The sequence below is a fragment of the Cellulophaga sp. BC115SP genome (assembly GCF_009905545.1).
Lineage (GTDB): Bacteria > Bacteroidota > Bacteroidia > Cytophagales > Spirosomataceae > Flectobacillus > Flectobacillus rivi.
In genome coordinates this window covers 173,015-230,685 of record NZ_JAAALB010000002.1, presented here as the reverse complement: position 1 = coordinate 230,685, position 57,671 = coordinate 173,015, and the positions used below count along the sequence as shown (strand labels likewise).

47 protein-coding genes (2 of these 47 running past the window's edge) are annotated in these 57,671 nt (G+C 37.6%); 27 read left to right on the top strand and 20 right to left on the bottom strand.

Annotated features, from left to right (window positions below):
• The 5 genes from GVN22_RS02445 to GVN22_RS02425 all read left to right on the top strand — a co-directional run.
• On the top strand, positions 1-593 hold the 3' portion of the coding sequence (locus tag GVN22_RS02445; protein WP_166549484.1) for a viroplasmin family protein. 37 nt of this gene lie to the left of the window's left edge; the window shows 593 of its 630 coding nt (coding positions 38-630); its start codon lies off the left edge, out of view; the stop codon is at positions 591-593.
• 247 nt (positions 594-840) lie between these two features.
• On the top strand, positions 841-1,533 hold the full coding sequence (locus GVN22_RS02440; RefSeq protein WP_166549483.1) for a tRNA1(Val) (adenine(37)-N6)-methyltransferase: 693 nt from the start codon (positions 841-843) through the stop codon (positions 1,531-1,533).
• 61 nt (positions 1,534-1,594) lie between these two features.
• Positions 1,595-2,545 (top strand): glycosyltransferase family 2 protein, encoded by a 951-nt coding sequence (locus tag GVN22_RS02435; protein ID WP_166549482.1) that lies wholly within the window; start codon positions 1,595-1,597, stop codon positions 2,543-2,545.
• A 32-nt stretch (positions 2,546-2,577) separates the two neighbouring features.
• Positions 2,578-3,366, top strand: a complete 789-nt coding sequence (locus GVN22_RS02430; protein ID WP_166549481.1) for a ThiF family adenylyltransferase — start codon at positions 2,578-2,580, stop codon at positions 3,364-3,366.
• A gap of 55 nt (positions 3,367-3,421) precedes the next feature.
• Positions 3,422-4,432, top strand: coding sequence for a hypothetical protein (locus GVN22_RS02425; protein WP_166549480.1), 1,011 nt, complete (start codon positions 3,422-3,424; stop codon positions 4,430-4,432).
• 61 nt (positions 4,433-4,493) lie between these two features.
• Here GVN22_RS02425 and GVN22_RS02420 read toward each other — a convergent pair whose 3' ends face one another.
• Both GVN22_RS02420 and lepA read right to left on the bottom strand, forming a co-directional pair.
• The gene (locus GVN22_RS02420; RefSeq protein ID WP_166549479.1) at positions 4,494-4,955 is read right to left on the bottom strand and encodes a GreA/GreB family elongation factor; all 462 of its coding nucleotides are present in this window, start codon (positions 4,953-4,955) and stop codon (positions 4,494-4,496) included.
• A gap of 220 nt (positions 4,956-5,175) precedes the next feature.
• Complete coding sequence (lepA, locus tag GVN22_RS02415) at positions 5,176-6,963, bottom strand: translation elongation factor 4 (protein WP_166549478.1); 1,788 nt, start codon at positions 6,961-6,963, stop codon at positions 5,176-5,178.
• A 279-nt stretch (positions 6,964-7,242) separates the two neighbouring features.
• Here lepA and GVN22_RS02410 point away from each other — a divergent pair, with 279 nt between their 5' ends.
• A complete protein-coding gene (locus tag GVN22_RS02410; protein WP_166549477.1) occupies positions 7,243-8,655 on the top strand; it encodes a S41 family peptidase in 1,413 nt (470 codons plus the stop codon).
• A gap of 34 nt (positions 8,656-8,689) precedes the next feature.
• Here the strand turns inward: GVN22_RS02410 and GVN22_RS02405 are convergent, their stop codons facing one another.
• Genes GVN22_RS02405 through GVN22_RS02390 form a run of 4 tightly spaced genes read right to left on the bottom strand, consistent with a single transcriptional unit; the run spans position 8,690 to position 11,588 of the window.
• The gene (locus GVN22_RS02405; RefSeq protein ID WP_166549476.1) at positions 8,690-9,367 is read right to left on the bottom strand and encodes a LytTR family DNA-binding domain-containing protein; all 678 of its coding nucleotides are present in this window, start codon (positions 9,365-9,367) and stop codon (positions 8,690-8,692) included.
• A 47-nt stretch (positions 9,368-9,414) separates the two neighbouring features.
• Positions 9,415-10,434 (bottom strand): sensor histidine kinase, encoded by a 1,020-nt coding sequence (locus tag GVN22_RS02400; protein ID WP_166549475.1) that lies wholly within the window; start codon positions 10,432-10,434, stop codon positions 9,415-9,417.
• Between the two features lie 5 nt (positions 10,435-10,439).
• Positions 10,440-10,847, bottom strand: coding sequence for a hypothetical protein (locus tag GVN22_RS02395; RefSeq protein WP_166549474.1), 408 nt, complete (start codon positions 10,845-10,847; stop codon positions 10,440-10,442).
• Between the two features lie 9 nt (positions 10,848-10,856).
• Complete coding sequence (locus GVN22_RS02390; RefSeq protein ID WP_166549473.1) at positions 10,857-11,588, bottom strand: hypothetical protein; 732 nt, start codon at positions 11,586-11,588, stop codon at positions 10,857-10,859.
• Between the two features lie 455 nt (positions 11,589-12,043).
• Here GVN22_RS02390 and GVN22_RS02385 point away from each other — a divergent pair, with 455 nt between their 5' ends.
• Together GVN22_RS02385 and GVN22_RS02380 are read left to right on the top strand one after the other, a co-directional pair.
• A complete protein-coding gene (locus GVN22_RS02385; RefSeq protein ID WP_166549472.1) occupies positions 12,044-12,976 on the top strand; it encodes a hypothetical protein in 933 nt (310 codons plus the stop codon).
• Between the two features lie 200 nt (positions 12,977-13,176).
• Positions 13,177-15,606: an outer membrane beta-barrel protein gene (locus GVN22_RS02380; protein ID WP_166549471.1), complete on the top strand. Its 2,430-nt coding sequence runs from the start codon at positions 13,177-13,179 to the stop codon at positions 15,604-15,606.
• A gap of 74 nt (positions 15,607-15,680) precedes the next feature.
• On the opposite strand, the gene GVN22_RS02375 is transcribed toward GVN22_RS02380, so the two are convergent.
• The 3 genes from GVN22_RS02375 to GVN22_RS02365 form a co-directional block, all read right to left on the bottom strand.
• On the bottom strand, positions 15,681-16,133 hold the full coding sequence (locus GVN22_RS02375; protein ID WP_166549470.1) for a hypothetical protein: 453 nt from the start codon (positions 16,131-16,133) through the stop codon (positions 15,681-15,683).
• 110 nt (positions 16,134-16,243) lie between these two features.
• Positions 16,244-16,738 carry a hypothetical protein gene (locus GVN22_RS02370; RefSeq protein WP_166549469.1) on the bottom strand — a complete coding sequence of 165 codons (495 nt, stop codon included), beginning with the start codon at positions 16,736-16,738 and terminating at the stop codon, positions 16,244-16,246.
• A 177-nt stretch (positions 16,739-16,915) separates the two neighbouring features.
• Positions 16,916-17,095 carry a hypothetical protein gene (locus GVN22_RS02365; protein WP_166549468.1) on the bottom strand — a complete coding sequence of 60 codons (180 nt, stop codon included), beginning with the start codon at positions 17,093-17,095 and terminating at the stop codon, positions 16,916-16,918.
• 274 nt (positions 17,096-17,369) lie between these two features.
• Here GVN22_RS02365 and GVN22_RS02360 point away from each other — a divergent pair, with 274 nt between their 5' ends.
• On the top strand, positions 17,370-19,487 hold the full coding sequence (locus tag GVN22_RS02360) for a Tex family protein (RefSeq protein WP_166549467.1): 2,118 nt from the start codon (positions 17,370-17,372) through the stop codon (positions 19,485-19,487).
• A 136-nt stretch (positions 19,488-19,623) separates the two neighbouring features.
• Positions 19,624-20,259, top strand: a complete 636-nt coding sequence (locus GVN22_RS02355) for a LysE family translocator (RefSeq protein ID WP_166549466.1) — start codon at positions 19,624-19,626, stop codon at positions 20,257-20,259.
• Positions 20,260-20,328: 69 nt separating this feature from the next.
• Here GVN22_RS02355 and GVN22_RS02350 read toward each other — a convergent pair whose 3' ends face one another.
• The 3 genes from GVN22_RS02350 to GVN22_RS02340 are packed head-to-tail and all read right to left on the bottom strand — an operon-like array spanning position 20,329 to position 24,023.
• A complete protein-coding gene (locus GVN22_RS02350) occupies positions 20,329-21,195 on the bottom strand; it encodes a DUF4249 family protein (protein WP_166549465.1) in 867 nt (288 codons plus the stop codon).
• Positions 21,196-21,225: 30 nt separating this feature from the next.
• Entirely contained in the window at positions 21,226-23,568 is a 2,343-nt protein-coding gene (locus GVN22_RS02345) for a TonB-dependent receptor (RefSeq protein ID WP_166549464.1), read from the bottom strand.
• A gap of 5 nt (positions 23,569-23,573) precedes the next feature.
• A complete protein-coding gene (locus GVN22_RS02340; protein ID WP_166549463.1) occupies positions 23,574-24,023 on the bottom strand; it encodes a hypothetical protein in 450 nt (149 codons plus the stop codon).
• A gap of 202 nt (positions 24,024-24,225) precedes the next feature.
• On the opposite strand from GVN22_RS02340, the gene GVN22_RS02335 reads away from it, so the two are divergent.
• From GVN22_RS02335 to GVN22_RS02310, 6 genes are all read left to right on the top strand, one after another.
• Positions 24,226-24,417: a helix-turn-helix domain-containing protein gene (locus GVN22_RS02335; protein ID WP_166549462.1), complete on the top strand. Its 192-nt coding sequence runs from the start codon at positions 24,226-24,228 to the stop codon at positions 24,415-24,417.
• Positions 24,418-24,463: 46 nt separating this feature from the next.
• Complete coding sequence (locus tag GVN22_RS02330) at positions 24,464-24,712, top strand: hypothetical protein (RefSeq protein ID WP_240915546.1); 249 nt, start codon at positions 24,464-24,466, stop codon at positions 24,710-24,712.
• A 279-nt stretch (positions 24,713-24,991) separates the two neighbouring features.
• Positions 24,992-25,546 carry a C40 family peptidase gene (locus GVN22_RS02325; RefSeq protein WP_205690759.1) on the top strand — a complete coding sequence of 185 codons (555 nt, stop codon included), beginning with the start codon at positions 24,992-24,994 and terminating at the stop codon, positions 25,544-25,546.
• A gap of 146 nt (positions 25,547-25,692) precedes the next feature.
• Positions 25,693-26,196, top strand: a complete 504-nt coding sequence (locus GVN22_RS02320) for a DinB family protein (protein ID WP_166549461.1) — start codon at positions 25,693-25,695, stop codon at positions 26,194-26,196.
• 303 nt (positions 26,197-26,499) lie between these two features.
• Positions 26,500-26,871: a BlaI/MecI/CopY family transcriptional regulator gene (locus tag GVN22_RS02315; protein WP_205690758.1), complete on the top strand. Its 372-nt coding sequence runs from the start codon at positions 26,500-26,502 to the stop codon at positions 26,869-26,871.
• A gap of 2 nt (positions 26,872-26,873) precedes the next feature.
• Positions 26,874-28,799, top strand: coding sequence for a M56 family metallopeptidase (locus GVN22_RS02310; protein ID WP_166549460.1), 1,926 nt, complete (start codon positions 26,874-26,876; stop codon positions 28,797-28,799).
• Between the two features lie 93 nt (positions 28,800-28,892).
• Here GVN22_RS02310 and GVN22_RS02305 read toward each other — a convergent pair whose 3' ends face one another.
• Positions 28,893-29,789, bottom strand: coding sequence for a DMT family transporter (locus GVN22_RS02305; RefSeq protein ID WP_166549459.1), 897 nt, complete (start codon positions 29,787-29,789; stop codon positions 28,893-28,895).
• A 329-nt stretch (positions 29,790-30,118) separates the two neighbouring features.
• Positions 30,119-31,054 carry an AEC family transporter gene (locus tag GVN22_RS02300; protein ID WP_166549458.1) on the bottom strand — a complete coding sequence of 312 codons (936 nt, stop codon included), beginning with the start codon at positions 31,052-31,054 and terminating at the stop codon, positions 30,119-30,121.
• A 259-nt stretch (positions 31,055-31,313) separates the two neighbouring features.
• Between GVN22_RS02300 and GVN22_RS02295 the strand changes: the two genes are divergently transcribed.
• Positions 31,314-32,528: a saccharopine dehydrogenase family protein gene (locus tag GVN22_RS02295; RefSeq protein WP_166549457.1), complete on the top strand. Its 1,215-nt coding sequence runs from the start codon at positions 31,314-31,316 to the stop codon at positions 32,526-32,528.
• A gap of 244 nt (positions 32,529-32,772) precedes the next feature.
• Here GVN22_RS02295 and GVN22_RS02290 read toward each other — a convergent pair whose 3' ends face one another.
• The 4 genes from GVN22_RS02290 to GVN22_RS02275 form a co-directional block, all read right to left on the bottom strand.
• Positions 32,773-33,900 carry a hypothetical protein gene (locus GVN22_RS02290; protein WP_166549456.1) on the bottom strand — a complete coding sequence of 376 codons (1,128 nt, stop codon included), beginning with the start codon at positions 33,898-33,900 and terminating at the stop codon, positions 32,773-32,775.
• A gap of 179 nt (positions 33,901-34,079) precedes the next feature.
• The gene (locus GVN22_RS02285; protein ID WP_166549455.1) at positions 34,080-36,698 is read right to left on the bottom strand and encodes a right-handed parallel beta-helix repeat-containing protein; all 2,619 of its coding nucleotides are present in this window, start codon (positions 36,696-36,698) and stop codon (positions 34,080-34,082) included.
• 125 nt (positions 36,699-36,823) lie between these two features.
• Positions 36,824-37,258 (bottom strand): nuclear transport factor 2 family protein, encoded by a 435-nt coding sequence (locus GVN22_RS02280; protein WP_166549454.1) that lies wholly within the window; start codon positions 37,256-37,258, stop codon positions 36,824-36,826.
• A gap of 200 nt (positions 37,259-37,458) precedes the next feature.
• Positions 37,459-38,481 (bottom strand): LacI family DNA-binding transcriptional regulator, encoded by a 1,023-nt coding sequence (locus tag GVN22_RS02275; RefSeq protein ID WP_166549453.1) that lies wholly within the window; start codon positions 38,479-38,481, stop codon positions 37,459-37,461.
• Between the two features lie 541 nt (positions 38,482-39,022).
• On the opposite strand from GVN22_RS02275, the gene GVN22_RS02270 reads away from it, so the two are divergent.
• The 10 genes from GVN22_RS02270 to nspC all read left to right on the top strand — a co-directional run bounded on the left by GVN22_RS02270 (position 39,023) and on the right by nspC (position 54,450).
• Complete coding sequence (locus tag GVN22_RS02270; RefSeq protein ID WP_166549452.1) at positions 39,023-41,365, top strand: glycosyl hydrolase family 28 protein; 2,343 nt, start codon at positions 39,023-39,025, stop codon at positions 41,363-41,365.
• 130 nt (positions 41,366-41,495) lie between these two features.
• Entirely contained in the window at positions 41,496-43,424 is a 1,929-nt protein-coding gene (locus GVN22_RS02265) for a glycoside hydrolase family 105 protein (RefSeq protein ID WP_205690757.1), read from the top strand.
• A 569-nt stretch (positions 43,425-43,993) separates the two neighbouring features.
• Positions 43,994-45,526: a tagaturonate reductase gene (locus tag GVN22_RS02260; protein WP_166549451.1), complete on the top strand. Its 1,533-nt coding sequence runs from the start codon at positions 43,994-43,996 to the stop codon at positions 45,524-45,526.
• Positions 45,527-45,876: 350 nt separating this feature from the next.
• Positions 45,877-47,511: a UxaA family hydrolase gene (locus tag GVN22_RS02255; RefSeq protein ID WP_166549450.1), complete on the top strand. Its 1,635-nt coding sequence runs from the start codon at positions 45,877-45,879 to the stop codon at positions 47,509-47,511.
• A 312-nt stretch (positions 47,512-47,823) separates the two neighbouring features.
• A complete protein-coding gene (gene uxaC / locus GVN22_RS02250; protein ID WP_166549449.1) occupies positions 47,824-49,224 on the top strand; it encodes a glucuronate isomerase in 1,401 nt (466 codons plus the stop codon).
• A 52-nt stretch (positions 49,225-49,276) separates the two neighbouring features.
• A complete protein-coding gene (locus GVN22_RS02245) occupies positions 49,277-50,299 on the top strand; it encodes a sugar kinase (RefSeq protein WP_166549448.1) in 1,023 nt (340 codons plus the stop codon).
• Between the two features lie 82 nt (positions 50,300-50,381).
• Positions 50,382-51,050 carry a bifunctional 4-hydroxy-2-oxoglutarate aldolase/2-dehydro-3-deoxy-phosphogluconate aldolase gene (locus GVN22_RS02240; RefSeq protein ID WP_166549447.1) on the top strand — a complete coding sequence of 223 codons (669 nt, stop codon included), beginning with the start codon at positions 50,382-50,384 and terminating at the stop codon, positions 51,048-51,050.
• 5 nt (positions 51,051-51,055) lie between these two features.
• The gene (locus GVN22_RS02235; protein WP_166549446.1) at positions 51,056-52,339 is read left to right on the top strand and encodes an MFS transporter; all 1,284 of its coding nucleotides are present in this window, start codon (positions 51,056-51,058) and stop codon (positions 52,337-52,339) included.
• A gap of 426 nt (positions 52,340-52,765) precedes the next feature.
• Entirely contained in the window at positions 52,766-53,104 is a 339-nt protein-coding gene (locus tag GVN22_RS02230; protein WP_166549445.1) for a cupin domain-containing protein, read from the top strand.
• A 212-nt stretch (positions 53,105-53,316) separates the two neighbouring features.
• A complete protein-coding gene (gene nspC, locus GVN22_RS02225) occupies positions 53,317-54,450 on the top strand; it encodes a carboxynorspermidine decarboxylase (protein WP_166549444.1) in 1,134 nt (377 codons plus the stop codon).
• 215 nt (positions 54,451-54,665) lie between these two features.
• Here the strand turns inward: nspC and GVN22_RS02220 are convergent, their stop codons facing one another.
• Entirely contained in the window at positions 54,666-56,555 is a 1,890-nt protein-coding gene (locus tag GVN22_RS02220; protein WP_166549443.1) for a hypothetical protein, read from the bottom strand.
• A gap of 59 nt (positions 56,556-56,614) precedes the next feature.
• Positions 56,615-57,671, bottom strand: partial view of a PQQ-binding-like beta-propeller repeat protein gene (locus GVN22_RS02215; protein ID WP_166549442.1) — the 3' portion only. It continues 845 nt past the right edge of the window; only the last 1,057 of its 1,902 coding nucleotides appear in the window; its start codon lies beyond the right edge, outside the window; its stop codon occupies positions 56,615-56,617.

Sequence of the window (57,671 nt, the reverse complement as noted above, 5' to 3'; positions counted from 1 at the left end):
GAAGAAAAACGGGTGTTTTTTCTTCGTGGGCAGAAACTGAAGAAGCTGTAAAAGGCTTTGAAGGGGCACAATACAAATCCTTTGATACAGAGGCGGAGGCCGAGAAAGCTGCTAAGGGAAACTACTGGCAGTCTGTGCAACAAGGAGCTACTGGAGCAAAAGCGGTAACCAAGAAAAATGTAGGAAAACCCTTGGCCAATAGTATTTCTGTAGATGCCGCTTGCTCTGGTAACCCTGGCGTGTTGGAATATCAAGGAGTTGAAACTTCTACGAAAAGAGTCTTATTTTCGATGGGTCCATTTCCTGAAGGAACTGTAAATATCGGAGAATTCTTGGCAATAGTTCATGGTTTGTCTTTCTTGCAAAAACACAATTCTGATTTGCCTATTTACTCAGACTCAAAAACGGCTTTGAGCTGGGTCAGAAATAAAGCAATAAAAACGAATTTAGAACGTAATGCTAAAACCGAAGAGCTTTTTCGATTAGTTGACCGAGCATTAATCTGGTTGAAAAATAATACGTATTCAAACCAAGTGCTCAAGTGGGAAACCGAATTCTGGGGCGAAAACCCCGCAGATTATGGAAGAAAATAAATCTTGAATTGTGAGTTAGTGAATGGTGAATTATTTTTTCGTTAGTAGAAGATCCATGGAAAATCATTAATACATTTTGCATAATGTCTACAGCTCATAGTCTACAGTGTACTATGAGATTAATCTTGTTATCAGCTTTTTAGGAGCTTTCACAAAGAGAAATAAGGTGATTCTATTTATTGAAATTTTATTTTGATAACTTCCAGTCATTCACAATTCACTCATTCAACATTCACAATTAAATACTATGTTTCAGTTCAAGCAATTTACCATACATCAAGACCAGTGCGCCATGAAAGTGTCTACCGACGCTTGTATATTGGGTGCTTGGGTAGATGTTGCTCAGGCTGAAAATATTTTAGATATAGGCTCAGGAACAGGGTTGTTATCGTTGATGATGGCACAGCGAACCAACGCAGCTATTGATGCCATAGAATTAGACCTACCAGCTTTTGAACAAGCTAAAAGTAATATTGCTGAAAGTAAATGGAGTGATAGGATAGGAGTATTTCACGGAAAAGTACAAGATTTTTCTCCTGATACAAAATATGATTATATTGTGTCAAATCCTCCCTTTTATCAGAATCATTTGAAGTCCGAAAAGGTACAAAAAAATCAGGCTCACCATACCGAAACTTTAAGTTTTGAAGAACTTTTGGATTCAGTGCTTAGGTTACGGACAACTTCTGGTAAATTTGCAGTATTATTACCAGCTTATGAGGCAAAAGTACTAGAGAGTTTGGCAATCAATAAAGGATTACTTCCACAAAAAAAATTGACTGTTCGCCATCGTGAAGGCGCAAAGATTCTTAGAGTTATTGTTGAATATGGAAGTGAGCCAGAGATTCTGGAAAACACTGAATTACTGATAAAAGACGCTCAAGATCAATACACAGGTCAATTTAGCGCATTATTAAAAGAGTATTATTTGATTTTTTGATAAAGACACCGTCTATCATTCGTTATCGAGTTGTGCGGTAACATTTCTAATAAACAAAATTATGTTAGCAATTTCGATTGTAGTACCACTATATAATGAGGAGGAATCTTTGCCTGAACTTTGTGCATGGATTGAGCGAGTGATGGATGAAAATCAATTTACCTACGAAGTGATTTTTGTGAACGATGGGAGTAAAGACCGCTCTTGGCAAGTGTTGAAATCCCTTGCCGCACAGAATCCTCGTATTAAAGCTGTTTCATTTAGTCGCAACTATGGTAAATCTGCTGCTTTGCACGTGGGTTTTCAGAAAGCTCAAGGAAGTGTGGTGATCACAATGGATGCTGATTTGCAGGATAGCCCAGATGAAATTCCTGAGTTATATCGCATGATTACGGTTGAGGATTATGATTTGGTTTCGGGTTGGAAACAAAAACGTTTTGATCCACTTTCGAAAACCATACCTACGAAACTTTACAATGCGGCAATCAAATGGATGTCGGGTATTAATCTGCATGACAATAACTGTGGTTTGAAAGCCTACAAATTGGAGGTAATCAAAACAATCCGTCTGTATGGCGAAATGCACCGCTATATCCCTGTTCAGGCTAATTGGAACGGTTTTTCAAGAATTGGAGAAAAAGTAGTGCAGCATCAGGCTCGTAAATATGGTACAACCAAGTTTGGTATCGAACGTTTTCTTTATGGATTACTAGATTTACTTTCGATCACTTTCGTTCAGAAGTTTGGTAAACGCCCAATGCACCTATTTGGTAGTTTGGGTATCTTGTCATTTTTGGTAGGCTTATTTATTACACTTTACTTGATAGGTGATAAAATTTACAGCATTTCTAATCATATTCCTTTCCGAAATATTACTGATAATACGTGGTTTTATTTGGCGTTGGTAGCGATTATTATAGGTTCACAACTGTTTTTAGCTGGTTTTATTGGCGAATTACTAACCATGAACTCTGATAGAACTACTGATTATCAAATTAGAGAAGAACTTTAAAGATTTTAAGTAAAAGATATTTTCAATAAAAAATGAGTGATTTAGCTTGGCTTGGTAGAACCAAATTGTTGGTAGGTGACGAGGGAATTCAAAAATTACAAAATGCTCACGTATTAGTGGTGGGCTTAGGTGGCGTTGGTTCATTTGCTGCCGAATTTGTCGCGCGCTCAGGCGTCGGTACTATGACAATTGTAGATGGCGACGTGGTCGATCCATCCAATCGTAACCGTCAGTTGCCTGCCTTGGCAACCAACCATGGCGAGCCCAAAGCGGATATTATGACTGAGCGCTTGTTGGCGATTAATCCAGAATTGAAGCTAACAACTATCAAGGAGTTTTTATCTCCAGAAGCCGCAGAAAAACTTTTGAGCGAAAATCAGTTTGATTATGTAATGGACTGTATCGACTCCATTACACCTAAACTGACACTATTGAGTACTGCTTACAACAAAGGACTCAAAATCGTAAGTTCGATGGGAGCAGGTGGAAAAGTGGACCCAACATTGCTCAGAACTGCAGATTTATTTGATACTAGACAATGTTATTTGGCATCTTTAGTTCGCAAGCGTTTGCGTAAATTAGGGATTCGTTCGGGTATCAAAGCAGTCTTTTCTTTAGAAAAACACGATGATGATTCATTGATGCTAACAGATGGCAGCAACTTTAAGAAGTCTGCTTATGGGACAATTTCTTATATTCCTGCGGCATTTGGAGGTGTTTGTGCATCAGTGGTAATTCGTGATTTATTGGGCTATCCAATCAAAATGGAGAAAAAACCAAAAGAGATGGTAGCTCGTGAAAAGAAACAGAAAAAGAAATAATATACTTCATTACCAGTGCTTTATGGTTTTTTGAAGCACTGGTATTTCCTTTCTCATGCGTAGATTTATTTGGACTATTCTCAAGTTTTCGATTGTTCCGATTGTTGTAGGCTGTTTGTTTTTGTTGGGATACTGGTATTTTGATCCCTTCAAAGTGCTGCATAGCTACTCGGACTTTTCAAAACCTGTGATTGTTCCCAATAGAGATTATGTTTCTACCGAGACATTTATTCGCAATAATCCTCAGTTTCATTATAATTCTTTCATTTTTGGGAGTTCCCGAACGATGGCATTTAAGCCAGCACGTTGGAAAAAATATTTGCCTCAAAATGCAGAACCTTTTCTTTTCGATGCTTCAAATGAGTCTATTTATGGGATTTACACTAAAATCAAATGGCTAGATGGACAGGGAGTGGAGTTGAAAAATGTACTACTCATTATATGTCATGATCGTACGTTTACGCATACTTCAAACGTCGATAATCACTTGTATATCAAACATCCGAAGGTCTCAGGGGAGTCAACATTAGATTTTCAAACGCTATTTCTCAAAGCGTATATACAACCTGACTTTTGGATTCGCTATTATGGGTATCAATTATTGGGCTATCAAAGTTGGATGAAAGGCTTTATTCAAGAAAAGCCCATCTATTATGATACCAGAAATAATACCATCTATATGCCTTTTCAGGAGCGTTTGGTAAGTCAATATCCAGAAGAGTACTATCAGGAAAAAAAGGGAGTGTTTTATCAAAGAAAAGGTCAGCAGACGGATAAGTCAATTTTAATTGAATATCGTCAGGAAAAAATGCTTCAAGAGATAGCTGATATTTTCAAAAAGCATCATACGGACTACAAAATAATTTTGAGTCCATTGTATGAACAAGTCAAGTTTCATCCCACAGACTTGGCACTATTACAAAAATTGTTTCCTAAAAGAGTGTATGATTTTACAGGAAAGAATGGGTTGACCGAATATTATCAAAACTTCTACGAACAGAGTCATTTTCGTACAGGCGTGGGTGATGCAGTGATGAAGAAAGTGTATCGTAAGAAAAGAGAATGAAGGTTAGGAAACTAGACTAGTTCAAGACTTAGTCTCGAACTAGGTTATGATGCGTAATAGATCAAAAAATCTCCTTTATCGTATAATGATGACGATTAATTTGTGCTTCTTCACCAACAGTTTTTCCTTCTAATGCTTTAAATATTGGCGCTTGATCTGATACTAGCATATATCGTTCGCCATTTGCTTCAATTTGTGGCATGTTGATGGCAAAAATAAAATTGAAAAGCTCTGTTTTTACAATACTTCCCACACCAACTTTAGCGTCGATTTGTACATCTCGAAATAATGCTTCGAGTTTATTTAGCTCTGCTTTAGCATTAGCTAAGTGGATTTTTTCTTGCTGAATATCTTCAACATCTTCTTCTCGACGAGCGTCGTCACTTCCTCCGAAACTTCCAACTTCTAAAGAGGTAATACTTTCTTTTAAGTCAGAAAGACGTTTTTGAATATCTCTTACTAAGGTTTGTTGCTGTTGAATTGCTTTTTCAAAAAGCTGCTTTTTTATTGTTAACTTTTCCATGTTGCTTACGGTTTTGATTGATAGCAAGATAGAAGGAATTATTACCTAGAAGAATGAGAAAGATTGGATAAGTATATGAGTGAAGTTAGGTGAATACGGGTTAAGTTGGTAGTATATAAACGACAAAAGCCCAAACTTACGCTTGAGCTTTTATCATTTATCAAGAAAAGGAATTTTTGAAAAATAGTCATCATTCAAAAACACAATTTCTCATTTAATGCTAGTCTAGTTTCAATACAGCCATAAATGCTTCTTGAGGAATTTCTACGTTACCTACTTGACGCATTCTCTTCTTACCTTTTTTCTGTTTTTCCAACAATTTACGTTTACGAGAAATGTCACCACCGTAACATTTTGCTAATACGTCTTTACGAAGCGCTTTAACCGTTTCACGAGCAATAATTTTTTGACCGATTGCTGCTTGAATAGCGATTTCGAACTGTTGGCGAGGTAATAATTCTCTTAACTTTTCGCATAAACGTTTACCCCATTCGTAAGCTTTTTCACGGTGTACAATTGCAGAAAGCGCATCCACTGGTTCTGCATTGAGCATAATGTCAAGCTTCACCATGTCACTTTCTTCATAGCCTTTGAATTCATAATCCAATGAAGCGTATCCACGAGAAATAGTCTTCAATTTGTCAAAGAAGTCAAATACAACTTCAGAAAGAGGCATATCAAACTGTAACTCAACACGGTCAGAAGTCAAGTAAATTTGATTTTTGAGAATACCACGTTTGTCCATACAAAGCTTCATAATCGAACCTACATACTCAGATTTCGAGATGATTTGCGCTTTGATAAACGGTTCTTCTACGCTATCAATTTTGTTAGGGTCTGGTAACTCAGACGGAGCAGATACCCAAATTTCACCTTCGTTTGTGGTATTTACTTTGAATTTTACTGAAGGTACTGTCGTGATTACCGTCATATCAAATTCACGTTCCAAACGCTCCTGAACGATTTCCATGTGTAACATACCCAAGAAACCACAACGAAAACCAAATCCTAAGGCAGCAGAAGTTTCGGGCTCCCACACCAACGAGGCATCGTTCAATTGCAATTTCTCCATCGCATCACGAAGGTCCTCAAACTCGGTGGTGTCTACAGGATAAATACCCGCAAATACCATTGGTTTTACCTCTTCAAAACCTTGAATCATATCCAAGCAAGGTTTGTCGCGGTGTGTGATCGTATCACCAACTTTTACTTCTTTGGCATCTTTAATACCTGAAATCAAATAACCTACGTCACCTGCTCTTACTTCTGATTTAGGTTCTTTATCAAAACGGAGCGTACCAATTTCATCGGCGGTATATTCTTTCCCAGTAGCTACGAATTTTACTTTATCACCTTTTTTGATAGTACCATTATATACACGGAAAATAACTTCGATACCACGGAATGAGTTAAATACCGAGTCGAAGATAAGTGCTTGTAATTCAGAATCTGGATTGCCTTTTGGTGCAGGTACACGATCAACGATAGCATCCAAAATATCTTTGATACCAATACCTTCTTTTCCTGAAGCATGAATAATTTCGTCACGGTCACAACCCAAAAGATCTACTACTTGGTCTTTTACTTCTTCAGGCATCGCTCCTGGAAGGTCAATTTTGTTCAAAACTGGAATAATTACCAAGTCATGATTCAAGGCCAAGAAAAGGTTTGAGATAGTTTGAGCTTCGATACCTTGTGAAGCATCAACAATCAATAACGCTCCTTCGCAGGCAGCAATTGAGCGAGAAACTTCATAAGAAAAGTCAACGTGTCCTGGTGTGTCGATGAGGTTAAAAGTATAACTCTCGTCGCCGTATTGATAGTTCATTTGGATAGCGTGTGACTTGATAGTAATACCACGTTCACGTTCCAAGTCCATATCATCCAAAAGCTGAGCTTGCATATCACGCTTTTGAACAGTATTAGTAAATTCAATCAAACGGTCGGCTAGAGTACTTTTGCCGTGGTCAATATGTGCAATAATGCAAAAATTACGAATGTTTTTCACGTTTCGTTTAATTTATCTGTTGTTTCTTTTGCGATGCTTTTTGATACCTTAGGCATCGTAAACCCACAATTCTTCAAATTGTATTTACAAAATTACGTCCATTCCTCCGAAAAAGATAATAACCAGCCGAAAAGTTTAATCTTGTTTGGCATTCATAGAATACTTTTATGATTGTTTTGAGTCTGCACCCTAAACTTTACAATTGTTTTTTGAGCCAAAATGTTATTTTTTTGTTCTATAAAAATCTAAATCCTGTTGTTTTCTCTAAAAAAACTACCTATGAAAAAGTTATACTATTTGGCTATCCTATTAATTGGGGTGGAATTTGGTTTGTTTGCTCAAATCAGTTGTAATTGCCAAGAGAATTTGCAAAAGATGATTCAAAAAACAGAGTTAAATTATGCGGGCTTTCCCTCTAAAGTAAGTGCCAAGAAGGGTGTTGTCTATGAAAAACTCAAAACCTCACTATTGGAAAAAACCAAGCAAGAGATAAATCCCAAAGCCTGTTTTGGGATTCTGAAGCAATATGTAAGGTTCTTTGAAGACAAGCATTTTAGCTTTAGTTATCGTGAAAAATCAGCCAATGACAGTGTCGTTTTATCCATCCCCAAATCCTTTGCTAATAAATTCAACTTATGGGAAGGCGTATGGATTAATGAAGACAGTACTACCAAAATTGCGATAGTCAATACCGCCCCAAATGTTTACAAAGCACTCAAATTAGAGGGAAAAGATTCTTATCCGAAGGGATTTGTTTACTTTACTTTAGTGAAAAAGAACCAACATTGGTACGCCGAATTGTTTGATACCTTTATGTCCAATGATATCCCTGTTAGTACCAAAGGAAATCTATTGTTTATCTGGAATTTTAATATTTGGGCACGAATAGCCCCTCAAAAGGCTAGTATTGAAGAGATTAAGGAACTTTCTACTTGGCGCAATCACCAACAGGGCGTTCATTTTGAGTCATTGAACAAAGACTTTTTTTATATCAGAATTCCTAGTTTTGGTAATAATGATGGGTACATTCAATCACAAGTTGCTCAGTATCATCAAGATATTGTTGGGCATCCCTATTTGATTATAGATTTGAGAGCAAATGGAGGAGGAGAGTCTGGCTGGGTACATCTCTTACCCTACCTAATGACTAATCCTATCCGTCAAGAAAGGAGCATATTACGCGTTAGCCCCGAAAATGTGGTTCATAAACGGAATGATTTGTCGGGCTATGTAACCCAAGAGTTACCCAAAGAGTATCACAAATATTTCCCTGATACGATTATGCAGGCTTATCGACAAGCTTATGAGAAACTTCCCAAAACTACTGAAAAATTCTATCCAATTCCGAGTGTACAGTTTCCTTTAGATTCAATCAGTAAGAAGCCCCAAAAAGTAGCCGTGCTCTTCGATGAGCTTTGTGGTAGTTCGACAGAATACTTTTTCTACTTATTGAAACAATCTTCAAAAGTTGTTACTTATGGTCAGCATACAGTAGGAATGATGGATTATGAAGGTATGTCAAATCGTACAGACTTACCATATCAAAACTATTATTTGTATATCCCAATCAGTCAATCTTCATGGACTGCCAAGCATCCAATTGATGAGACAGGTTTTACCCCACAAGTGATACTGCGGAGTCCTAAACAACAGTGGATAAAGGAGGTAATGAAAGATTTACCGAGAAGATAGAACAGTTGTTTACTAACTATATGCCTTGGAGAAGTTATTTCAAACCGAAATGCTTTTCCAAGGTTTCTCTATACGAACTAGCAATCGGAATGATTGCATTTTGAACATGTAATTGATGGCGCTCTATTCGTTTGATAGCAGTAAAAGAAACTATATAAGATTTATGTACTCTAGTGAATTGACCAACTGGAAGTTGATGAATAATGTCTTTCAAAGGCATTCTAGTAATTACTTTTCGATCTTTTTCGTGGATGTAAAGTAAATTTCCATCTGACTGAATGAAAAGGATATCATTCCAGATAGTTTTTATCCAATCGTGTCCATCCTTTACAAAAAAGTATTCGTTTGTAGAATTACGCTGCGTCCTATTCTCTAGTGCACGATTACATGCTTCCAGAAACCTCGGAAAACTAATTGGCTTTAGGAGATAATCAACAGCCCTCAAAGAAAATCCTTCTACAGCATAATCAGAAAAAGCAGTAGTAAAAATCACTTGTGTTTCTTTGGGTAAAAGTTTGGCTAGGTCAGTTCCCAATAAATCGGGCATTTGAATGTCTAAAAATACTAATTCAACCGCCTGTTGTTTGATAAAACCCAACGCTTCCGTCGGACTGTGGAAGGACTGAAGGTGCTGAAAATCGGGTACTTTTTGAATATATCTTTCAAGAATAGCAACGGCAGCTGGTTCGTCATCGAGGATAATGCAATTCATAGGAATATTAGAATGTTATAGGTTTTAGTGTGCCAAATATCTTTAGCCTAATTACCAAGATTAAGTTTCAACTGAACACTAAAGATTTTGTCGCTTTTCTGAATATGAAACTCATTTTGATTATTGTATTCTAGTTTAAGTCTCTCTTGAACTTGTTTGAGACCAGTGCCAAGTCCCTCTCGACCAACAGCAAAATTGCTATTTTCGATTGAAAACTTCAAAGTTTGTTGTTCTAAAATAGCAGAAAGGCGAATGTAGCAAGGGTGTGATAGACTGAGACCATAGCGAAAAGCATTTTCTGCCAAGGGCATTAATAGCATAGGAGAAACGACGAATTTATTAGGAGAAATTTCCCATTGAAAGTCTAGCTCAATCATTGGACTTTGTGGAAGCCTAGCTTTTTGTAAATCAATATAATTTTGTAGAAAAGAGATTTCTTTATCCAGAGGAATCTTACTTTTGGGCGCTTCTTCAATAGCAAATCTTAATAAATCAGAAATCTTCAGAATCATATCAGCAGTGTTAGGACTTTCTTCTAGGCTTGCCTGGTTATAAACGGTATTTAGGACATTGAACAGGAAGTGGGGGTTAATTTGTGCTTTGAGCGCATGAAGGTCAGCTTCTGACTTACTTTGAAGCAATTGTGTCTGAAGTTGTTTGGTTCGTATATAGTCACATAAATAGGCTACCATCAAAATCAACACCAATCCTAGAAGGCTGATGAGAATGTTTTCATCAATGTATCCTTCAAAATGCCCTGTTCGAAATTGTAAAACCTCAAAAATTAGCCATAGCAACATTGAAACCCAAGGAAACCAAAGGGCTTGAACAGCAGGATTATGATGATAAACAATTTTAAGAAAAACCCATTTATAATGAATATATGCCAACCCTACTACCAGCAAGGAAATACCAATCCAACCTAGTAAATATTTGATATAGCCACTTTGCAAAATGAAACCTTCTTTGGATTCGGGCATAGCGGAAGCTTTCAGGAGAATAAGCCAATAAAGAGCTAAACCAATTGGTGCGAGAAAGCTAAGCTTTTTGATATTTTTTTGATTCATTGATTTTAAGGTATGGCAGAAAAATCATATTTCTTCATGTGTTTGAGCTCCTGTTGGGCTGATTGAGCACCTAATCTCCCAAGCATGATTTGGTCTTTGAAATAATCCAATTCTCGATATATTTTTAAATAATAGGTTTTGTTTGCTTCAAGGTTAATAACCGCTTTTACCTCAATTTTTTCCTGAATATTTCTTGAAATTTCGATTACTGTAGATTCTGCAGGAAGCTCAATTTCGATATATCTATTTTGAGATAATTCTGTGATTTTTTTCCCCTGAATGATGATTGAAACGCTACTGCCCCAAAATTCTCTTTCTCGCAAAATAAATAGTTTAGCTTTGGGGGCATCTGCGCTAGTGAATCTCAAACTAGCCCATACCAACGCGTAAAATACATTTATATAGAAGCTCATAGCCATTTGTCAAAGTTTTTTATGCCCAAAATGTAACATCACCTGTATATAAAAATTGGAGATTTTATCACTGGGTAATCCATCTTGAGATGGGCTATATTTTAGTTCCCATGGGACACTATTAAATCCTAGCCTGTAACCAGCTTTAAAGGAACCTCCTGCTGATTTTTGAGGTGTTCTATTAAAAAACTCGATACCAAAATCCATAAATGGTTGATTTAACGCAAAATTAACTCCTTGACCAAGTGTGTTAGGCAAAGGGTAGTTTAAATTATTACTGGAGGCTTTCACTCTCGTAATGTACTGATTATAGCTAGCATACCCTATTCCTCCATTAAGGTAAAAGTAATTATTGCGATCAGCCAAAAAAGCATATCCAATCGTGAAATTGGCAGTGTTTGCACTTGATTTACTCTCAAATGAGCCATAAGACTTCCCTCCACTTGTGGTACTGTAATTGATACCCAAATCAAACTTAAAGCGATTGTATAGCAAATTAACTTGTAATGGAATGTATCCTACAAACAAATTCGGTTTGGCATTGTAAGCTTCTAAGTATGATTGTAACCTAGGAAAAGAAATAAACTCCAAACAAGAAGACGGTAATCCAAGGCTTATTCTAAGCTGTGGAGTACTTTGAGCTGTAAATTTTGCGCTGGTGGTATCCTGTAGCTCAACTTCTGTTTGCGCCTGCGCATAAAAGGCAGTCATAAGTAGCAGAATTGTAAAAAATCTTTTCATCTTGTATGATGTTTAAAACCTATTGTAACCAATATTCATCTATTTTGAATATCTGTTTGAAGCTACTAACTACTTTGATGTCTATCAATATTTTGTTATCAACTATACCTACTTCGTGGTGAAAGTCCTTTTTTATGTGATTTTGGAAATAAGGTAAAACTCAGTTGACGGAATAGATTCTCTTTTAATTTCACTTAAAGAGAGCTTAAAATTTATAAAGCGGGGTAGGAAGAAATACACCCGTGTTTGCCAAACCCACTTAGCGACCGTATTTTCAAGAAAAGAAGGTATTGAAGTATCGGGTAATTGTATCTTATAAAGATAGAGTTGTGAAACATGGAGAATTTTTAGCGATTTATCAACCACTCATTTTTCATTTTGTTTTACAAATTCATTTTTAAGGAAATTTTAATAAATCACGCAATTGCCCAGAATATCCCAAAATTGCGTTGCACATGAACAAACTAAATTTACGTTTAATTATTATCGTTTTAAGTAGTATTTCTGCTCACTTTTCTACTCAAGCTCAAAACAAAGTTGTAGACCGCTTTACGATTCGAAAATCCTTTCAAACTAAAGAAGATTGGGCAAAACCCGCTGTTATTACATTTACCAAACCACAAGAGAAATCTGCATCTTGGCTACTAGACATGGCTATTGGTTATAGTGCTTATCATCATCCCCAAGGGACATTGTCGGTAATTCCGTACATGGAGTTGCATCGGAATACCTTGATTGAAAAGCCTCAAAGTGTCTGGATTGGTGGTGTCGCAACCGAATGGCGAATGAATAGTTTAGAACACAAAAAATGGTCTCCCGTTTTGGTGCAATCTTTCAAGTTTATGGAAGATAAAATCAAGCAAAATGCTTCTTTCCAAAGCAACTTTTATTTGACTCCTGTTTTTGCTTTTAAGGATATGAATCCTAAATATTTTTGGATTCCCAACCATCCTGTGAGCCTTGGAAGTAGACTGAGTTTTGTGTACACGCCCTATATTGGTATCGAAAATGAAAATCGTACTTACTCCGAAACTCACCTTTCGGCTGGTAATATTTATCGTGCATTCGGACGTATCTCGACTGATATTACGTTTTATCCTTCCAACAATAGCCTAAAAGGAAAGCTGGACTTATCTCTCGACTGGCAATATCGCTACAACTATTACCAAACGGTTTCCGATGTGAAAAATAGTACGCAGCAGTTTTTAAATACCAGTCTCAATTATACATTTTTTACCTCTGCGGATGGTAAAAAAATGAGCCAAATTGGATTTGATTATACCATTGGCGAAAACCCAACTGAAGGCTTCGAGAAACAGTCGTTTTACACCGTAGCGCTAAAATTTAGACTCAATTTGGGTGGCAATAAAACAAAGGTGATTCTTTAGTTTTTAGGAGCAAATAGAAATGAAAAAGATATGTATTTGTTTATTAGGGTCATTTTTTTATCCTTTAAACCTAAAAAATAATGCTTTGATTTTTAAAGGGTTGTTTGATATTTTTGAGGATGGCGTAAAATTTTGCTAAACCTGATGCAACATCAGTATGAGTTTGAGCATCTGTTGGAGAAATTAAACTTCTCTAAATAATGAAAAACCTCATCAACTTAATTCTAAGCCTCTTTATAACCTATTCCAGCTTAGGACAGATTAAAGGTAAAATTGTAGACGACAAACAACAAGCAGCTTCGTTTGCCAATGTATTGGTATTAAACACAAAGGATTCAAGCTTAGTGAAAGGTGAAGCTGCCGATGTAGATGGAAAATTTGAATTTACAGGATTAAAACCTCAAGCCTATCTATTGCAGGTTTCGGCAGTAGGTTTTCAGAAATCTTTTCAAGTAATCAACCTAGAGTCAGGCAAAACGATGGATGTTGGAACGATCCAACTTAAAGCAGAAACACAAACTTTGGGTGAGGTGCAAGTAACCGCTCGTAAGCAACTGATTGAGCGTGATGGCGACAAAATGATTATGAATGTGGAGGCCAGTCCAACGGCAGCAGGGCTCAATGGTTTGGAGCTGATGGAAAAAGTGCCTGGTGTTACCGTAGATCGAAACACTGAAACCATCAAATTGAAAGGAAAAGATGGCGTTCTCATCATGATTGACGACCGTAAAACCTACCTTACGGATGAACAACTAGCTAATTTCTTGAAAACACTGAAAAGTGAGGATATCGAAAAAATTGAAATTATCGCCAACCCATCTGCTCGTTTTGATGCTTCTGGTTCGAGTGGTATTATCAATATCAAGACTAAAAAAGGCAAAAATTTTGGTACAAATTATACTTTAGACCTCAACGCAGGATATAGCCACTACAAGGGTGTAGGTGGTTTGCCCAAAAATGGACAGGGACTTACGATAAACTCACGTCGTGAAAAATATGTCATTTTCGGAAATATCAACCGTCAATATGCCGCTTGGTATAACTCAGAAGACCAAGTCCAGAATTTTTTGTCAGAAACGGGCTCTGTATTAGAAAAGCGAGTAATCACAGGTTTAGCAAAAGGAAATTTTGAAAACTGGAGTGCTAAAATTGGCTTTGATTATGATCTTTCGAAAAAGACTACCGTAGGTTTCTCTGGACAATGGTCTAATACTTTTAGCCCTATGGAGCGTTCGTACAACCAACAATCGGTAACCGAAACGATTCGTCAAAGTTTATTGACAGAAAGAAATCGTGAAGCTACTTTCGATAATTACACATTTAATACCCACCTGAAGCAAAAAATAGATACGTCAGGCACGGAATTGACCGTAGATTTTGACGTGATTTTGAACTCGAAAAGTTGGGATGATAAATTTGTAACAACTACAACGCAAAACGATGCAAGCCCTTCTGTAGCAAATAACCAGATACTTTTTCCAGCCAATGGAAATACCTTTGTTTTGAAGGCAGATTTTATCAAAAAACTTACTGCAAAAACTAAAATAGAAACAGGAATTAAGGCTAGTTATTCAAAGAAAACCAACGATTTCAGCGACAACTTCCGTGACAATGGAGCTTTGGTAAGTTCATTCTTCAAGTTCAACGAGTTAATTTCGGCGGGTTATGTGATGATAAACAGCGAGTTGACCAAAAGTTTGAGCATTCAGGCAGGTTTGAGAGCCGAACAAACCAATAACCAAGGATTGAACAGAGAAGGGAATAAATTGACTCAGCAAGATTATTTAAACCTTTTTCCAACGTTGACTTTAAACCAAAAGGTTTCGAAAGACTATGCAATTTCGTTGGGATATAGCCGTCGTATCAACCGACCGAACGACGATGTATTTAACACTTTCAAGAGATTTTTCTCACCACAAAGCTATGTGGCAGGTAACCCAACCATTTTGCCATCGCTTAATAACACGATCAGTTTGACCAATACGATTAAAGACAAATATAGTTTTTCTTTAAACTATGTGTCTGTTAATCAGTTTTCAACAGAGGTTTTTGATGTTGACTCAGTCTTGATTCCTGGGCGCCGTGTCATTCGTGAATCGATGGAAAATGTCAATGGAAAAATTGGTTGGTGGAGTGTTGATGCATCGGTACCATTTAACCCAACAAAATGGTGGAGTGTAAATTTGAACATTTGGGGCGGTATCAATGTCTATAATTATAAAAGAGAAAGTACTGTGGTAGATATTAGTCAGCTATATCATGGGGCTTATATGCAGCATACTTTTACCTTAAACAAAACTCTTTCAGGAGAAATCTCGGGCTGGTATAACTCAGGCGAAACTTGGGGTTTTCAAACCTCGAAACCACAAGGCGGTCTTGATTTTGGTTTGAAAAAAATGCTTTGGGACAAAAAAGCTACTGTGAAGTTCTTGGTACAAGACCCATTCAACTTTAATAGCTTCAGAAATAACGTGGAGACTACGACACTAACAGGCGTAGGAACTTACCGCTGGGACAACCGTAGGTTCAGAATTTCGCTTACCTATAATTTTGGAAATACCAATGTAAAACAAGCCATACAGTCCAATGACGGAGGAAATGGTGGAGGTGGCGGACCTTCGAAAAATTAAATCATTTAGATTGACGTATTTTTCAAAGCTCTCATATTCTAAAGTGCAGAATATGAGAGCTTTGTTTTTGAATGTTAGTTTACTGACAAATGCGTTAATTCTATATTTTGCACTCTCTCAGCTTGATAAATCGTATAGGCAGAAGCAATTAGCACGACATTTTTGATGATATATTGTCCTGGTAAACTCAAGGCAAATAGCGATTGCCAAGTTTCGTTAGGCATAAGTAATAAGGGTAAAAACGTAGTTGCCATCTGACAACAAAATAAGAAAAATGCCAATTTGGTGAGTCGTGGAATTAACCAAATAATTCCAATGAAGCATTCTAAATATCCCAGAAATGGTAAGAATATATTAATAGAAATAAATTTTGCTAACGTCAAGGCATGTAACTGACTAACGATTTGTTCGGCAGGAGATACTCCCAACACCTTTAAAGCGCCAAACCAAAAGAAAACTACAAACAAAGCAATTCTATTGAACCATTGTACGGTTGTATTTTGTGTATTTGTATTAGATAAATTCATGGCTATAGTTTTTTAGGCTTGTATTTCACAAGCTGGGTTAATCATCAACATCAAGGATACGATTGCTGGGCTTGATAGAAAGATACCAAGTCTTAAAGGTTACATGAAAATTAACAAACTATAGCAGGTGGAGGAGAAGTGTTGTTGATATATCCTTCTGATAATTGATAATTATGAAAAAGGCGATTAAAAGGTTTTATCCATTCCAAAATATACAAAACCGTATATCGCTGAATAGAGGCATATTCCTTCAAAAAATGCTTTAACAAATAACTGCTTTTTCCAGATGGCGCATGTGATGAATGCTCTTTGACATGGTCAGTGATATGTTCCGCCAGTTCCATGAAACGAAAACGAGCATTGTTGTCTAGTTTGCAAAGGGTATATAAAGTATCGTTTTGATAGCGCTGTTCTACGAGATTATAGTGATTTTCTCCATGTTTGACTTTTCCTTCAATCGGACGACTTTCAGCCCAATTATTTTGATAGGGTAGTTGCAAAGGTTGTTTTATCCAATAGTAATCGCCTGACTCTTCGATATTTACCTCTTGTGAGTTCGCTATTCCATATTCTTCCCAACAATACAGAAAGCTAAAACCAACCATATTGTATAGAAGTAATAAAACTAAAAATATTGAAACTAATCTTTTCAAAAGAATAAATTGTGATTTTTGGGGTTTGGGGACAAATGTAGATAAATGATTTGTAGAAAACAATGAGATTAGTTTCAAATAAAACTAATGGCAGAGCAATAAAAAAGGGCGAGTAATCGCCCTTTTTAGTTATGTTTTGATTCGAATGGTAATGAAAGCGGTTGGTCGCATGAATATATCTACCCCAAAAGAAACCGTGACAATTTCATGCCCTTGTTCTTCTATTACACTAAGGGTATTTTCGGTACGACGAATTAATGTGGTCGTCGACCACCAAGTCGATACTTTGAAGATTTTGTAGGCTGTCATGAGGAACTATTAAAAGACGTCTGAATTGATAAGTGGGTTCGTGAAATAATCTGTTTTAAACTCAAGTTACACATTTTTAGGAAAGAATTTTTTAATTCAATGTCGAAAAATGCGCTTCAATTATGGCAAAATGAGTAAGTGGTCGTTTGCCATTATCTTAACTCTTGTGATTATTTTTGCAAAGTAACTTTACCATAATAGAACCCTAAAAAGAGAAGCTTGGCGTAAATCCAAAAGAATTCTTAGCTTTGTGGTTAGTCAAAACCTAAAAATCATGAATACAACTCAAATTGGCATCATTACCAATGCGATTGGCGTAAGAGCCAACCAAGTACAAAATACGATTAAGTTATTGGAGGAAGGTGGAACGGTACCGTTTATAGCTCGTTATCGAAAAGAAGCAACTGGAAGCTTGGATGAAGTGCAAATTCTGGATATTAAAGACCTTTGGAATAAATTAAAAGAAGCCGACAAGCGCCGTGATACTATCATTAAAGCCATTGAGGAGCAAGGAAAAATGACTCCTGAGCTATTGAATAAGCTCAATAATGCTTATCAGCTTCAAGAATTGGAAGATTTGTATTTGCCCTACAAGCAAAAGCGTAAAACTCGTGCTAGTATTGCCATAGAGAAAGGGCTTGAGCCATTAGCAAAACTAATTTTCGAACAAAAGGATAATAATTTTCTGCAAAAAGCTGGAAATTATCTCAACGATAAAGTGGCTTCTGTCGACGAGGCATTGCAAGGTGCACGTGATATTATGGCAGAGTGGATCAACGAAAATGTGGATGCTCGTAATGCAGTGCGTAAGGTGTTTGAACGTGAAGCTTATATTTCTTCAAAAGTAAAAAAAGGAAAAGAAGAGGAGGGTGTCAAATACAAAGACTATTACGATTTTAGCGAACCACTCAAAAAAGTGCCTTCTCACCGTTTGTTGGCTATTCGTCGTGGCGAGGAGGAGGGTATTCTATCGGTTTCTATTTCGCCAGATGAGGATAATGCTTTGGGCGCACTAGACCGTATCTTCTTAAGAGGAATGTCTGAGCCTAAAAAGCAGGTAGAAGACGCTATTACGGACTCATACAAACGATTGATGAAACCATCTATAGAAAATGAGTTTTCGAATTTGTCTAAAGAAAAAGCAGATGGTGAAGCCATAAGAATTTTTGCGCAAAACCTTCGTCAGTTGTTACTAGCCTCGCCACTCGGACAAAAACGTACCTTGGCGATTGACCCTGGATACCGCACGGGCTGTAAGGTAGTTGCTCTAGATGCCCAAGGCAACTTGGTTGCAGATACTGTGATTTATCCATTCGACAAAACGATGGAAGCGCAACATACAGTTTTGTCTTTGGTTGAAAAACACAAAATCGAAGCTATTGCTATCGGAAATGGTACTGCTGGTCGTGAGACAGAGGCTTTTGTCAAAAAACTAACTTTCTCGACGCAACCACAAATCTTTATGGTTTCGGAGCAAGGCGCCTCTATTTATTCAGCCTCAGAAGTAGCTCGTGAAGAGTTCCCAGATAAAGATGTGACCGTTCGTGGTGCTATTTCTATCGGTCGTCGCTTGCTCGACCCTTTAGCAGAATTAGTAAAAATTGACCCAAAATCGATTGGTGTGGGGCAATATCAACATGATGTAGACCAACCATTATTAAAAAATTCCTTGGATTCGGTCGTAGAAAGTTGTGTAAATACAGTTGGGGTAAATATCAACACGGCTTCGAAACATTTGTTGAGCTACGTAGCTGGTTTGGGCCCAAGTTTGGCGGCTAATATTGTTAAATTCCGTAAGGAAAATGGAGATTTTAAATCAAGAGCGCAAATCAAAAAAGTACCTCGCTTGGGTGACAAAGCCTTTGAGCAATGTGCAGGTTTCTTGAGAATCCCTCAGTCTGATAACCCTCTTGATAATTCTGCTGTTCACCCTGAGAGTTATCAAGTAGTAGAACGTATGGCGAAGGATTTGAAATGTACGGTAAAAGATTTGATGACAAGTGCCGAACTTCGTAAAAAACTCAATTTGCAACAATATATCGGTGAAAGTACAGGTTTACTAACGCTTCAAGATATTTTGAAAGAGTTGGAAAAACCTTCGCGTGACCCTCGCGAACAACTGACCGCCTTCGAGTTTGATGCCAATGTAAAAACGATTGAAGATTTATATGAAGGAATGGTTTTGCCAGGAATCGTAACTAACATCACAGCCTTTGGTTGCTTTGTGGATGTGGGTGTAAAACAAGATGGTTTGGTTCATATTTCGCAATTAGCCAACCAATATGTTTCAGATCCAAATCAGGTGGTGAAATTACAGCAACAAGTGCAAGTGAGAGTCGTGGAGGTAGATATTGCTCGTAAACGTATTGCCTTAAGCATGAAAGCCGTTTAGGAGAGGTACAGAGAACAGGCACAAAGGCACAGAGTGGTTTTTTAGTGGCGCAGGGAAATATTCTCTGCGCCATTTTTGTAAATTGTGAACATCTCCAAGCACACAACTCAACATTCACTAAATAAATGATAGATATATGCTAACGTTTCGGGAATTACTCTTATTTGCCTTGGCAGCTTTTGTGCTGGTCATTAGTCCAGGACCCAATATGATTTATCTCATTTCTCGCTCGATTACGCAAGGACGAATGGCAGGGTTGCTTTCGCTAGCAGGGGTAATGGTAGGGTTTTTATTTCATATCATTATGGTATCTTTTGGACTAACTGCTATTTTGGCAGAGGTGCCATTTTTGTATGAACTTATTAAATATTTGGGTGTGGGCTATTTGCTTTACTTAGCGTTTCAAGCCATTAACCCCAAGGGTAAATTTGTATTTGAAGCACGAAATGATTTGTCAAATGATTCTCCCAGAAAGCTATTTATGATGGGTTTACTCACCAATGTCTTGAATCCAAAAGTTGCGATGTTTTATCTATCCTTTTTCCCACAGTTTATAAAACCAGCGTATGGAAATCCTCTTTTGCAAAGCTTACAATTGGGAATAACTCAAATGCTGGTAAGTTTTTCGGTGAACTTCTCCTTGGTACTGACGGCATCTCAAATGGCAAGATTTTTTGCCCAAAATCCTTTTTGGGTAAAAATACAAAAATGGTTTATGGCAAGTATTTTGGTGGCATTAGCAGTGAGGATGGCGAAAAGCAATAGGGGATAGGGGATAGGCAAGGAGTCATTAGACATAATTTTATAATACTATACCCTAGTGCCTCATTGCCTGACTCCTCTACCTAAAATACGTAACCGCCTTGGTATATCCTGCCATTACGCCGAAGCCTCCTTTGATGTTGGAGTATAGCATTACAGGTTCTGAAAATGGATTTTCGTCGGCTTGTTTGGCTATCTCGTAGTCCTTGTGGAATTTATAGAAATGTATATCGGTGTTTAAGACCTGTATTTGCCAAATATACAGACGGTCTTTGGCAACATAGTTAGGTTTTGAGAGCAAAAAGGATTGGGGCGTTCCTAAAAATTGACCATCTCTTTCTACATCATCGATGGTGTGCTGGTATCGCTCGTTACTTATTTCTGCCGTTTTTTTCGTCAAATCCTGCAACTCAGAAATCGTATAAACTGCATAATAATTGACTTGATTGGGAATATCTTTCCACGATATAAGATAGCTCGTATTCATATTCGAGGTACTTCCCGAAACCAATTGATATGAAATACTGGTCGTATCAACAACACTCGAAGGTATGGTGCAATTCGCTTCTGCTTTTTTGCCATCAAACGTGTTTACGCTTAGATAATAAGTTTTATCTGATTCTACTTTGAAGTTTTTGGCACTTATTTTAAAAACTCCTGTTAAAAATGAGTCTGGAATAAGTTTTACTGTCTGGTTACCATTGCTAAGTGTAACTGTCGACTTCGCTACGTTCTGTTCCCAAGTCGCATAAGGATTATTTCCAGCGGCTGGTCGGGTGTGATATAGCGTTACCGTATGGACGGTGTCTTGTGGACTCAAAAAGGCGGTTACAATGGGTGCATCACTACTCGGAATTACCCCCGTTTCTTCCACCGTTAGAAAGTCTCCATTACAACCCCAACACAATAAGAGCATCAATAAGAGATATATAGAATGTTTTTTCATAAAATAGCTGTTTAAGTTTGTCTGCTTTTCTTAAAACTTAAAGCTGTAGGTAATTGATGGAACAATAGGGAATAACCCTTTTCTGTATAATTTACTATCTCCCATTTGTCGTGTGGAAGCATCATAAACTTGATTGATTTGGTAGTAAAAAGGATTCACACGATTGTAGGCATTATATACCCCAATTTCCCAAGCTCTTTCTCCGTGCTTTTTCTTTTTACTAAACTTCATCGCTAAATCTAGTCGATGATAAGCTGCTGCCTGAAATGAATTTTGACTATCATATAGCGAAACTTGAGAAGTCATGCCAGTGTGGTCTAAACCATTAAAGTTTCCTTCAGCAATAGGTACACTCAAATGGTTTCCTGTGCCATATACCCAAGTCGCTGAGAAAGTTACCATTGGTTTAAGTTGATAAATTCCCACAATCGAAATATCATGACGACGGTCGTAGCGGGGCAAAAACTCTTTTCCATCATTGAGTTCTGCAAATTGGTGTGTCACTTTTGATAATGTGTAGGCAATCCAACCTGTGAGTCGTCCTGTTTTGCGTTGTAACATCAACTCTAGTCCGTATGCTTTTCCTTGTCCTGAGGTTACATTTTCTTGCCAATCCATGGCATTGATTTTTTGAGGGTCAGGTCCAACGTCTAACAGCAAAAAACTCGCCCCTTGTTTATAGCCAATGATATTGTCCATTTTCTTATAATAGCCTTCAATACTCAAGGAAAAATTCTTTTCGGAAAAGTCTTTTACATATCCGAGTGCAACTTGCTGTGATGTTTGCGGAGGAACTCGGTCTGTAGCCGAAACCCACAAGTCGGTAGGTAATCCAAGACCTGAGTTGGACAACAAATGAATATACTGATTCATACGTGCAAAAGATGCCTTGATCGCAGCATCATTTGGTAGCTTGTATGCTGCCGAAAGTCTTGGTTCAAGATTCAAGTAGTTTTTCTGGTTTACTGAAAAATGACTAAGCCTCAAACCTGCATTAATACTGAACCTTTCATTGATTCGCCATAAATCCTCCACATATACTGCTGATTCTAAGGCATTGATGATTGTACTTTGTACCGAAGAAGTATCTACTCTGGAGTCTTTGAGAACAAGAGCTTTGGGTGAAAAACGGTGTGCTGTTACCAAAAAGCCAGCTTTGATATTGTGTTGATAATTAGGTAAATAATCAAAATCAGTTTTCAAAGAAAAATCTCGAATACCTGATTCGTATTGGTAAGAAAAAAGCCCTTTGTTGGATTCTTCAGTATTAAAAACCTTGAAGTCGAAATTGGTAAAAATGAGTGAGGTGTTACTAAACAGCTTTTCATTGAAAAGGTGATTCCAACGCAAGGTTGTGGTGGTATTGCCCCAGTTAAAACCATTTTCATTTTTGACTGCAAGGTTATAGTTTTGGTCCTTCGAACTAAAGGAATCTCTTCCCAAATAACCACTCAAGTAAATCTTATCTTTTGCGCCGAGGTCATAGTTGACCTTCATATTCAGGTCATAGAAATACATATTAGGAAAATCGCCACCGCTGATTGGTCGTAACAGTGCATCGGCGTAGGTACGTCGGGCAGCAATCAAAAATGAGGCTTTTTCTTTTTTGAGAGGACCTTCTAACGTCAAACGGCTTGACAATAAGCCAACGCCAAATTCGCCAGTAAGCTTTTCTTTATTACCTTCTTTCATTTGCATATCGATAACCGACGAAAGGCGCCCGCCGTATCGTGCAGGAAAGCCGCCTTTGGTCATCTCAATGCTTTTGAGAGCATCGCCGTTAAATACCGAGAAAAAACCAAACAAATGGTTGGCATTATATACCGTTGCATCGTCCAGAATCAATAAATTTTGGTCAGGTCCGCCACCACGTACATATAAGCCTGTAGAGCCTTCACGTCCCTTTTGTATCCCTGGAAACAATTGTAGGGTTTTCAAAACGTCTTTTTCTCCCAGAAAGGCAGGTACAGCCTTTACCTGTGTTACTGGTAAAGAAATAAGACTCATTTGGGTTTGTTCACTTAATTTTTCTTGTTGAGAACTATTGACTTTGACCTCCTCCAAAACCACATTTTTGACACTTAGCTCAACCGTAATTTGTTGGTTTTTTTGTGCACTGACACGGATTGTTTTGACTTGGTATCCTACTTGAGAAATTTCCAGTTCTAGTTGTTCCTTTGCGGGAATTGTCAAGGAAAAAAAGCCGTAAGCATTGGCAGATGTTCCTATATTGAGGGTGGGGACTCTCACCGAAACATAAGGCAATATCTCTTGACTCCCTTTTTCACGAACGAAGCCACTGATGGTAATTTTTTGTGCGAACAAAGTGCAGGAGCAAAGCGTAAATAGCAACAAGAGGTAGATTTTTTTCATAAGGATTATTTACTCAATTGAATTTTTATTTTTTGACCTTTATAGTCTATGATGTTTTCTTGAGGCCCGCTAAGTGTCATTTGATTTCCTGAACGAGTGATGGTATAGGCTCCTCGTAAATTGACAAATTTTGGAAAAGACGACATAATACTAATAAAGGTTTGGCTTCTAGCAGCGTTGGCGTTGTAAACGATACTTACCACTTCACTATTTACTAATTTGTAAAACCCTGAGCATTCTCTAATGCTTCCTGTAAGCTGACAATTATCAAATTGCAAAACACCAGATGGATATTTTACCACAGAGTCTGGTACTGTGTAAGGGTAGGAGGAATACGTAATTTCATCGACTTTCCAAGTGCCAGAAATATTATTGAGTAGTTCTTGATTGGCGTCTTTGCAGGATAATAAACTACAGACTAAGGTGCAAATGCAGAAATAGGAGAGTTTTTTCATAATAAGGTGATGATATATGTGATAAATGTTTAAAGATAGAGTTTGAAGTGTTTCGATATTTGTTTTTTAAGCAAAACATTATGCGTATTTGAATAAAATTTATTTTTATATTTACACAATACTAAAACGCTCAGTGTATTTTTTATGCGCAAGTAACCTATTATAATGCTTTATCGTTTTTGTTTCTAAATCTTATAAATGTATGTTCAACCTAAAAAAGCTCCGTCAAACTCGCCTAGAACTTGGCTTCAAACAAAGCTATATTTCACATCTGACTGGCATTCCACAATCTACAATTTCAAGAATTGAAAAAGGCGAACGAAGTCCAACGATCAAAGAGGTATCTCAAATTATTCAAGTCTTGAATATCAAACCTATCGATCTTATTGAATAAAATAAGAAATCATGTCTAATTTTGCCTTTCAACAAAACGCTATTTAATGATAAACTACAACAACAAGAAATTTGCCCCCATCAGCAATACTGAAAATGGAGAGACCTCCGCAGAAACAATCTTTTATTACAAACAAGAAGGAAATATTTTAACCTCTGAATATGCTGGAGGTAAAATTATCAAAGGACATTTGATTGGGTTAGTCGACGAATCAGGGAAAATCGATATGCGTTACCATCAAGTCAATGCTTTGGGCGAAATAAAATTTAAGATTATGCTTGGGGCTTTCAGGTAACGGCTTTCGGCGGTGGGTAATAAAAAACATTTTAACACTCTGTGCCTTGTGCCTGTTGCCTAGTGCCTAAACACATAACTTAAATCTTATTCTGCACGATTACTTAAGTACAATTCCACCAAATATAAGATTTGTCAGAGGCTTTTCGTTAGAAACTCAACCTGTCTTACCGAATGATAAAATACCATATACTTGTGGTGAAATTACACTTGGTGAAAATGGGGAATTTTGTAACTTGCTTTTAGAAAAACTTACCCAGATTAAATCCTTACCAATCTCATGAAAACGACTACCACATCAATTTATATCAAGCTCCTTTTTCTAGGTTTATTACCGTTTTTATTAGATTCTTGTGCACTTTTTCGCAGAAAAGAATCTTCCAAAACTACTACAACTACCAAGCGTCCTACAAGTCCAAGTAGACCTATGGTAATCTCGTCGAGAGAAGTAAGAAAGTTGATTGATGTGTCTCGTCAGTATCTGGGGGTTCCGTATCGTACTGGAGGTATTGATTCTAAAGGCATGGATTGTTCGGGTTTGTTATTTGCTACTTTTAAAGAAATGGGCGTCAACATTCCGAGAAGGGCTGTACAACAATCAGGCTATGGAAAAGAAGTGAAAGATTTGGATCAATTGCGTCCTGGAGATTTGGTATTTTTTGTTACAGATAAAGGCAATGTTGCAGAAGTTAATCATTCAGGTATGATTACCGAAATTCGAGGCCCCAAAGAAATCTATTTCATTCATGCTTCATCTTCGAAAGGCGTTCGTGAAGATAACCTCATTTCAACTTACTGGATGGGTTGCTATGCCACAGCTAGAAGACCTTTCTGATTTGAGATTGCGGATGTTGGATTGTGGAATATACATTAATCAACAACGTCATCACGAGTTCAAGACTTAGTCTTGGACTTATTTTTTATACAGTTTATAAACTGAAAAATAGTTTTTCAAATTACCACAAAATCCCCAATCCTAAAATGTCTGCTCCCCTAGAAGTTTGGATGCGTGGACCTATCGAAGGTATCCCCGCTTTAGTACAACCCGCAGCTCATGCTGTTTTGCAAGTTCAAGAAGAATTACATGATTTGTTGAAAGATTTTTCTGACGATTTACTTTGGGAAAGGCCTCATGGTGTAGCTTCGGTTGGTTTTCATTTACAACATCTTTCGGGTGTGTTAGATAGACTTCAAACTTATGCCGAAGGAAATACTTTATCTCCAGAGCAATTTGACTTGCTAAATCTTGAAAAAGTAGCTCCTCAAGAAAATCAAACAGTTGCAACCTTTCTAGCGCGATTTGATTTACAAGTAGAAAAATATATATCCTATCTCAAACAGCTTTCCGAAGCAGACTTATTACAACCCAGAGGTATCGGTCGCAAGCAAATTCCTACCAATGTAATAGGTTTGATTTTCCACGCGGCTGAACATACGACTCGTCATTTTGGTCAATTGTACGTGACTGCCAAACAGTTGCTATAAGTGTAACAGGCATAAGGCACTAGGCAAATAGTTTTAAAAGAACTACAGACTTATTTTACGGTAAGTTATGGAGATAAAGGTATTTTTATGAAATTATAAAACTTACTAGTTCAAGACTAAGTCTTGGACTTTTTTTATGACAGTTCTAAACTAGATTCATTTTATATTTAGATATAATTATATAAATTTCTGATATTCAATTAGTTAATTTTATCTACGAAATTTTTCGTAGATAAAATTTGCAATTACGAATCTTTTCGTAGTATCTTTGTTACGAAATATTTCGTAGTAAACTTTTTTATCATGATAAAGCCCACAGAATCAGAATTAGAAATTTTACAAGTATTATGGGCGCTAGGCCAAGCGACTGTAAGACAAGTAAATGACGAGCTCAATAAAAAGCGAGAGATAGGATATACCACCACACTCAAACTGATGCAAATTATGTTTGAGAAAAAGCTAGTCACACGTACCGATGAAGGGCGCTATCACCTGTATCAATCAGCAGTAAGCGAAGACGAAACACAGCAGCAACTGCTTGATATATTTGTAGATACAGCATTCAAAGGTTCGGCTATGAAGCTCGTGATGCAGGCTTTGGGAAATCACCAAACTTCGGCAGAAGAACTCGACGAAATCAAGAAACTCATTGCTCAACTAGAACAAAATAATTAGCCATGCAATATTTCGAAGCTCCTTTGTCACCACAAACTATCTATGCTTTGGCATGGACCTTGGTGCATTCGCTATGGCAACTAAGCCTATTATTCTTTTTGTATAAATTCATCGGTTCACTTTATCGACAAAATACCTCTGTACGTTATTGGTCGGGAATCGGTGTATTGTTTTCACAATTCTTGATTTCGGGTTTTACTTTTTGGAAGACTTTTCCAAAAGATGTATCTGCCAAAGTATTCAATTTCGGGGTAGGAAATCCACAATCGCTAACAAATGTATCAACCTCTGAACCTACTACTCAATCGCCAGTGGTATTGACTTCCGTTTGGGAACAAATGGCTACATGGCTCAATTTACATTTAGATTGGCTGGTAATGTTATGGATTTTGGGCATGGCAATAATGACCTTAAGGTTGCTTGGTGGGTATTTTTATGTGCAAAAGTTGCGCTGGCAACATACAAACTTGGTAGATACCGAAACAGAAAACCTCTTTAAACAACTTCTTAATCAATTTGATATTTCTCGAACTGTAGAAATTCGTGAGTCTCAACTGGTGGAATCACCGCTCACAATTGGCTATTGGCAACCTATGGTACTTGTACCGATTGGTCTTTTAACAGGTTTGAGTCAGGGAGAAATTAAAGCGATTTTTGCACATGAATTGGCTCATATCAAGCGCCATGACTATTTGATTAACATTATCCAGTCAATGATTGAAATTCTCTTTTTCTATCATCCTTTGGTTTGGGTAATTGGCGAAACTATTCGTCAAGACCGCGAAAACTGCTGCGATGATTGGGCGTTGGAGATTTGCCAAAGTAAATTGTATTTGGCAAAAGCGCTAACGTTTGTAGAAACCTTTAGACAACAATCAAAAACATCATTGACTATGGCTTTTTCAGGCAATAAACCTCAATTATTAGGCAGAATCCAGCGTATTTTGGGTATGCCTCAGCAAGAAACTAATAACCCTGTGGGTATTATTAGTTCGGTAGTAGTATTAGCGTTGGCTTTCTGCTGTCTCAACTTTACGCAGGTAAAAGCGCAAGCATCAAAGCTTTTTAACAAATCGGTAAAAACGCTGGCACAAACTTCTAAGGAAATTTTGGCAGAAAGTACGCTAATCAGTACTTCTGAAGAACAAAAAGATACGAATATTCCAAATCCAGAACCAGAAGAGAGCAAATTGTCACAACTCCTAGCCACTCAAGATGAAGCTAACGACCCAGATAGCTTGAAAGTGGCACAGCACGAGCAAGAAATTGAAAAGTTGCAGAAGAAAATGGATCCTTATCTAAAGCAAATTCAAGACCTAGCTGGACAAATGGGAAGTTTAGGGGCAAAAATGCAAATTGACCAAAAACCATTTCAACAGTTTTCTGATCAAATCGGAAAATTAGGGGGAGAATTGGGTACATTAGTAGGGAAACAAGTACAGTTGGAGATGACAGTTGCTAACCTCGACAAAAAATCTGATGAATATAAAAAGGTTCAGAAAGAGTTGAATGCTATTGAAAAACAGCGTGTAGAAATTGAGAAAAGGATGGAAAAGGCTTCTAAGGAAATGGAGTCAGTATCTAAGAAAATGGAAATAAATACCGCTCCAATGGATAGTCTTGGAAAAGAAATGGATAAGCTTTCAAAGCCTATTGAAGAGATTGGTAAAGAGATGGAAGTGCACGCTAAGGCAATTGAGGAAATAGACCCAGAAGGTAAATATTGGTCAAAAAATAGACATTATGGTTCGGGGTATCGCTTGCCAAAGCCTCCTAAACCTCCCAAAGCGCCTAAGGCTTCTTCGGTACCAAAACCACCGAAGCCACCAAAAGCTCCAAGCGCAGCTTCAGCACCAAGTTTACCACCGCCACCAACACCACCGTTGGCACCCGTAAAATCGGATAAGAATCAGGACAATAATTGGTAGACATCTTAAATTTAGTGAATGGTGGTTGAGTGATTATTTTAAAAATCACACAATCACTCAACCACAACTCACTAAATCATAGCTAAGTCTATTTTAGTTTTTTCTACCAAAAAGTGCTAATACACCTATCGTGAGCATAATCATGAAGCTTCCTAACATATCAATTTTGCCAAAAGGGGTATTCAACCAGAAAATAGCCATCGCAGTAGAAGAAAGAGGTTCTGCGCAGGCAAGCAAACTACTGGTTTGAGCTCCAACAATGGTTACTGCTTTCAAAAAGGCATAAAATGCTGCCAAGCTACCCAACAATAGGATAAAACCCGTGTAAGCAAAAGACTGCGAATCCCAAGTGCCTGATACTTTCCAAGGCGCAAAAACACAACTAAAAATAACACCTCCCACAAACATTGCCCAACCAATTACGGTAGTCACTTCGTAGCGATTCATCAAACCAACAGGTAATAAGCTATAAATCGCTAGGGCAACTGCGGACGCAATGCCCCACAGAAGACCTTCAGTAGAGATAGCCAAACTTCCAAACTTGCCATGGGTAACCAATAAAAATGTGCCAGAAAGAGCTAAAATAATAGCTACAAATTCAATAAAATTGGGTAACCTTCTCTGTTTAAAAGCCATATATATCGCAATAAAAACAGGTCCCATATATTGTAAAACGGTAGCTGTTGCAGCGTTTGACTTATGAATTGCTTCAAAATAAGTGTATTGTACTGCCACCATTCCTAACACACTAAATGCCAGAAGCAACAGTGTATCTCTTTTGTTACTCCAAATTTTCCATAAATCTAAACCACGAAAAAGGGCAATCATCAATAAAATACTACCCGCTACTAACAAACGTAGCGTTACTAGCCAACCAGGATTGATACCTCGTTGACTAAATAAAAACTGCCCAAATGTTCCTGAAACGCCCCATGTGATGGCGGCAAAAATGGCTAATCCAAACCCTGCGATTCTTTGCTGACTATTCATAATGTAAGATTTGTCCTTCGACAAAAGTATTTTGAGGTCGCAAAATTAGAGTTATCTAGTGGTTTATACTTAATAGTTTTAGAAAAATCCAAAAACAAACTCTAATAGTAATATTTCAGGTTGAAAATAGCAATAAAACAGTTAATCTCCTGTTTTTCAAGTAGATAATTTAAGAGGTAGTGTGGGTTTCTGATTACTGGACAAAATTGAAGTTCCTAGTTCAAGACTTAGTCTTGGACTTACTTTTTTAAACAGTTTTAAACTGTTTTTCAAAATTCAGTGAAAAAGGACAAAGGACAACTCCTCACTCAAAACTCCCAACTCAGCACTTACCGAAGTCCCATTCCGAGTACCAAGCCCCACATCAACGCAAAACTAATAATCATCGAAATATTGACTAAAAGCCCAGCAATTTTGGAGTCATATCCTAACTCATCAGCAAATGGGAGCAAAGTCATCCCTACAGGCAGAATCATACAGATTAAGACGATACTGCGATACAGAGGCTCGAAAGGAAGATTGTAATACAATAAAAAACCCATGGTTAAACCAACAGCATAACGGATAACCAATACGCTAGCGATTTTTTTGAAAATTTCTGGTTTAAGCTCAATGCTCAAATAAATACCCATAATTAGCAATACCAACACCTTATTTCCTTTCGCCAAAATATCAATAATATTAACCAAGACCTCTGGTAATTCAAGTTTGGTTAAGTTAACAAATAAGCCTAACAACATAGCCTGAAAGGGTAGGAGCGTAAAGATTTTGAGAAATGCCTTTTTGAGTTTCTCTCTTTTTCTGACGGCTTGAGCTTCGTTAGTTTCTGCAAAAACAACCCCAGTCCCATATACCATACAAAACACCACAATAGAGTTACCCATATCAAATAAAGCTGCGAATACCATCCCTTCGGGTCCCCAAATGCCTTCAATAAGTGGAAATGCAAATAGTCCTAAGTTAAAACCACCGCTTGCCATAGTCAATAAACCACGCAGTTGCTTAGTTTGACTTTTGAAAAGCAAACCTGCAATCGTCATGGAAATAGCACTGAAACTGATGCAAAAAATTGGAAGCAATAACAAATCCGCTTCGATTTTAACTCGCATAATAGTAACAAAAACCAAAGCTGGAAAGGTAGTATGTACCAAAAGTTTGGTGATAATTTTACCTTCTTTCTCAGTAATAATGCCTTTATATTTGAGGAAAAAGCCAAGACCAATAATGGATAAAGCAGTTATAAAAACAGCATTAGTAGGATTCATCGTGAAGGGGATATATGTCTTTTATGCTAAAAAGACGCAAAAGTAAGGGATTTACTGGTAAAAAAAGCGCTCTTCAAACAATCTCTCAATAAGGAATCAAATATGTTTTTAGAAAGACTAGTGCAAAATGTCTTAAATCGGAACCACTTTTTCCAAAAACAAATTTAACAAGGTCTTAATGCGAAAGCTATCTTGAAATTATGTAATTTTGCGCCAATATTTTCATTCATAACTCAATCATTTACATTTACATTAAGGAATGGGCAAGAAAGTTTTAATCATTGGTGCTGGTGGTGTAGGAAATGTGGTAGCGAAAAAATGTGCCATGAATCCCGACGTGTTTTCGGAGGTCGTATTGGCGAGCCGTACCAAGAGTAAATGCGATGCCATCGCAGAAGAATGTGCTAAAATAGGTTTGCCAACACCTGTGCAAACTGCACAAGTTGACGCTGACAACGTACCAGAATTGGTTGCACTTATCAACGAAGTGAAACCTTGGATGGTTATCAACGTGGCATTGCCGTACCAAGATTTGACCATTATGGATGCTTGTCTTGAGACAGGCGTACACTATATGGATACTGCTAACTATGAGCCAAAAGACGTAGCTAAGTTTGAATACTCTTGGCAATGGGCTTATAAGGAGCGTTTCGAACAAGCTGGTTTGATGGCTTTGTTGGGTTGTGGTTTCGACCCAGGTGTAACACAAGTGTACACGGCTTATGCCAACAAGCATCATTTCGACGAAATGCATTACTTGGATATCATCGACTGTAACGCTGGTGACCATGGTAAGGCTTTTGCTACCAATTTCAATCCTGAAATTAACATCCGTGAGATTACTCAAAACGGTCGTTATTGGGAAAATGGAGAGTGGGTAGAAATTCCTCCAATGTCAATCCACAAAGCTATTGATTATCCTGGTATCGGTCCGAAAGAATCGTATGTGTTGTATCACGAAGAGTTAGAATCTTTGGTGAAAAACTTCCCAACGATTAAACGTGCTCGTTTCTGGATGACTTTCGGTCAGCAATATTTGACTCACTTGAACGTACTTCAAAATGTAGGTATGACTTCAATCGAGCCAATCAAATTTAAAGGTATTGATATTGTACCTTTAGAGTTCTTGAAAGCGGTATTGCCAGAGCCAGGAACTTTAGGAGAAAACTATACAGGTGAAACTTCTATTGGTTGCCAAATCAAAGGTATCAAAGATGGTAAAGATAGAACTTACTATGTTTGGAACAACTGTAAGCACCAAGATTGCTGGAGTGAAGTTCAAGCACAAGGGGTAAGTTACACGACTGGTGTACCTGCTATGCTTGGCGCTATGATGATGATTACTGGCGAATGGTTCAAGCCAGGTGTTTGGAACTGCGAGGAAATGAATCCAGATCCATTTATGGCAATGTTGAACGTTCACGGTTTACCTTGGAACGAATTGGTTGACGTAGCACTTCCACACGAATATTAGAATTAAAAAATCCCTTCAGCTTCAAAACTGAAGGGATTTTTTTTCAATTTGAAAAATTGAAAATGTGCGGATTTGAAAATGATTTTGATAATCAATGCCATTAAAGTGCTTTAGGCTGTAAGCCGTAGGCATTTATCAAAAAGTAATCATGATTTTATTATAAACACTTTTACGATTTCAGCATACGGCGTAAAGCTTACTGCTTATTGCGGGTAAAATTATTTTAATTTTGCCCAATAACTTACTAAAGAATGGCTTTCTGGAAAATTCTATACTTTTTATAAACCTCTCCATTCAACTTTTCAGCTTCCCCACGCATGGTATGGTTAGTTTCTAGTACCAAATGCGTATCCATAAATTCCATCTTTCGTTTTTGTGCAGCTTGTATCATACTTACACCTAGAAGCGTGGTTAAGCCCAAACCTCTGTAATTGGGTTTTACGGCACCTAACAACAAATCTAATTGCTTGTTTTTTCGTGCGTCCAAAAGGATATGGATAAATCCAAAAGGAAATAATCTGCCACGAGCTTTTTTCAAACCTCTACTCATATCAGGTAAGCCCACGACAAAGGCAATGGGTTCATTGTTTTCGTCAACAATTATTTTGACAAAGTCTGGGTCTAGTATTGGAAGATACGCTTTAGCAATTTTTTGCATTTCAGCCTCCGAAAGTGGAACAAAGCCTAGTAGATCTTTATAGGTTTCGTTTACCAACCGAAAGATTGGAACTACGTAAGGTTTAAGTGCTTTTTTTGACGTAAAATTAAGTAGCTTAATGTTGGGATTACGCTGTGCTCGGTCGAAAATTCTTTGATAAAATGGAGGTATTTCAGCAGGAATGTCAATTTTATAAACCACGCAATCTGTCAATTTATCAAAACCTAATGTTTCTAAGAATTGAGGTAAATAAGGTGGGTTTGTGGCAGTAGCGATGACAGGTAAATATTCAAACCCTTCTATCTGGAAGCCCTGTGGGTCTTTTTCAGAAAATCCAAACGGACCTACCAGAGTTTCCATGTGTTGAGCTTTTGCCCAACTCTGGACTGCGTCTATCAACAATTTTACTACATCAATATTTTCAATACTATCTAAATGAAAAAAACGAGCCTCTTTAATATGCTGAAGTTCGTTGTATTCACGATGAATAATGCCCATGATTTTACCTACGGGCTTATCATTCATATAGGCCAAAAATAAGATAGTATCTGCGACTTCGAAGGCAGGATTTTTTTTATGATCAAAGAAAATCCATTCGTCTGCATAAATAGGAGGTACCCAATTTGGGCGTTTCTCATGGAGTTCTTCAGAAAGATAAACGAATGTTTTGAGTTCGCTTGGACTTATAACTTCTTTGATAATAATTTCTTGCATGGATAAATTAAGATAACCTCAATAAGGTTTTGTTACTTTTTTGTTAAAAATCAATAAAAAAAATCACTTTCCCAATTTATAAGAAATGATACTTATCGCTTTTTAAATAAAAAATCCTCACGTCGTGACTGTACTTTATGCCACAACATGAGGAAAAACAGAAGAATTTATCCAAATACTCAACCGCCTGGAGGAATTAATTCAAATGCGCCAATATCATGTGTACTGCCGTAAGGTCTTGCATTGTTATCTCTGTCAAAAGAGATACCCCAAAGTAAAAGGTTTTCGCCAGTGTTGACCAGTGGAGAACCAACTATAGGGTAGTAATTACCATTGCTAGGATTATTGAGTTGTGCCTGACTTATATCCAGTGTTTTGAAGTTGTTACGCTCGTTTACAATCACTGGACTGCCCAATTTAACGATATACTTCCCAGTGGCTGGATTGGCAATTAAATTATTGACGACCTCATGCGTATGAATCAAACTGTATAATTTGATGGCATCACTAGCAGAGCCTATAATTGAATTGTTGGCTATTCTTAAGTAAGTATTTGGGATAGAGCAGGAGCGAGAATCTGCAAAAATGCCATTATAACCTGAGTTCACGATAACATTATTGAATACAGATTGATTACCCAAAAAACCTACCATAATAATACCCGTTCCTCTAGCATTGACGACTTTATTGTTATAGCATAGCCCACCAGAACCTCCGCCTATCTGTATGCCATTAGCCTGATAGGCATCAAACGGGCTAATTCCTGTATCTATCATAGTATTGTCGTGTACTAAGGCATCCACAGAACAACCAAACTGTATGCCTTCGCACCCCGTTCTTTCTAACTGATTGTTATAAACCTGAAGACCATAAATATTGTGAGGAGGTACTACTTTGCTTACGCCATTGCAGTTGATAGTCATTCCTCCAGCAGCAAACGAATTACCAATATACAAGCCTTCACCAGGGACATCATGGATATAATTGTCATGAATTTTGACATTATACATGGTGAAGTTCCCCCTCCATGTAGTCGAATCGCAGTTGGGGTCAGTTTTTGCCATAATACCAGCAAAGCCAGTATTAGAAATTTCTACACGTTCAATTTCGCAGTCACTACTTTTGCCACCTACTGTGATTCCCATGCCTCCAGAGCCTGTTTTAGCTACTTTTAGTCCATAATAAACATTAGGGTCTCCCGTGCCAGTTACTTTGAAATAACGGCAGTTATCAAAATTTAAACCATTTTGATTGTTAGTCGTATTTTGAAAAATTACTTGCCCTCCAAGATTTCTATAAATAATTGGCTCGTTGGCTGTACCATTGAGTCCAATAAATTTGAGTCCTGTGTAGGTTCCCGCTTGAATACAAACAGTATTGCCTGGTCCAGCGCTTAGGTTTAAGGCAGAATAATCACCACTTTGAATAATAGTATAATCACATGAGCTAGGAACATAGGTAGCTACTGCCGATGCCGATTCAAAACAACCAATATCAAAGTCACCACCGTTTGGTCGAGGCTGGTCTGTTATATCCGTTGTGATACCCCAAGCGCTTAAGTTTTCGCCTTTATTAATCACAGGAGCATGACTTAGCGGACGATAATTCTCGGCACTAGTATTTTCATAAAACGATGCATCCACTACACCGTTAAGATAATTTTTTCGGGCATTTATTCTAACCGATGAGGAGAGTGGCGAAATGAATTTCCCTACTCCTGAGTTTAACATCACATTGTTTACAATCTCATAATTATGGATCGAGCTGTACAGTTTCAATGCCTCAGTTTGGGGAGAGATAATCGTGTTTTGAGCAATACGTAAATAGGTATCAGGGATCGAGCCAGGACGAGAATCTGAGAAAATGGCGTTGCCTTTTGGTCTGACAATTAGGTTGTTATATATCATTTGGTTTCCTAGAAAACCAAACATCACAATGGCTGCTCCTTCAGCATCCAGAATGGTATTATTATAAAAATTCCCGCCAGCGCCGCCATTCATGGCCACGGCATTGTTGAGAGTGGTTGAGCCTGGCACTTTTCCACAATTTTTAATCATATTATGGTGTACCTGTGCGTCGGGTGAATTGGCATATTGGATGCCTTTACTACCTGTGCGCTCAAAGATGTTATTATATATTTCAAGACCTACAATAAGGTGTGTAAACTTAGATACACTTACACCATTGCAGTTGATAGTTTTGGGAGTGCCATAGGATGGCTCGCCTACTGCGATACCTTCTCCCACTACATCATGAACATAATTATCATGTATTTTAATGGCTCTCATGGTATAATAATCTCTCCATGTAGTGCTATCACATGCGAGTTCTGTACGTGCTACAATACCCGCACCTTGAACATTTTGAATCTCAATTTTCTCTACTTCAATATTGCTACTTTTATCGGCAATACTAATGCCTCTACTGTTATTACCTGTGCCCGCTACTTTAAATCCATAATTAACATTTGCATCACCTATTCCTGATAGCTTCATGAATTTACTTTTCGAAAAGTTGATGGCTACGGCATTCGTAGTATTTTGAATGATGACCTGTCCTCCACAATTTTTTATAATGATGGGTTGGCTATCTGTCCCTTGAAAGCTATTAAAAGATAGGTTTGTATAAGTGCCAGCTTGAACACAAATAGTTTGCCCCGGTTGGGCATTGAAGTTACTGGGACTGTAAGCCCCACTCTTAGTTATAGTAAAATTACATCCACAGGATTGAGCATAAACGGAAAGCGAAGAAGGCCAGCTACAGAGTATAGCCAGCAAACCAATATATAGTGTTTTCATTAGGTATGCTATTGATAATTATGAGTTTATCAAAGTTACTCGATTTTTTGGAAAGTCTTAAGTCAAAACTAAAAAAGCCATGCTTGTGATGGCATGGCTTGAGATTCTATGGGCGAGTAATGTTTTTAATTCAAATTTTTAACTGCCTGACGAGCGAGTAATTTCCAACCTCCTTTTTCTTTACTCCAAACAGTCAAAATAAAAAGTTTAACGCTTCCTGCCTTACCACTATCCAATGTTTCAGCAGCTAAACTATGACGAACAATCGCCGTTTTGCCATGAATACTAATCGTTTGGTCTGTCAATTGAATCGTTTTGAAGTCAGATTTACCACTCACTAAAGCTTCTACAAATTGCGCTTTGTTTTCGATTTTACCACCTGAGTGACCATACGATAAATCTTCGGTAGCAATATTTTCTAGGGCTTCTTTGGTTGGGTCAATCATTGCCAAACGCAATTTTTCAACTGACTCAGCTACTGCTTTTTCATCTTTTGATTGTGCAATACTTCCCAATGTAGCCATAACTAAGAATAAAAGTGTGATGCTTAATTTTTTCATGATGTTTAGATAAAATGGGCTTTGATAGCCTATAGGATAAATACTAGATTCTGATAGTTACTCAACGAAGAAAGATGATGTTTCTTTTTTTCTACTTTATCAAATGAAAAATATTCATAAAAACACGATAACAGGTGCAAAATTAAAAGGGACAAAAGCAAAGTATATGCTTTTGTCCCTTCGTAATTAATTTCTAAAGATTAATCTGTAACTATTTTAGTTGAATCTCTAATAATCAGCTCTGTGGGAAGTTTTACCGTTTGATAAACAGGGTTTTTGCTTTTCTTCTCTACCATATCTAGTAGCAATTCTGCTGCTCGTTGTCCCATTTCTAAGGCTGGTTGGATCACCGAGGTGAAAGATGGAGAAAGTAATTCTGCTACTTTCAAATTGGTGAAGCCCATCAATGCCATATCTTCAGGAATACGAATATTACGTTTTTTCAGAATCTTTAAACATGCCATGGCTAGACGGTCGCTTACCGTAAAAATAGCGTCAGGAAGAATGGGTTGTGACAAAAGCTCATCAATCACCTTTTCCATGTCCTCAATGCTAAAATTACAGTATTTTACAAAATCCTCGTTGTAAGGAATACCGTGCTTTTCTAAGGCTGCTTGGTAGCCACTGATACGCTCACGAGTGATTGAAAGCGTAGGAGAAGCCGCCAAATGAGCAATGTACTTTTTGCCAGATTTTATCAAATGCTCGGTCCCGTCAAATGCACCTTGATAGTTATCTGCCACAACTTTATGGGTATTGATTTCGTCTGAAAATCTATCAAAAAATACAATTGGCATACCCTTGCTATGTAATTCTTTCAGGTGCTCAACGTGGGTTGTTTGTCCAGAAAGCGAAATCAAAACACCATCGACACGACGTGAGGCAAGGTGTTGAATATTAACTACTTCACGGTCGTAGGACTCATGGCTTTGAAAAATTACTACATGGTATCCACGGTTGTATGCAATGGATTCGATGCCGTTGATAGCTTGAGAAAAGAATGGATTGTCAATTTCGGGTACAACTACACCAATAGCACGGCTACGGTTTTCTTTAAGGCTAAGGGCAATAGGGTTGGGGCGATAGTTCAGTTTTTCGGCACATTCCAATACAATTCGCTTAGTTTCGGGGTTAATTTCATAACTTCCCCTCAACGCCCTCGAAACAGTGGAGGTCGACAAATTTAGTGCCTTTGCAATATCTTTTATGGTTGCGATTTCCAAAGCTAATCTTGTTTTTGTACAATTTTCTACAAAGATAACTTGCTTCTCTGTAAAACTATTCTAATCTACGATTTTCAAGGTAATATCCCAAATATTATTAAATAAATCAAAATTCCTGACTGCTTGACAACGTTGCCGACAACGATTGCGTAAATATTTTCCTGTAAAAATTTGTCCTTAGATTTGGACAATTCTAACTTGACACCGTCTTACAGCAACTATATAGTAGAATTGTTTCTACTATTTCCCTGAAAAAGTCAAAAAGAAATATTCAGAGATACAGTGTTCTTTACGGAACAACTTAATAGCCATCGTATGTATAATTAGTTTTTGGATAGATAGTTTGAACCCTCTAAACCTTGACCTAGCTTCTCCCTTCTTTTGGGAGGGAGAAAGCCAAGGGAAATCAGTATTTCTGATTGAAATCTTGAAGTAATATTTTCTGAAAAAGCATTTTGTATCACTTAATCACATAATTACTCAATTGCTAGAAGAACCCCTCGGGGTAGCTCCATTAGGAGTTTCAAATAAACAATAACTAATGAAAAAAGTCCTTTTATTTACCTTCACTCTTCTTACCATATTCAGCTTTAAGCTCGAAGATACTCGTACTACTATTTTTTTGTGTGGAGACTCAACCATGGCTGATAAGGCGGCAAACGCTGCGCCAGAAACAGGCTGGGGAATGGTTTTACCAGAATTTTTTACGAATGAAATCAAAATTGAAAATCATGCCGTAAATGGTCGTAGTACTAAAAGCTTTATCAACGAAGGTCGTTGGAAAACGGTAATAGACAAGGTAAAAAAAGGTGACTGGGTTTTGATTCAGTTTGGTCATAATGATCAAAAAGTGAACGATACGACTCGTTCGGCACCTTCGCAAACACTTTACAAGCAAAACTTAACTCGATTTGTCAACGATACTCGTGCTAAAGGTGGCAACCCTGTGTTGATTACACCTGTGATGCGCCGCAAATTTGATGAAGGTGGTAAGTTTGTGGACCAACATCAAGACTACCCTGATGTGGTAAAAGCTTTGGCAAAAGAGTTGAAAGTACCGATGATTGATTTACACCAAAAATCGCAAAAAGTGATCGAACAACATGGTGTAGCTGGGTCAAAGAAACTTTTCTTACATTATCCTAAAAATGTATATGCTCGTTATAAAGACGGTGCTTCTGACGATACACATTTCTCTAGATACGGTGCTGAAATAATGGCTAGCTTGGTTTGTGAAGATATGGCGTCTTTAGGTTTACCACTGAAATCGTATTTCAAAAAGTCTGTATATCCTACCAAATTTGTTTACGAATTGCCAAAGGTTTCGACACCTGTTTTCAAGAAAGATACTTTTAATATTGTCAACTTCGGCGCGGTAGCAGATGGACAAACGCTAAACACCAAAGCAATCAATAAGGCTATTGTTACTTGTAGCGAAGCAGGTGGAGGTACCGTAATCGTACCATCAGGAGTTTGGTTGACGGGTTCAATCGTTATGAAGAGCAATGTTAATTTGCATTTGCGTAAAGGTGCCTTGATTCAATTTAGTAATCGATTTGAAGACTTTGATTTGATTCGTACTACTTACGAAGGCTTAACTGCTGCTCGTTGTCAAGCACCAGTTTATGGAATAGATTTGGAAAATGTAGCCATTACAGGTTTTGGTGTTTTGGATGGTGCAGGCGATGCGTGGCGTCCAGTAAAACGTTCAAAAATGACCCAAGGTGCTTGGGAAAAACTCATTGCATCAGGTGGTTTGTTGAGTCCTGACAAAAATAACTGGTATCCAAGTCAGAAATCATATTTGGGTTCTACGGTTCAACTGCCAGGCGTATTGAAAGATGGAAAAGAGGTAAAAGATTTTGAATATATCAAAGACTTCCTTCGTCCAAATATGTTGTCACTCACACGTTGTTCAAATGTATTGCTAGAAGGGATTACTTTCCAAAATTCACCAGCTTGGTGTTTGCACCCATTGTTGTGTGACAATATTACTTTGAAGGGCGTGAAAGCTAAAAACCCTTGGTATGCACAAAATGGAGATGGAATAGATTTGGAATCTTGTAAAAACGCTTTGATTGAAGATTGTACATTTGATGTGGGCGACGATGGTATCTGTATCAAATCTGGTCGTGATGAGGAAGGTCGTAAACGTGGTGTGCCTACCGAGAATGTATTGATTAATAATTGCTTTGTATATCATGCACACGGCGGTTTCGTGATCGGTAGCGAGATGTCTGGCGGTGTCAAAAATATGTTTGTCAACAACTGTACCTTTATGGGAACGGACATTGGGTTACGTTTCAAGTCGGCACGTGGTCGTGGAGGAGTAGTGGAAAATATTTATATCAGCGACATTGGAATGACCAATATCCCTGGCGAAGCAATTTTGTTTGATATGTATTACGCTGCCAAAGATCCAGTGCCTGTGTATGGCGAGAAGACAGATATTCCTGAAATCAAATTTGAGCCAGTTAGTGCAGGAACGCCACTTTTCAAGGATTTCTACATGAAAAATATCGTATGTCGTGGTGCCGAAAAGGCGTTGTTTATTAGAGGTTTGCCTGAAATGCCTATCAAGAATGTTTGGTTAGAAGATGCGATTTTGGAATCTGATAAAGGAATGATTTGCACAGAAGCTGAGAATATCAATCTCAAAAATGTAAGTATTCTTTCTAAGGATGCCACGACGATACAAATTCAGAATGGACAACAAATTACCTTAGACAATATTCAGTATAAAGGTGCTTCGACTGACTTATTACTGAAAATAACGGGAGAACGTAACAAAAGTGTTCGTTTGGTTAATACAGATACCAAGCAAGCAAAAAAAGACGTTGAACTTGGAGAAAAAGTGCCTTCAAGTGTTCTTTTGAAGAAGTAAGTAACTTCGTGACATAATCTCATAAAGAGTATCCTGAATTGAAAAGGTGCTCTTTATGGAAACTAAAGTCATAAAATTTTAAAAGAGCGTATCTCTCAAAACATTCTAAAACATTCAAAAAACAAAACCTATGTTCAAGACAACTGCAAAAATATTGACAGTTTGCGCATTGATGGCGAATTCGGCTTTTGCTCAAGTACAGCAGTCGTTGCCTTGGTCAGAACGAATGGCAAATACCATGCTAACCGTTCACAAGGATACCATTACTTACAGTGCTGAAAAGAAAAACGCTCATTGGGAATACGAAATGGGCTTGATGATGAAGTCACTCGAAAATGTTTGGTATCATACAGGCGATGCTAAATATTTCCGTTATATCAAGCAAGTAGTTGACCAGTTTGTAGACGACAAAGGTAATATCCGTACCTATAAAATCGACGATTACAACCTTGACATGATTACGCCTGGTCGTTTATTGTTGACTTTGTATCATGAAACTAGTAAAGAAAAATATCGCTTAGCTGCGGATAATTTAATGAAGCAGTTGAAAGAACAACCTCGTACTAAAGAAGGTGGTTTTTGGCACAAAAAACGCTATCCAAACCAAATGTGGTTGGATGGATTATACATGGCTGAGCCTTTCTATGCAGAATATACGGCAATGTTTGGTCCTTCCAAAAACTTTGATGATATCATCAATCAGTTTGTTTGGATGGAAAAAAATGGTCGTGACGATAAGACAGGTTTGTTGTATCACGGATGGGACGAAAGCCGTGAGCAGAAGTGGTCAGACCCTAAAACAGGTAAGTCTCCGAACTTCTGGAGCCGTGCAATTGGTTGGTACACAATGGCATTAGTAGACGTTTTGGATTATATTCCTGCCAACCACCCACGTCGTGGTGAGTTAGTAGCTATTTTACAACGTATCATTCCAGCCGTTATCAAGTATCAAGACCCTAAAGAGGGCTGTTGGTATCAAGTAACTGACAAAATCGGTGGTAAAGGCAACTACCTTGAAGCTTCTGGTTCTTCGATGTTTGTGTATTCGATTGTGAAAGGCGTTCGTTTAGGATATTTAAGTCCAGCCTATATGGTTGCGGCACAAAAAGGCTATAAAGGTATTTTGAAAAACTTTATTTCTACAGATGCCAATGGTTTGATTCACTTAGAAAAGACTGTACAGGTTTCTGGTTTGGGAGGTACTCCTTACCGCGATGGTAGCTACGAATATTACTTAAGTGAAAAAATCCGTCAGGATGATTTAAAAGGTGTTGGCCCATTCATCATGGCAAGTGTTGAGATGGAAACATTCCCTACCTTGTCGATTGGCAAGGGTAAAACAGTTATGTTAGATAACTTCTTCAACCGTGAATATCGCAAAGGTTTTACTGGTGAAAAAGAAACCTATCACTATACTTGGTACGACCGTAAGGATTCAGGATACTCGCTTTGGGGGAAAGTTTTCAATGAATATGGAGCTAAATTAGGTACTTTAGAAGAAGCGCCAAGTGCTCAGAATTTGAAAAATGCGAGCGTATTTATTATTGTTGACCCAGATACGCCAAAAGAAACTCCAGCACCAAACTATGTTGAGGAGAAGGACGTAAAAGTTATTTCTGACTGGGTAAAAGCAGGTGGTGTATTGGTTTTGTTGGCCAATGATACATCTAATGCTGAAATCAAGCATTTCAATCAATTGACGAAGGCGTTTGGTATTAGTTTTACCAATAAAAACCGCAATATGGTGAAAAATGATCAATTTGAGCAAGGTAAATTTGAATTCAATAATCATCCAATTTTCAAGGATGTGAAGAAAATTTATGTAAAAGAATTGGTAACCCTAGAAACAAAAGCACCAGCAAAACCGATCTTGGAAGAAGGTGGCGATGTAATCATGGCAACAGCCAAAGTTGGTAAAGGTACAGTATTTGTCCTTGGTGACCCTTGGATTTACAACGAATACCTCAATGGCAAACGTCTTCCTTTGCAATACGAAAACTTTAAAGCTGCTAAATACCTAACAGAATGGCTTCTAAAACAAGCCACCATTAAAAAGTAAGTCAAGGGCGGTGGTGAGAATATCTTACTACCGCCTTTTTTTTGAGTTCAGAGTTGTGAATTTTGAATTGTGAGTGAGGATTTCCAACAATTGCGGATTTTGGATTTCTGATTTCGGAAATAAATTAAAATACCTTTATTTTTTACAAAAATAGACAATTACACTTCCAAAATCCCACATCCGATATCCGAAATAGACAGTTTTAGAGTCCTTCGCATTGTTCCAGTGCTGAGTTGTGAATATGAATATTGAGAATTACTTAACATTACTACTCAAAACTCCTCACTCAGAACTCATCACTCAAAAAACTCCAACAGTTTCTATTCTTTAAAAAATACAAATTCTAATTTCTGAACGATTAAGTGTAATATCTCTAAGTCATGGAAAATTGACGGAGGGAATAATTTTCGGGAACGATGCCGAAAACGATTGCGTAAAAACATTCTCATATTCGCTTGCAGGTGCTAAACATTTGATATAAACTTATTTTACAAAACTACAGAGTTTTAAACGTATCCTTAGAATAATATCATTTTTGGGCATAACGCCTCTTGAATAAAACGACTGCTATGAAAGATATTTCATTTTCACAATTGGATTCAATTGTGCCTCAATGTGCGGTGAATTTACCAAACCTTAACGACCTCAATCTTCCAGAAAAGGTATTGCAATTTGGTACAGGAGTATTGCTCCGTGGGTTACCAGATTATTTTATTGACAAAGCCAACAAGCAAGGCGTTTTTAACGGGCGCATTGTGGTGGTAAAATCTACATCAGGGGCATCCGATGAGTTTGACCAACAAGATAGCTTATACACGATTTGTGAGCGCGGGGTACAAGCAGGAGAACAAATCGAGTCATACACTTTGAGTTCGGCTATTAGCCGTGTGATTTCAGCACAATCAGATTGGAAAAAGGTGTTGGAATGTGCGCACAATCCTGAAATGCAAATTGTCATTTCAAATACTACCGAAGTAGGTATTCAATTAGTGCAAGACGATATTAATAACAATCAACCTCCTGTGTCATTCCCAGGAAAGTTATTAGCGTTTTTGTATGAAAGATATAAAGCATTTAATGGCGACAAGTCGAAAGGCTTGGTGATTGTGCCTACAGAGTTAATTCCTGATAACGGTAAAAAATTGGAATCAATCGTATTGGAATTAGCGCATTTGAATTCTTTAGAAACGGACTTTTTAGATTGGTTAGAGGTATCCACAACTTTCTGTAATTCGTTGGTAGACCGAATTGTGCCAGGCAAACCAAAACCAGAGGTGAAAGAGGCGATTGAATCGCAACTAGGTTATTCAGACCAATTGCTAATTGTTTCTGAGGTTTACCGACTTTGGGCTATTGAGGGTGACGAACACGTAAAAGAAGTTCTTTCGTTTGGACAAGTAGACGAAGGTGTGATTGTTGAGCCCAATATCGATTTGTATCGTGAGTTGAAGTTAAGATTATTGAACGGAACGCATACTTTGAGTTGTGGATTGGCGTATCTAGCTGGTTTCAAAACGGTATCTGAAGGTATGGAAGACGAATATTTAAGTACTTTCGTAAGCAACTTGATGCTTGCGGAGTTAGCTCCATCTATTCCATACAAAGTGTCAATTTTGACAGCAGAACGTTTTGGTCGTCAGGTATTAGACCGATTCCGTAACGATAGTATCCAACACAATTGGTTGAGCATTACAATGCAGTATACTTCTAAAATGAAGATGCGTAATTTGGCGACCTTGTTACAGTATTATCAAAATTTCCCATGTGTCCCAGAGTATTTTTCGGTAGGATTTGCCGCATATTTGCTTTTCATGAAAGCAGAACTTGCTGAAGATGGAAAATATTATGGCACGAGCAATGGAGAGAAATACCTTATTCAGGACGACAAAGTAGCGTATTTTGCTGAAAAATGGGCTTCATTATCTCCTGATGAATTGGTTGATGCGGTGCTTTCTGACAAATTCTTGTGGGGAACAGACCTTACTGCTCTCAAAGGATTTGCAGCTATGGTAAAAGAATATTTACTCAAAATGACAAACGAAGGGGTATTGAGTACCCTAAAAATATTTGTACGTAAAGGCGAAGATACCTTAGTAAGTTAGTGGGCAAAATTAAAAGAATTTTGCCAGCAATATGCATTAAGCTATATGCTATAAGCAAAAAGTATTTCTAACAAAATCATGAATACATTTTTTGCCTAATGCCTACGGCCTAGAGCGTATTAATTCAATTTTATTTTGCATTAATACTTAGGTTAGCGTACTGAGTTAGTATTTCATGAAGGATTTGTTCCATTTTGGATATCGGATGTTGGATTTTGGAATTTTAACCTAGTTTTTACATGATATTTTGTTAAAAAGAAATGTACTTTACAATACTTCCGAAATCAGCAATCCCAAATCCGCAATAGTGTAGTAACTTTCTTCTGTAACCAGAAAACATTCTCAAAAAAATGAAAGCAAAAGCTATCAAAATCAATCCTAGCGACAATGTCTATGTAGCTTTGACAGACCTCAAAAAAGGGGAGGTGCTAGAAGGAATTGAATTAAAAACAGATGTCCCTGTTAAACATAAATTTGCAGAATTTGACTTCGCCACGGGCGATTTGTTGAAAATGTATGGTCTTACCATTGGAAAAGCTGCTCAGCCTATCCAACAAGGAGAACATATTACTACTTTCAACGTAAAACACGTTGCCGAGTCTTATGGCGAGCGTGTTCCTAATTTGGAGTGGCACAAACCAGATACTTCAAAATTTGAAGGACGTACTTTTAATGGTTTTCATCGTGCCGATGGACGTGTTGGTTCTGCAAACTACTGGTTGGTAGTACCAATGGTTTTTTGTGAAAACCAAAACGTCGAGGTAATCAAAAATGCGCTTTTGAATGAATTAGGATATGCTAAAGCTTCGCAATTTCAAGGATATACCCAAAGTTTGATAAATGCCTACAAAAACGGGGTGGATGTTTCTGCATTAGTTTATGAAGAAACAGAACAAACTGAAGAAGGGCGTGGTAAATTATTTCCACAGGTAGACGGTATCAAATTCTTGACGCATACTGGTGGTTGTGGTGGTACTCGCGAAGACGCACAAGTGTTGTGTCAACTATTGGCGGGTTATATCACGCATCCCAATGTGGCTGGTGCAACGATTTTGAGTTTAGGTTGTCAAAATGCACAGGTAAAATTATTACAAGACGCTATTGCCAAGGTAGACCCTCAATTCTCAAAGCCTCTTTATATTTTCGACCAGCAAGCTATCGGAAACGAAGAGCAAATGTTGCGTCAGGCTATCAAGCAAACCTTTATTGGCCTAACGATTGCTAACCAAGCTAAGCGTGAACCTGCTCCACTATCTCACCTGACTTTAGGTGTAGAATGTGGTGGTTCGGATGGTTTTTCAGGAATTTCTGCCAATCCATCAGTAGGATATTGCGCAGATTTGCTTTCTGCATTAGGAGGTAAGGTTATGTTAGCTGAATTCCCAGAATTATGTGGTGTTGAGCAAGAACTTATCAATCGTTGTGTGAGTGATGATTTAGCAGATAAGTTTACCACCATTCAGGCAGCTTATGCACGTAGTGCTGAGGCAGTTGGTTCTGGTTTTGATATGAACCCTTCTCCAGGGAATATTAAAGATGGCTTAATTACCGACGCGATGAAATCGGCAGGTGCGGCCAAAAAAGGAGGGAATTCTCCTATTTTTGATGTCTTGGATTACACTGAACAAGCGACAAAATCAGGCTTAAACTTACTTTGTACTCCGGGCAACGATGCTGAATGTACGACGGGTTTGGCAGGTTCAGGTGCTAATGTAATCATGTTTACAACGGGATTAGGCAATCCAATGGGTAATCCGATTTGTCCTGTTTTAAAAATTTCTTCTAACTCTGCCTTGGCAGAAAGAATGTCAGATATTATTGACATCAATGCTGGAACTGTGATTACAGGAGAAAAAACGATTGCCGAAATGGGCGAGGAGTTATTGGAATATTGTATCAAAACAGCCTCAGGTGAGTACACACCCAAAGCTGTTGCCCTTGGACACGATGACTTTATTCCATGGAAACGTGGAGTTTCTTTGTAAGTGGTGAATGTTGAGTTTTGAGTGCGGAGTTTCAGGTGATTGAGCTCAACGCCAAGATATTGTGCCCTCGTTAGAGTTTTCTCCAACGAGTTAGGCGCCAACTAATAAAAGTGGTTTGTTGCTTACGCGAGATTGTTGGGGAAAACTTCAACAACGGCTTCTAAGTGATGAGTTTAGAGTTTTGAGTGCGGAGTTTCAGATGATTGAGCTCCAAAACCCACAGCCGACAGCCCAAATATTATCCAAATACAGTCTCTTGCTTGAGTCAGCAAACTTTAAGCAATTTTTTTGAACTACTATCAATTTCAAAAGATGAAAAACTTCTTAGACGACAATTTTCTATTACAGACTGAAACAGCTCGTACTTTGTTTCATGAGTATGCTAAGCAAATGCCAATTATTGACTACCACTGCCATCTACCACCAGACCAGATAGCGGAGGATAAGTCATTTGAGAACCTTGCCCAAATTTGGTTGTACGGCGATCACTACAAATGGCGTGCAATGCGTACAAATGGAATCAACGAAGCCTATTGTACTGGAGACAAGTCGGATTATGAGAAATATGAACAGTGGGCTGCGACGGTACCTTACACGATGCGTAACCCTTTGTACCACTGGACTCACCTCGAATTACAACGTTATTTTGGGGTCAATGAAGTATTGAATCCATCGACTGCGAAAGATATTTACGAAAAATGCACAGCCCTTTTACAAACCCCAGAATATTCGGTAAGAGGTTTGTTGAATAAAATGAATGTAAAGGTGGTGTGTACAACCGATGACCCGCTTGATTCTTTGGAATATCACCAAAAAATTAAAGAAGATGGGGTTGAGGTAAAAGTATTGCCTACTTTCCGTCCTGACAAAGCGATGGCTGTAGAAAATGTAGCGAATTTTGTGACTTACGTCGGAAAATTAGAAGCAGTTGTAGGTCGTAGTCTTTCGACTTTAGAAGAATATCTAGGGGCATTGAAAGAGCGTCATGACTTCTTTGCTGAAATGGGAGGCAAGCTATCTGATCACGGTCTTGAGCAGATTTATGCGGAAGATTATACGGAAGATGAAATTGCTGCTATCTTCTTGAAAATCAAAGGAGGAAGTGAGTTGACTTTAGAAGAACAATTGAAGTTCAAGTCTGCAATGTTGATCCATTTTGCCATTTGGGATTGGGAAAAAGGCTGGACACAACAATTTCACCTAGGCGCATTGCGTAACAATAACCTTCGTGCGATGCGCGAATTAGGTCCTGATACAGGTTGGGATTCAATCGGTGATTTTGACCAAGGTAGAGCGCTTTCGAAATTTTTGGGTAAATTAGACGAAAATAACCAATTAGCTAAAACAATCCTTTACAACTTGAACCCTCGCGATAACGAATTGATGGCTACTATGATTGGTAACTTCAATGATGGTTCTGTGGCTGGAAAAATCCAATTTGGTTCTGGTTGGTGGTTCCTCGACCAAAAAGATGGTATGGAGAAACAAATCAATGCGCTTTCAAATTTGGGCTTGTTGAGCCGTTTTGTAGGTATGTTGACAGACTCTCGTAGTTTTCTTTCTTTCCCTCGTCATGAGTATTTTAGACGAATTTTATGTAATATACTAGGTAACGACGTTGAAAATGGCGAACTACCTAACGATATTCCTTGGATTGGAAAGATGGTTCAAGATATTTGTTACAACAACGCCAAAGAATACTTCGGATTTTAAGTGACTCGGCTAGGTATCTTAGAGGTATCTAGCCGCTTTTTAAAATAGATATATGCAAAAAATAGTGTGTTGTTTCGGAGAAATTCTTTTACGTTTTTCTCCTCAGTTGGGTGGTGAATGGATTAAAAATGCCACAATGCCCGTGTTTGTTGGTGGTGCCGAATTGAATGTAGCCACAGCTTTAGCGAATTGGAATGTGCCTGTGCAATACACCAGTGTATTGCCCGACAACCAGCTTTCGGTTGAATTGAAGCAGTATATCGAAGAAAAAGGTATCTCTGCTGATAAAATGCCTTGCTTCGGTGACAGAATAGGTACTTATTACCTTCCACAGGGTGCAGACCTCAAAAATGCAGGCGTAATTTATGACCGTGCTCATTCTGCTTTCTGGACTTTAGCGCCTGGTAAAGTGGATTGGGATAGCATTCTCGAAAATGTCTCTTGGTTTCATTTCAGTGCTATCAGCCCAGCTTTGAACGAAGACGTGGTTGATGCCTGTGAGGAGGTTTTGAAAATTGCTAAAAGCAAAGGTATTACTGTATCTGTTGATCTCAACTATCGTGCAAAGCTTTGGAAATACGGCAAACAACCTGTCGAAATTATGCCACGCTTAGCGCAATACTGCGACGTAATCATGGGTAATATTTGGGCAGCAGATTGGCTCTTGGGTATTCCTGTAGATGCAAGTATCAACCCTGATTCAACACAAGAAGAGTATTTGGCGCATAGTATTCGTACTGCCGAAGCTATTCAAAAGCAATATCCTCAATGCTCAGTGGTAGCGCATACGTTCCGTTTTGACGCTCCTCCAAAGGGTATTTTGTATTATACCACACTTTTTACCAATGGTCAACAATACGTTTCTCCGACTTTTACAATTGATGAAGTTGTAGATAAGGTAGGCAGTGGTGATTGTTTTATGGGAGGTTTGATTTATGGTTTATATAATGAAAAATCACCTCAAGAAGTAATTAATTATGCAGCTGCTGCGGCATTCGGTAAACTGAATGAATATGGCGATGCAACCAAACAAAGCGTAGAACAAGTAGAAAATCTACTGGCTAAGTTTTTATAAGTATTGAAATCACTTAGAAAATGCTCTTGGTGATTTCTGAAATCTTTTATTGTTCCTCTCAATTTTAATTAAGAAATATAAAATGGCCTTTTTTGATAGTACAACGGTTGACCAACTTATCGCAAAGTATCCCGTTGTTCCCGTTTTTTACCATGAAGATTTAGCTTTAACGCAAGGCATCATCAAAGCTTGCTATGATGGAGGTATGCGTGCTTTTGAGTTTACCAATCGTGGCGAAAGTGCTTTGGCAACTTTTACGGCATTAGTGCCATTTATTCGTGAAAATTGCCCAGATATGGCTATCGGTATCGGTACAATTTTCAAAGCAGAACAAGCTGCTAAGTTTATTGAAGTAGGGGCAGATTTTGTGGTACAACCTGTTACAACTGCTGAAGTTGGTGCATTGTGTCAAGAAAAAAATATTGCTTGGTACCCTGGTGCTTGTACTTTGAATGAAATCTATCAAGCAACAGAACTAGGTGCTACTGTGGTTAAAATCTTCCCTGGAAATGTCGTTGGCCCAGGTTTTGTGAAATCTATGAAAGGACCAATGCCAAAGGTGAAAGTAATGGTAACTGGAGGAGTAGAACCAACAACCGAAAGTCTTACCACATGGTTTAATGCAGGAGTAACTGCAGTTGGTATGGGCTCACAATTGTTTCCAAGTGCCGTTTTAGCAAATAAAGATTTTAATCAAATTCAGCAAACCGTAGCTAGCTTGATGGAAACGGTGGCAAGCTTATCTAAATAAAAACTATGGAAAAAAAGGTAGGAAGTTATCGTTGGGTCATTGTAGCCCTTTTGTTTTTTGCAACAACCATCAGTTATCTTGACCGCCAAGTAATTGCTTTATTAAAGCCAACCTTGGAAAAAGAATTTGACTGGAATGAAAAAGATTATAGTAACCTAGTAATGGCATTTCAAGCAGCTTATGCGATTGGTTTGGTATTATCAGGTAGTATTATTGATAAAATTGGTACAAAATTGGGCTATTTGGTAGCCGTAATTTGGTGGAGTGCTGCGGGCGTTTTAACAGCGGCAGCAACTAGTACATTAGGTTTTGGGGCTTTCAGAGCTTTGTTGGGCTTGGGCGAAGGAGGTAACTTCCCAGCGGCAATCAAAAGTGTGGCTGAATGGTTTCCTAAAAAAGAACGTGCTTTGGCAACGGGTATTTTTAACTCTGGTGCTAATATCGGTGCTGTGGTAGCACCATTGATGGTACCTTGGATTTTGGCTGTGTGGGGATGGCAAGTGGCTTTTATGGTAACAGGTGGTGTAGGTTTTATCTGGGTAATTTTCTGGGTAATGAGCTATGATAAACCAACAACCCATAAATCCGTTACACCAGAAGAATTGGCTTATATCCAAAGCGATGAGGATGAGGTTTCGACATCTGAAGAAAAACCAGTAAAATGGGCTCAACTATTTGGAATCCGTCAAACTTGGGCTTTCATTTTTGGAAAAATGTTAACTGACCCAATTTGGTGGTTCTTCTTGTACTGGTTGCCTTCATATTTTGCAGAAACTTTCCAATTAGATTTGAAAAAACCATCTTTAGAACTCATTATCGTTTATACTGCTACAACCATTGGTAGTATTGGTGGTGGTTATGTGTCAGGATTCTTGATCAACAAAGGATGGCCAGTATTCAAAGCTCGTAAAGTAGCGATGTTGAGTTTTGCCTTGGCAGTTGTGCCAATTATGGCGGCTCAATATTGTTCTAATATTTGGCAAGCGGTAGTCTTGATTAGTATTGCGGCGGCGGCTCACCAAGCGTGGAGTGCCAACATCTTTACAACTGCGTCAGATATGTTCCCTAAAAAGGCAGTTTCTTCTGTTGTAGGTATCGGTGGTATGGCTGGGTCTGTTGGTGGTATCCTTTTCCCATTAATGGTAGGTACTATTTTGGACTCATACAAAGAAGCTGGAAATATCACAGCAGGTTATAATATCATCTTTATTGTGTGTGGTTTTGCCTACTTATTGGCGTGGGGATTAATGCACTTGTTTGCTCCTAAAATGGAGAAAGTAGAATTGTAAAAAGTTAGGGGACAACGTTTGATTTAAGATGTCGGCTATAGGCATTAGGCGACAGGCACTAGGCAAAGAGTGTTAAAATGTTTTTAGTAACGATAGATATATTTTTGCCGATGCTCAAAGCTGAAAGCCGAAAGGTCAAAAATTAAATTTTACTTTGCCCATTAACCTAATAAAATCTTGTTAAAAACGTGAATGGATTAGCCAGTGATGCTCTTATGTGTTGCTGGCTAATTTTGTAAAAGGACAAGGTAACTATTTCGGATATCGGATGTTGGATTTCGGAAGTGTAAGCAGACCATATTCCATGGTAAATAAAGATATTTTACTTTACCTTCGAAATCAGAAATCCCAAATCTGAAATTGTTAGAAATCCTTCGTACACAACTAATTCACAATTCATAACTCACAATTCACAAAAAATCAGCTATGTCACAATTTGGAAAAAGATTTGTTCATGACGAAGACCTTGCTTGGGAAACAGTAGGCGAGGGGTTACGTCGTAAAGTCATGAGTTATGATGATAATGTCATGATGGTCAAAGTAGCCTTTGATAAAGGAGCGGTTGGGTCATTGCATAGCCACTATCATACACAAATTAGCTATGTAGAAAGCGGGGCATTTGAAATAACCATTGAAGGAAAAACCGAAGTCCTCAAACAAGGTGATACTTATTATATTCCTCCTCATATCGTACACGGAGCGGTAGCTTTGGAAGCTGGTGTGTTGGTAGATGTATTTGCGCCATTTCGTGAGGATTTTGTATAAAATGTTTTGGGCATACTCAGGGCGAAATCTTCGCCCTTTTGTTTTGATTTTCATCATTTTTTAAATTCTTAATCTAAGGTTCATGGATTCTTGGTAATTTTGCACCTTATTAGTAATTGGGTGCTGAACTAATTTAGTTAAAATCGGTTTATCAAAAGAAACCGACAGTTCAGATCAACAACAAACCATTTCAACCAAGAATATCTTATCAGATGATTGATTTTTCACAAATTCCTTCGCCTTGTTATGTAATCGAAGACCAACTTTTGAGAAAAAACCTTACACTTCTCAAATATGTACAGGAACAAGCAGGAATCGAGATTATTTGTGCGCTTAAAGGCTTTTCGATGTATAGCACTTTTCCGATGGTACGTCAATATTTGGCGGGTGCTACTGCAAGTTCACTCAACGAAGCTCGTCTTTGTTTTGAGGAAATGAAAGCCAAAGCTCACGTATATGCCCCCGCTTATTTGGAGCGTGAATTTGACGAATTGATGTCTTATTCGAGCCATATCACTTTCAACTCATTGAATCAATATAATACTTTTGGTGAAAGAGCACGTGCCATTGGTATTAGCTGTGGTTTGCGTATCAATCCACAATACTCAGAAGTTGAGACAGATATGTATAATCCTTGTATTGCGGGCTCTCGCTTGGGTATTACTCGCAATCAATTAGGAGACACTTTACCAGAGGGAATTGAAGGTTTGCACTCACATACGCTATGTGAAAATGACTCATATACTTTGGAGCGTACTTTAAATGCTATTGTAGAGCGTTTTGGCGATTTATTGGAACAAGCTAAATGGTTGAACTTAGGTGGAGGGCACTTAATTACTCGTGCTGATTATGAGCCTGAGCATTTGATTTCTGTATTGAAAAATCTGAAAGCTCGTTTCCCTCATCTTAAAATAATTCTAGAACCAGGCTCAGCAGTAGGTTGGAGAACAGGATATTTGACATCTACGGTGATGGATATTATTGATTCACAAGGAATTAATGCTGCCATTTTGGATGTGAGTTTTGCCGCACACATGCCCGATACACTAGAAATGCCCTATAAACCAAGAATTTTGGGTGCTCACCACGAACCTGTTGAAGGAAAACCAACCTATCGTTTTGGCGGTATGACTTGTTTGGCGGGTGACTTTTATGGAGATTACTCGTTTGACCAAGAACTAAAAATTGGGGATTCTATCGTATTTGATGATATGATTCACTATACGATGGTAAAAACTACCACTTTCAATGGCGTTAATCTTCCTTCCATTGGTATTTGGAGAGAAAACGATACTTTTGAATTGGTTAAATCTTTTGGATACGAAAGTTTTAAAGATAGATTGTAAAAAGTAACATGATTCATCTCAGATTTAGTGAGTTGAGATTGAGTGAATGAGTGATTATTTTTTTAATATATACATGAGGTAATGCTTTGTGTACAAAGCTTAAGAATTTAGTATTTTAGTATCAAAAAAGGGTGCAAAAGTTATTTTTTGTACCCTTTTTTGATGAGCACTTGAAGAATCCCCCGAACGCTAAAATTTGGAATAACTCATGTTATTTATTTGAAGCCACCAATATACACCTCTTTAACGAAGATACGATTTGAAAATCCTGAGTTGATTTCCACTTTTTCAATTATTTCTTCAAAAAAAGATTCTCCAAAATAATCTTCAACTTGATATTGAATTCGATGAGGTAATTTACCATTGTTCAAAGCAGAGGTTTCTCTATAATCAGTGAAAATTTTACGTTCTTTAGATATTTTCTTCCCATCTTCAAAGAAGATAGTTTCTGTTGAGACAAGTGAATAATCTGTTTTATCAAAATAAAAATGATACTCTTGCTTAGGAATAATACGGTTTTGAGAGGACATTTCTTTTTCGGTGAAACTCAAATGCCAACACAGTTTATCATTGATAAACCTTTCAGTTTGCTGTTCTAGTTTATTCCAAAGGTCGAATCTTATGCCCGTTAGCAGATAGATAGGTAATAGTTTATCTATGTTTTCAGTGTATTCGGAAGTAGATATTTTCTTCCACTTTTCTCCACGCACTCTGTCATCATGTTTCCAGGCTTCTACGTTATTGATTACAAATAGATAATTGTCTGGCATTCTTTTCTTTAATAAAAAGTTTGTGAACGCCAAAGACCATTTATCTTCAAATACTGGGATATTGCTATCTTCAAATTTGTATTGAGAGGTTGTATGTATCTTTTCGATACCTTTAAGAGTAGATGCACCGCCTAAGTTTTGAATAACTTTATGGAGTATGTCAGCATTATTTTGAAATGAACTTGAATCAATCAGTTTGAACCAATTGATTTTGAATTGCTCGATTTGATTACTTCTTATGACTTTTTCTTGTTCCCAATCGGCTTCATCTCTGGCTATTTTTTCAAAAAAGGCCTGTTTTGCTTCTTCTTTTTGTAGTGCTTCTTCTTGTTGTAATTTATAGCCTAGCTTAGAAAGCTCACCAAATCGATTACCATGTGTTCTGGTTTTTCCAGCAAGCACTTCAAGGTTTTTGTATTTGTTAATTAATTCAAAGCCGTAACTTTCTCTGAATCCATTTTTAATCAATAAGTCTGCATAATACAGCCCTTTTGTTTTATCCTCCAATAAAAAATAGGCTTGAGCAAGATTGTTGGCTACAATAAACCTGATTTTCTCATTTTCTTTACTAGGTTGATATTTGGTAAGTAAACTCTCTAGATATCCCAAATGCACTAACAATTGCATTCGATTCAACCCTCTTTCGTAGTTAACAGCTGATAACTGTGAATTCATTTCATTTTCAAATGCCAACATCTGACTATATTCAGGGTGCTCTTTGTTGGTAAGCCAAAAAAAAGTTTCTTTACTGTCTTGTAAATAATACCCAACTTTTTCATTCAATTGTTCTTGAATCTTTTTTAGAGCTATATCAGCAATATTTTCAATTTGATCCCCAAATTCACTTGTAGCATCTTTCTCATATTGTATGAAAGAGCCTTTTCCATTAGTATAATGAATATTTTCAGAGGCTACATAATCATTTCTCCAGAGAACCTGATTCTTAAATTTTACTTCATAGGTAATGTTTACCTTAAAATATACTTTAGCAGTTGGGTAGTATTTCCTAGTTTGATTGTCAAAAGTTGAGTCTTGAACTTGTTTTATTAAATCTATTGTTTGGATATCTACATAGATTTTCAAATCATTATTTTCTTGATTTTTGATAAACCCTTTAATATTAAAAAAGTCTCGTTTTAGATTTTTTTCAGCGAGTAATATATTTGGCGCAATCTTAAAATATGTTCCCTGAGTATATACATTATCTAAAATGGGGAATGCTGATGGAGCAATACTTTTAACCCAATAATCTTGTTTTTTGAATTTTGCCTTTTCCTGTGCCAATGTGACAATGCTAATACAAAATAGGCTAAATATTAAAAGTGAATTTTTCATAACTAAAAAAAATGCCACCAAATTGAGGTTTGATGGCATTTAGAAATGGGAGTAACTAATTATTTTTTGTTGTAAAATACTTGTACAGCATTGTCTAACACATAATATACTGTTTGTGTTGCAGGGTCAACTTCATAAATGGGTCTATCATTTTTGAAGATTAATTTGTCTACCTCAACACCATCAGCTTTTCTTACTTTAACTAATACCTTTTCTCCGCTTGGATCTTTTGCATAGATATAAGAAAAATCTTTGTTTTGACGCATAGCATTGAAACGTGAACCATATTTATTGAACAATTGCCCCATTACAGCCGAGCCTACCCCAAGCGCTGCAGATTGTAGTTGTTTACCTGTATCTGCTTGTCTGACGATTGATTCTCTGAGGACTCCAGCTTCGTCGCGGTAAGTCATAGTAATTTCGGCACCTTCAACAGCTTTTGCAAAAGAACCAGCTCCAAGTGCAAGAGAGCCTAAAGCAGAAGCACCTTTGATTAATTGACGATTGCCTTCTCCTGGTTGGGTGTAAACGTCATGATATTTTACTTTTCCATCCATACCAACGCCCATTACTTCAACTGGGCCACTCAATACTACACCCCAAGGAAACAGTTCGATACTATTAAGTTCTTTTTCTCTTTTGATATTTACTTTTGCAAACGGCTCTGGCTTATCATCAATAGAGGGATCAAATTTGTAAAGCTCTTCATCGTTGTACACTAAATACGAATTCGAGTTTTCGTCATAGGTTGGTAATACAGGACGGTTGTTGTTAAATTTGATATTGCGTTTCCATAATTTACGACCCGATTTGTAATCTACCATGTTTCCATAAGTACCTGTTAAATACATAACCTTGTCACCCACTTTACCTAAATAATAGATAGGATCTTCTTTTTCATCTGCTATTTCAATGAAACTTTTCCAAAGCTTTTCTCCATTTTTGTTGATTAGCATCATTTCATTTTCCGCTACATACAAGAAATCTTGATCGATAGGAATTACACGTTTCAAACCGTCGCCACGAGCATCTTTTTTCCAGATTTTTTCTCCTGTTTTTAAATCGAAGAAGTTAAAACCAGAATAATGTGCTACCAAAAGCTTAGTCCCCCAATCT

Excerpts from the sequence above, each read along its gene's own strand:
- GVN22_RS02405 (WP_166549476.1), bottom strand. The coding sequence starts at position 9,367 with ATGAATTGCATTATCCTCGATGACGAACCAGCTGCCGTTGCTATTCTT.
- GVN22_RS02390 (WP_166549473.1), bottom strand. The coding sequence starts at position 11,588 with ATGAAAAGATTTTTTACAATTCTGCTACTTATGACTGCCTTTTATGCG.
- GVN22_RS02410 (WP_166549477.1), top strand. The coding sequence starts at position 7,243 with ATGAAAAAGTTATACTATTTGGCTATCCTATTAATTGGGGTGGAATTT.
- GVN22_RS02375 (WP_166549470.1), bottom strand. The coding sequence starts at position 16,133 with ATGAATTTATCTAATACAAATACACAAAATACAACCGTACAATGGTTC.
- GVN22_RS02310 (WP_166549460.1), top strand. The coding sequence starts at position 26,874 with ATGCAATATTTCGAAGCTCCTTTGTCACCACAAACTATCTATGCTTTG.
- GVN22_RS02290 (WP_166549456.1), bottom strand. The coding sequence starts at position 33,900 with ATGCAAGAAATTATTATCAAAGAAGTTATAAGTCCAAGCGAACTCAAA.
- GVN22_RS02355 (WP_166549466.1), top strand. The coding sequence starts at position 19,624 with ATGCTAACGTTTCGGGAATTACTCTTATTTGCCTTGGCAGCTTTTGTG.
- GVN22_RS02430 (WP_166549481.1), top strand. The coding sequence starts at position 2,578 with ATGAGTGATTTAGCTTGGCTTGGTAGAACCAAATTGTTGGTAGGTGAC.
- GVN22_RS02370 (WP_166549469.1), bottom strand. The coding sequence starts at position 16,738 with ATGGTTGGTTTTAGCTTTCTGTATTGTTGGGAAGAATATGGAATAGCG.
- GVN22_RS02255 (WP_166549450.1), top strand. The coding sequence starts at position 45,877 with ATGAAAGCAAAAGCTATCAAAATCAATCCTAGCGACAATGTCTATGTA.
- uxaC (WP_166549449.1), top strand. The coding sequence starts at position 47,824 with ATGAAAAACTTCTTAGACGACAATTTTCTATTACAGACTGAAACAGCT.
- GVN22_RS02320 (WP_166549461.1), top strand. The coding sequence starts at position 25,693 with ATGTCTGCTCCCCTAGAAGTTTGGATGCGTGGACCTATCGAAGGTATC.
- GVN22_RS02380 (WP_166549471.1), top strand. The coding sequence starts at position 13,177 with ATGAAAAACCTCATCAACTTAATTCTAAGCCTCTTTATAACCTATTCC.
- GVN22_RS02220 (WP_166549443.1), bottom strand. The coding sequence starts at position 56,555 with ATGAAAAATTCACTTTTAATATTTAGCCTATTTTGTATTAGCATTGTC.
- GVN22_RS02230 (WP_166549445.1), top strand. The coding sequence starts at position 52,766 with ATGTCACAATTTGGAAAAAGATTTGTTCATGACGAAGACCTTGCTTGG.
- GVN22_RS02315 (WP_205690758.1), top strand. The coding sequence starts at position 26,500 with ATGATAAAGCCCACAGAATCAGAATTAGAAATTTTACAAGTATTATGG.
- GVN22_RS02325 (WP_205690759.1), top strand. The coding sequence starts at position 24,992 with ATGAAAACGACTACCACATCAATTTATATCAAGCTCCTTTTTCTAGGT.
- GVN22_RS02330 (WP_240915546.1), top strand. The coding sequence starts at position 24,464 with ATGATAAACTACAACAACAAGAAATTTGCCCCCATCAGCAATACTGAA.
- GVN22_RS02260 (WP_166549451.1), top strand. The coding sequence starts at position 43,994 with ATGAAAGATATTTCATTTTCACAATTGGATTCAATTGTGCCTCAATGT.
- GVN22_RS02360 (WP_166549467.1), top strand. The coding sequence starts at position 17,370 with ATGAATACAACTCAAATTGGCATCATTACCAATGCGATTGGCGTAAGA.
- GVN22_RS02270 (WP_166549452.1), top strand. The coding sequence starts at position 39,023 with ATGAAAAAAGTCCTTTTATTTACCTTCACTCTTCTTACCATATTCAGC.
- GVN22_RS02385 (WP_166549472.1), top strand. The coding sequence starts at position 12,044 with ATGAACAAACTAAATTTACGTTTAATTATTATCGTTTTAAGTAGTATT.
- GVN22_RS02395 (WP_166549474.1), bottom strand. The coding sequence starts at position 10,847 with ATGAGCTTCTATATAAATGTATTTTACGCGTTGGTATGGGCTAGTTTG.
- GVN22_RS02400 (WP_166549475.1), bottom strand. The coding sequence starts at position 10,434 with ATGAATCAAAAAAATATCAAAAAGCTTAGCTTTCTCGCACCAATTGGT.
- GVN22_RS02365 (WP_166549468.1), bottom strand. The coding sequence starts at position 17,095 with ATGACAGCCTACAAAATCTTCAAAGTATCGACTTGGTGGTCGACGACC.
- GVN22_RS02435 (WP_166549482.1), top strand. The coding sequence starts at position 1,595 with ATGTTAGCAATTTCGATTGTAGTACCACTATATAATGAGGAGGAATCT.
- GVN22_RS02425 (WP_166549480.1), top strand. The coding sequence starts at position 3,422 with ATGCGTAGATTTATTTGGACTATTCTCAAGTTTTCGATTGTTCCGATT.
- GVN22_RS02335 (WP_166549462.1), top strand. The coding sequence starts at position 24,226 with ATGTTCAACCTAAAAAAGCTCCGTCAAACTCGCCTAGAACTTGGCTTC.
- GVN22_RS02420 (WP_166549479.1), bottom strand. The coding sequence starts at position 4,955 with ATGGAAAAGTTAACAATAAAAAAGCAGCTTTTTGAAAAAGCAATTCAA.
- nspC (WP_166549444.1), top strand. The coding sequence starts at position 53,317 with ATGATTGATTTTTCACAAATTCCTTCGCCTTGTTATGTAATCGAAGAC.
- GVN22_RS02295 (WP_166549457.1), top strand. The coding sequence starts at position 31,314 with ATGGGCAAGAAAGTTTTAATCATTGGTGCTGGTGGTGTAGGAAATGTG.
- GVN22_RS02300 (WP_166549458.1), bottom strand. The coding sequence starts at position 31,054 with ATGAATCCTACTAATGCTGTTTTTATAACTGCTTTATCCATTATTGGT.
- GVN22_RS02440 (WP_166549483.1), top strand. The coding sequence starts at position 841 with ATGTTTCAGTTCAAGCAATTTACCATACATCAAGACCAGTGCGCCATG.
- GVN22_RS02340 (WP_166549463.1), bottom strand. The coding sequence starts at position 24,023 with ATGAAAAAACTCTCCTATTTCTGCATTTGCACCTTAGTCTGTAGTTTA.
- GVN22_RS02245 (WP_166549448.1), top strand. The coding sequence starts at position 49,277 with ATGCAAAAAATAGTGTGTTGTTTCGGAGAAATTCTTTTACGTTTTTCT.
- GVN22_RS02280 (WP_166549454.1), bottom strand. The coding sequence starts at position 37,258 with ATGAAAAAATTAAGCATCACACTTTTATTCTTAGTTATGGCTACATTG.
- GVN22_RS02265 (WP_205690757.1), top strand. The coding sequence starts at position 41,496 with ATGTTCAAGACAACTGCAAAAATATTGACAGTTTGCGCATTGATGGCG.
- GVN22_RS02350 (WP_166549465.1), bottom strand. The coding sequence starts at position 21,195 with ATGAAAAAACATTCTATATATCTCTTATTGATGCTCTTATTGTGTTGG.
- GVN22_RS02345 (WP_166549464.1), bottom strand. The coding sequence starts at position 23,568 with ATGAAAAAAATCTACCTCTTGTTGCTATTTACGCTTTGCTCCTGCACT.
- GVN22_RS02235 (WP_166549446.1), top strand. The coding sequence starts at position 51,056 with ATGGAAAAAAAGGTAGGAAGTTATCGTTGGGTCATTGTAGCCCTTTTG.
- GVN22_RS02240 (WP_166549447.1), top strand. The coding sequence starts at position 50,382 with ATGGCCTTTTTTGATAGTACAACGGTTGACCAACTTATCGCAAAGTAT.
- GVN22_RS02285 (WP_166549455.1), bottom strand. The coding sequence starts at position 36,698 with ATGAAAACACTATATATTGGTTTGCTGGCTATACTCTGTAGCTGGCCT.
- GVN22_RS02305 (WP_166549459.1), bottom strand. The coding sequence starts at position 29,789 with ATGAATAGTCAGCAAAGAATCGCAGGGTTTGGATTAGCCATTTTTGCC.